The sequence below is a fragment of the Reticulibacter mediterranei genome (assembly GCF_016587455.1).
Window position 1 is genome coordinate 7,491,462 of the sequence record NZ_BNJK01000001.1, and the last position, 57,671, is coordinate 7,549,132.

Annotated in this window: 50 protein-coding genes and 2 pseudogenes (2 of these 52 cut by a window edge); 13 read left to right on the forward strand and 39 right to left on the reverse strand. The window is 53.0% G+C overall.

Annotated features, from left to right (window positions below; translation table 11 throughout):
• From K3T83_RS32205 to K3T83_RS32230, 6 genes are all read right to left on the reverse strand, one after another.
• A protein-coding gene (locus K3T83_RS32205) for an MFS transporter (protein ID WP_220207020.1) crosses the window boundary here: on the reverse strand, nt 1–237 show its start. It extends 999 nt beyond the left edge of the window; 237 of the gene's 1,236 nt are visible here — the first part of the coding sequence; it begins with the start codon at nt 235–237; its stop codon lies beyond the left edge, outside the window.
• 150 nt (nt 238–387) lie between these two features.
• A complete protein-coding gene (locus tag K3T83_RS32210; protein ID WP_220207021.1) occupies nt 388–888 on the reverse strand; it encodes a hypothetical protein in 501 nt (166 codons plus the stop codon).
• 333 nt (nt 889–1,221) lie between these two features.
• Nucleotides 1,222–1,902, reverse strand: coding sequence for a glycoside hydrolase family 78 protein (locus tag K3T83_RS32215; protein WP_220207022.1), 681 nt, complete (start codon nt 1,900–1,902; stop codon nt 1,222–1,224).
• A 22-nt stretch (nt 1,903–1,924) separates the two neighbouring features.
• On the reverse strand, nt 1,925–2,794 hold the full coding sequence (locus K3T83_RS32220; RefSeq protein ID WP_220207023.1) for a carbohydrate ABC transporter permease: 870 nt from the start codon (nt 2,792–2,794) through the stop codon (nt 1,925–1,927).
• Between the two features lies 1 nt (nt 2,795).
• Complete coding sequence (locus K3T83_RS32225; RefSeq protein WP_220207024.1) at nt 2,796–3,746, reverse strand: carbohydrate ABC transporter permease; 951 nt, start codon at nt 3,744–3,746, stop codon at nt 2,796–2,798.
• A 163-nt stretch (nt 3,747–3,909) separates the two neighbouring features.
• Entirely contained in the window at nt 3,910–5,226 is a 1,317-nt protein-coding gene (locus K3T83_RS32230; protein ID WP_220207025.1) for an ABC transporter substrate-binding protein, read from the reverse strand.
• Between the two features lie 367 nt (nt 5,227–5,593).
• Here K3T83_RS32230 and K3T83_RS32235 point away from each other — a divergent pair, with 367 nt between their 5' ends.
• Entirely contained in the window at nt 5,594–7,405 is a 1,812-nt protein-coding gene (locus K3T83_RS32235) for a cache domain-containing sensor histidine kinase (protein ID WP_220207026.1), read from the forward strand.
• On the forward strand, nt 7,405–8,184 hold the full coding sequence (locus K3T83_RS32240; protein ID WP_220207027.1) for a response regulator transcription factor: 780 nt from the start codon (nt 7,405–7,407) through the stop codon (nt 8,182–8,184). Before K3T83_RS32235 ends, K3T83_RS32240 begins: the two co-directional genes overlap by 1 nt.
• A gap of 55 nt (nt 8,185–8,239) precedes the next feature.
• Here K3T83_RS32240 and K3T83_RS32245 read toward each other — a convergent pair whose 3' ends face one another.
• The 5 genes from K3T83_RS32245 to K3T83_RS32265 all read right to left on the reverse strand — a co-directional run bounded on the left by K3T83_RS32245 (nt 8,240) and on the right by K3T83_RS32265 (nt 13,066).
• Nucleotides 8,240–9,085 carry an alpha/beta fold hydrolase gene (locus K3T83_RS32245; RefSeq protein WP_220207028.1) on the reverse strand — a complete coding sequence of 282 codons (846 nt, stop codon included), beginning with the start codon at nt 9,083–9,085 and terminating at the stop codon, nt 8,240–8,242.
• 102 nt (nt 9,086–9,187) lie between these two features.
• Nucleotides 9,188–10,585: an MFS transporter gene (locus K3T83_RS32250; RefSeq protein WP_220207029.1), complete on the reverse strand. Its 1,398-nt coding sequence runs from the start codon at nt 10,583–10,585 to the stop codon at nt 9,188–9,190.
• A gap of 49 nt (nt 10,586–10,634) precedes the next feature.
• Entirely contained in the window at nt 10,635–11,618 is a 984-nt protein-coding gene (locus K3T83_RS32255) for an aldo/keto reductase (RefSeq protein ID WP_220207030.1), read from the reverse strand.
• 32 nt (nt 11,619–11,650) lie between these two features.
• Nucleotides 11,651–12,031, reverse strand: coding sequence for a DUF2255 family protein (locus K3T83_RS32260; protein ID WP_220207031.1), 381 nt, complete (start codon nt 12,029–12,031; stop codon nt 11,651–11,653).
• A 12-nt stretch (nt 12,032–12,043) separates the two neighbouring features.
• Nucleotides 12,044–13,066, reverse strand: coding sequence for a zinc-dependent alcohol dehydrogenase family protein (locus tag K3T83_RS32265; protein WP_220207032.1), 1,023 nt, complete (start codon nt 13,064–13,066; stop codon nt 12,044–12,046).
• On the opposite strand from K3T83_RS32265, the gene K3T83_RS32270 reads away from it, so the two are divergent.
• Together K3T83_RS32270 and K3T83_RS32275 are read left to right on the forward strand one after the other, a co-directional pair.
• Nucleotides 13,065–13,238: a hypothetical protein gene (locus K3T83_RS32270; RefSeq protein ID WP_220207033.1), complete on the forward strand. Its 174-nt coding sequence runs from the start codon at nt 13,065–13,067 to the stop codon at nt 13,236–13,238. The two genes, K3T83_RS32265 and K3T83_RS32270, sit on opposite strands and share 2 nt — an antisense overlap.
• A 250-nt stretch (nt 13,239–13,488) precedes the next feature.
• Nucleotides 13,489–14,436, forward strand: coding sequence for an AraC family transcriptional regulator (locus K3T83_RS32275; protein WP_220207034.1), 948 nt, complete (start codon nt 13,489–13,491; stop codon nt 14,434–14,436).
• Nucleotides 14,437–14,544: 108 nt separating this feature from the next.
• On the opposite strand, the gene K3T83_RS32280 is transcribed toward K3T83_RS32275, so the two are convergent.
• The 6 genes from K3T83_RS32280 to K3T83_RS32305 form a co-directional block, all read right to left on the reverse strand.
• A complete protein-coding gene (locus K3T83_RS32280; protein WP_236065031.1) occupies nt 14,545–15,906 on the reverse strand; it encodes a sulfatase family protein in 1,362 nt (453 codons plus the stop codon).
• A gap of 94 nt (nt 15,907–16,000) precedes the next feature.
• Nucleotides 16,001–17,062 carry a Gfo/Idh/MocA family protein gene (locus tag K3T83_RS32285; protein ID WP_220207035.1) on the reverse strand — a complete coding sequence of 354 codons (1,062 nt, stop codon included), beginning with the start codon at nt 17,060–17,062 and terminating at the stop codon, nt 16,001–16,003.
• Nucleotides 17,043–18,518: a sulfatase family protein gene (locus tag K3T83_RS32290; RefSeq protein ID WP_236065032.1), complete on the reverse strand. Its 1,476-nt coding sequence runs from the start codon at nt 18,516–18,518 to the stop codon at nt 17,043–17,045. Before K3T83_RS32290 ends, K3T83_RS32285 begins: the two co-directional genes overlap by 20 nt.
• On the reverse strand, nt 18,482–19,468 hold the full coding sequence (locus K3T83_RS32295) for a Gfo/Idh/MocA family protein (RefSeq protein ID WP_220207036.1): 987 nt from the start codon (nt 19,466–19,468) through the stop codon (nt 18,482–18,484). Before K3T83_RS32295 ends, K3T83_RS32290 begins: the two co-directional genes overlap by 37 nt.
• A gap of 83 nt (nt 19,469–19,551) precedes the next feature.
• Nucleotides 19,552–20,358, reverse strand: a complete 807-nt coding sequence (locus K3T83_RS32300; RefSeq protein ID WP_220207037.1) for a sugar phosphate isomerase/epimerase family protein — start codon at nt 20,356–20,358, stop codon at nt 19,552–19,554.
• Nucleotides 20,359–20,813: 455 nt separating this feature from the next.
• On the reverse strand, nt 20,814–22,124 hold the full coding sequence (locus K3T83_RS32305; protein WP_220207038.1) for an MFS transporter: 1,311 nt from the start codon (nt 22,122–22,124) through the stop codon (nt 20,814–20,816).
• 440 nt (nt 22,125–22,564) lie between these two features.
• Between K3T83_RS32305 and K3T83_RS32310 the strand changes: the two genes are divergently transcribed.
• A complete protein-coding gene (locus K3T83_RS32310) occupies nt 22,565–22,984 on the forward strand; it encodes a hypothetical protein (protein WP_220207039.1) in 420 nt (139 codons plus the stop codon).
• Between the two features lie 129 nt (nt 22,985–23,113).
• On the opposite strand, the gene K3T83_RS32315 is transcribed toward K3T83_RS32310, so the two are convergent.
• The 6 genes from K3T83_RS32315 to K3T83_RS32340 all read right to left on the reverse strand — a co-directional run bounded on the left by K3T83_RS32315 (nt 23,114) and on the right by K3T83_RS32340 (nt 32,251).
• Complete coding sequence (locus tag K3T83_RS32315; protein ID WP_220207040.1) at nt 23,114–24,859, reverse strand: class I mannose-6-phosphate isomerase; 1,746 nt, start codon at nt 24,857–24,859, stop codon at nt 23,114–23,116.
• 121 nt (nt 24,860–24,980) lie between these two features.
• Nucleotides 24,981–25,967 (reverse strand): ROK family protein, encoded by a 987-nt coding sequence (locus K3T83_RS32320; protein WP_220207041.1) that lies wholly within the window; start codon nt 25,965–25,967, stop codon nt 24,981–24,983.
• A gap of 25 nt (nt 25,968–25,992) precedes the next feature.
• Entirely contained in the window at nt 25,993–29,016 is a 3,024-nt protein-coding gene (locus tag K3T83_RS32325) for a glycoside hydrolase family 38 N-terminal domain-containing protein (protein WP_220207042.1), read from the reverse strand.
• A 60-nt stretch (nt 29,017–29,076) separates the two neighbouring features.
• Complete coding sequence (locus tag K3T83_RS32330) at nt 29,077–29,943, reverse strand: carbohydrate ABC transporter permease (protein WP_220207043.1); 867 nt, start codon at nt 29,941–29,943, stop codon at nt 29,077–29,079.
• A gap of 3 nt (nt 29,944–29,946) precedes the next feature.
• Nucleotides 29,947–30,882: a carbohydrate ABC transporter permease gene (locus K3T83_RS32335; RefSeq protein WP_220207044.1), complete on the reverse strand. Its 936-nt coding sequence runs from the start codon at nt 30,880–30,882 to the stop codon at nt 29,947–29,949.
• 106 nt (nt 30,883–30,988) lie between these two features.
• A complete protein-coding gene (locus K3T83_RS32340; protein WP_220207045.1) occupies nt 30,989–32,251 on the reverse strand; it encodes an ABC transporter substrate-binding protein in 1,263 nt (420 codons plus the stop codon).
• A gap of 293 nt (nt 32,252–32,544) precedes the next feature.
• Between K3T83_RS32340 and K3T83_RS32345 the strand changes: the two genes are divergently transcribed.
• Nucleotides 32,545–33,360 (forward strand): GntR family transcriptional regulator, encoded by an 816-nt coding sequence (locus tag K3T83_RS32345; RefSeq protein ID WP_220207046.1) that lies wholly within the window; start codon nt 32,545–32,547, stop codon nt 33,358–33,360.
• A gap of 449 nt (nt 33,361–33,809) precedes the next feature.
• A complete protein-coding gene (locus K3T83_RS32350) occupies nt 33,810–34,427 on the forward strand; it encodes a DUF1877 family protein (protein ID WP_505912366.1) in 618 nt (205 codons plus the stop codon).
• A gap of 459 nt (nt 34,428–34,886) precedes the next feature.
• On the opposite strand, the pseudogene K3T83_RS32355 reads toward K3T83_RS32350, so the two are convergent.
• A pseudogene (locus K3T83_RS32355) lies at nt 34,887–35,479 on the reverse strand (VOC family protein).
• 29 nt (nt 35,480–35,508) lie between these two features.
• The gene (locus K3T83_RS32360) at nt 35,509–36,330 is read right to left on the reverse strand and encodes a maleylpyruvate isomerase N-terminal domain-containing protein (protein ID WP_220207049.1); all 822 of its coding nucleotides are present in this window, start codon (nt 36,328–36,330) and stop codon (nt 35,509–35,511) included.
• Nucleotides 36,331–36,550: 220 nt separating this feature from the next.
• Between K3T83_RS32360 and K3T83_RS32365 the strand changes: the two genes are divergently transcribed.
• On the forward strand, nt 36,551–39,982 hold the full coding sequence (locus K3T83_RS32365) for an ATP-binding protein (RefSeq protein ID WP_220207050.1): 3,432 nt from the start codon (nt 36,551–36,553) through the stop codon (nt 39,980–39,982).
• A gap of 160 nt (nt 39,983–40,142) precedes the next feature.
• Here K3T83_RS32365 and K3T83_RS32370 read toward each other — a convergent pair whose 3' ends face one another.
• Both K3T83_RS32370 and K3T83_RS32375 read right to left on the reverse strand, forming a co-directional pair.
• Nucleotides 40,143–41,177: an LLM class flavin-dependent oxidoreductase gene (locus K3T83_RS32370; RefSeq protein ID WP_220207051.1), complete on the reverse strand. Its 1,035-nt coding sequence runs from the start codon at nt 41,175–41,177 to the stop codon at nt 40,143–40,145.
• Nucleotides 41,178–41,477: 300 nt separating this feature from the next.
• Nucleotides 41,478–42,119, reverse strand: a complete 642-nt coding sequence (locus K3T83_RS32375) for a TetR/AcrR family transcriptional regulator (RefSeq protein WP_220207052.1) — start codon at nt 42,117–42,119, stop codon at nt 41,478–41,480.
• Between the two features lie 136 nt (nt 42,120–42,255).
• On the opposite strand from K3T83_RS32375, the gene K3T83_RS32380 reads away from it, so the two are divergent.
• A complete protein-coding gene (locus K3T83_RS32380) occupies nt 42,256–43,854 on the forward strand; it encodes an FAD-dependent oxidoreductase (protein WP_220207053.1) in 1,599 nt (532 codons plus the stop codon).
• Between the two features lie 262 nt (nt 43,855–44,116).
• Here the strand turns inward: K3T83_RS32380 and K3T83_RS32385 are convergent, their stop codons facing one another.
• The 5 genes and pseudogenes from K3T83_RS32385 to K3T83_RS32405 form a co-directional block, all read right to left on the reverse strand.
• On the reverse strand, nt 44,117–44,413 hold the full coding sequence (locus K3T83_RS32385) for a hypothetical protein (RefSeq protein WP_220207054.1): 297 nt from the start codon (nt 44,411–44,413) through the stop codon (nt 44,117–44,119).
• Nucleotides 44,414–44,524: 111 nt separating this feature from the next.
• Nucleotides 44,525–45,100, reverse strand: a complete 576-nt coding sequence (locus K3T83_RS32390) for a pyridoxamine 5'-phosphate oxidase family protein (RefSeq protein ID WP_220207055.1) — start codon at nt 45,098–45,100, stop codon at nt 44,525–44,527.
• A 183-nt stretch (nt 45,101–45,283) separates the two neighbouring features.
• Nucleotides 45,284–46,100: pseudogene (locus K3T83_RS32395) on the reverse strand (alpha/beta fold hydrolase).
• A gap of 229 nt (nt 46,101–46,329) precedes the next feature.
• Nucleotides 46,330–47,133 carry a tetratricopeptide repeat protein gene (locus K3T83_RS32400; protein WP_220207056.1) on the reverse strand — a complete coding sequence of 268 codons (804 nt, stop codon included), beginning with the start codon at nt 47,131–47,133 and terminating at the stop codon, nt 46,330–46,332.
• Complete coding sequence (locus K3T83_RS32405; protein WP_220207057.1) at nt 47,108–47,407, reverse strand: tetratricopeptide repeat protein; 300 nt, start codon at nt 47,405–47,407, stop codon at nt 47,108–47,110. The genes K3T83_RS32400 and K3T83_RS32405 overlap by 26 nt, the downstream gene beginning before the upstream one ends.
• A gap of 687 nt (nt 47,408–48,094) precedes the next feature.
• On the opposite strand from K3T83_RS32405, the gene K3T83_RS32410 reads away from it, so the two are divergent.
• Complete coding sequence (locus K3T83_RS32410; RefSeq protein ID WP_220207058.1) at nt 48,095–48,973, forward strand: alpha/beta fold hydrolase; 879 nt, start codon at nt 48,095–48,097, stop codon at nt 48,971–48,973.
• Nucleotides 48,970–49,206 carry a hypothetical protein gene (locus K3T83_RS32415; protein ID WP_220207059.1) on the forward strand — a complete coding sequence of 79 codons (237 nt, stop codon included), beginning with the start codon at nt 48,970–48,972 and terminating at the stop codon, nt 49,204–49,206. Before K3T83_RS32410 ends, K3T83_RS32415 begins: the two co-directional genes overlap by 4 nt.
• Before the next feature lie 182 nt (nt 49,207–49,388).
• Here K3T83_RS32415 and K3T83_RS32420 read toward each other — a convergent pair whose 3' ends face one another.
• Nucleotides 49,389–50,192, reverse strand: coding sequence for an SDR family oxidoreductase (locus K3T83_RS32420; protein ID WP_220207060.1), 804 nt, complete (start codon nt 50,190–50,192; stop codon nt 49,389–49,391).
• A 269-nt stretch (nt 50,193–50,461) separates the two neighbouring features.
• Here K3T83_RS32420 and K3T83_RS32425 point away from each other — a divergent pair, with 269 nt between their 5' ends.
• Nucleotides 50,462–50,836: a winged helix-turn-helix transcriptional regulator gene (locus K3T83_RS32425; RefSeq protein WP_220207061.1), complete on the forward strand. Its 375-nt coding sequence runs from the start codon at nt 50,462–50,464 to the stop codon at nt 50,834–50,836.
• 63 nt (nt 50,837–50,899) lie between these two features.
• On the opposite strand, the gene K3T83_RS32430 is transcribed toward K3T83_RS32425, so the two are convergent.
• From K3T83_RS32430 to K3T83_RS32445, 4 genes are read right to left on the reverse strand one after another with little or no spacing between them, the layout of a single operon-like run.
• The gene (locus K3T83_RS32430; RefSeq protein ID WP_220207062.1) at nt 50,900–51,631 is read right to left on the reverse strand and encodes a class I SAM-dependent methyltransferase; all 732 of its coding nucleotides are present in this window, start codon (nt 51,629–51,631) and stop codon (nt 50,900–50,902) included.
• Nucleotides 51,632–51,651: 20 nt separating this feature from the next.
• On the reverse strand, nt 51,652–52,161 hold the full coding sequence (locus K3T83_RS32435) for a hypothetical protein (protein WP_220207063.1): 510 nt from the start codon (nt 52,159–52,161) through the stop codon (nt 51,652–51,654).
• 56 nt (nt 52,162–52,217) lie between these two features.
• Nucleotides 52,218–53,642 (reverse strand): dihydrolipoyl dehydrogenase family protein, encoded by a 1,425-nt coding sequence (locus K3T83_RS32440; RefSeq protein WP_220207064.1) that lies wholly within the window; start codon nt 53,640–53,642, stop codon nt 52,218–52,220.
• Between the two features lie 25 nt (nt 53,643–53,667).
• The gene (locus K3T83_RS32445; protein WP_220207065.1) at nt 53,668–54,360 is read right to left on the reverse strand and encodes a hypothetical protein; all 693 of its coding nucleotides are present in this window, start codon (nt 54,358–54,360) and stop codon (nt 53,668–53,670) included.
• 302 nt (nt 54,361–54,662) lie between these two features.
• Here K3T83_RS32445 and K3T83_RS32450 point away from each other — a divergent pair, with 302 nt between their 5' ends.
• Nucleotides 54,663–55,553 (forward strand): CDP-alcohol phosphatidyltransferase family protein, encoded by an 891-nt coding sequence (locus K3T83_RS32450; RefSeq protein WP_220207066.1) that lies wholly within the window; start codon nt 54,663–54,665, stop codon nt 55,551–55,553.
• A 3-nt stretch (nt 55,554–55,556) separates the two neighbouring features.
• On the opposite strand, the gene K3T83_RS32455 is transcribed toward K3T83_RS32450, so the two are convergent.
• Together K3T83_RS32455 and K3T83_RS32460 are read right to left on the reverse strand one after the other, a co-directional pair.
• On the reverse strand, nt 55,557–56,375 hold the full coding sequence (locus tag K3T83_RS32455) for a methyltransferase domain-containing protein (protein ID WP_220207067.1): 819 nt from the start codon (nt 56,373–56,375) through the stop codon (nt 55,557–55,559).
• A 45-nt stretch (nt 56,376–56,420) separates the two neighbouring features.
• A protein-coding gene (locus K3T83_RS32460; protein ID WP_220207068.1) for a radical SAM protein crosses the window boundary here: on the reverse strand, nt 56,421–57,671 show its 3' portion. Its footprint extends 312 nt past the window's final position; only the last 1,251 of its 1,563 coding nucleotides appear in the window; its start codon lies beyond the right edge, outside the window — the gene reads right to left on this strand; it ends in the stop codon at nt 56,421–56,423.

Here is a 57,671-nt window from a genome sequence, read left to right on the forward strand (position 1 = left end):
GATGAGATAGCCAAATGCGGAACCAAGGAGACAGATGAAGAGAATGGGGCGTCGCCCAAAACGGTCGCTCAGAACGCCTAAACCTGGCGCGGCGATCAACTGGCAGATCCCATAGGCTGCGGTCAGCCATCCCACGATGACTGCGAGATTATTCGGATGATCCAGATACTGGAGCGTAACTGCGTGTTGAAGCATATTCGCCTGCCAACTCGAAGAGATCCGCAATGGGGGAAGCATCTTGCGTTGCCTTCTTAAAACTCTGATTGGAGCCGCGCCGCTGGAACTCAGGATAGACACCCGCTTCGACATCTTCAAGAAAAAGAGCGAAGAGTGCCCCAAAACTGGGAAAGAACACTTCGAGAGGCCCTTTCCTTCCAAGAGAAAGCGTTATCGCTCTTGTGCGGCAGAGGAAAGACCTCTACTCATGAGCATGTATCCTGTTTCCACAATGGACGTGATTTCAAGGCCGAAGGCGCGCGTCTTGAAACGGGTGCGCGAGAGGACATTTCTCATTGGTCTCATCTCGTGATCCCAGATGCCCGCCTCCTGGGCCTCTTGCAGGCGCTCGCGGTAGCGAGCTATCGTTGTCTCAGTGATCCGTCCGCTGGTGAAGCTTGCCAGCAGAACTTCATAAGGACAGTAATAGGGATACGCTTCCAGAAGGGGGAGAAGCACCCCGCTTTCACTGGTGGTGAATTGCTGCTCCATGAGCAAATGAGGACGATCTTGCTTGAGGACGAGATGAGAAAGCGTGCCAAGCGTACTGTTCCAGGCAAGGGTCTGTCCTCTCGGGAGTAACCCTTGCAACGAAAAGTGCACAATGTCTTCGGTCGTTTCCTGCAAGGAGCCGATGGGTGTTTTTATCTTGCGAAGTGAGACGTTCTGCATTCTGCTGCTCCTTTTATTTGACATACTCTTCTTACCAGAAATGCTCCTGAATCGGAGGGGCATTTCAATTAGAATATTTGTTCTAATTTCATAAGAGTATAGCAAGAAAGCAACGTTCTGGCAAGTGCTTTCGCCCCCAGAAGCAGTTTCTTCCTCGTGCAAGGGCCAGGCACCAGGGAACGAGACGCGGAGGTTGTAACCAGGAGGTCCCAAGAGCTCATTACTCTTGCCTTGTTCACAAGAGAGAATGGACAGGCGTTATGGATTATGGGCTGGCAACAGCCCCTGCACAATATTGGCAAAATATCTGTTCATCACAATCTTTGAAGAAACTCAACTATGAGAGATGCCAGTAAATGTATACATACCTGAACCAATCTCAATGCAGGTTGCCTCCTGCTCACACCTCACTCCACGTACTTCGACAACAGACGAAAGAGCCATTTTTCCTTCGGTGATCTCTCTGCCCAGTCGCGTGGGGATGACCACGGTTGCGGTCGTGTTCGTTGGAACCGTCACGGTGAACTGAAAGTGCTCGCCATCGATATGCCAGTGTATAGCAATCTCGCCGACCGGTTGGGCACGCAAGATAAAGGGAACGCGCAGATACGGGCAGGGATTGAAGACTGTTGGATCTTCATCCCAATCTGGCTCGATCCATCGAGCCAGCCAGTCTGTTGTATGCAGCAGGCCCATTTCCCACCAACTTGTGTCGCTCCAGTCTGAAGGGCGATCATTGCGATCCCAAACGCGTACCCGCCAGATGCAGCGCCGGCGAGAGCTCAGCGCGGGTCCATGATAAGGGATATGCAGCGATTGCTCAGAGCGTACTTTTCCACTATCCCACAAATCACTCTGACCATCTCTCACCTGAATCTGATAAGCGGACTGTGCCACACCACGCTGATCGGAGTCAAGCCTCCAACTCAGGCAAGGCTCCTGCCAATCAAATCCCAGCGGATTGAGCTGATAGTCACAACGGAGGTCTCGGACGCGAAGAGACGACGTGGACATCACATGTATTCCTTTCAGGTAGCTATCCTCTCAGAGCGCCTGCCGCGATCCCTTTGATAAAATAGCGCTGCAAGATCAGGAAAATCACGATCAGAGGGAGCGAGGAGATGATCACAGAAGCGAAAATCAACGGCCAATTATTGTTATATTGCCCGACAAAGTTAAAAATTGCCAGCGGTAGCGTTTGCATCCCATCGCGCTGCAAGAAAATCAGCGGGATAAAAAAGTCATTCCAGGTGGAGAGCGCGCTGGTGATTGCCACAGTCGCTGTCACAGGGCGCAACAGAGGAAACACAATCATCCAGAAGGTACGCATGGGACCGGCACCGTCCAGGAGGGCCGCTTCTTCTAACTCGCGAGGAACCGTTTTAATAAACCCTGTATACAAAAAAATGACAAACGGCAAATTGACGGCAATATACAGGAGAATAGCCCCGTGATAGGTATTGATGAGCTGTAAATCGTGCATCTCTTTATAGAGTGGGAAGAGGCCGAGTTGAAGGGGGACAATCAAGCCCGCAACAAAATAGAGATAGATCCGCTGAGAACAGGGACCGGTAAAACGGGCCAGGGGATAGGCGGCCATTGCACCACACAGGATCAGGCCGAGCAGCGTTACACTGGTAATCAGGACACTGTTGAAGAAAGCCTGCCCAAGTGCCGCGTTATTCCAGGCGTCGGCAAAGTTCGACCAGACGAATTGTACGGGCCATCCCAGTGGATTGTTCAGCAGGTCCGCTGGTGATTTGAGCGCGACTGACAATAACACCAGTAGTGGAATGACCACCAGAGCGCTCCAGAACAGCACGATCAGCACTCCCAGGCCACGAGATGCGAGCAATCCAGGATTCAAAGGGATCGTGGATTTTTTAAGTAGAGAACGCGCTTGCATCTTAAAGTTCCACCTCTCGTTTGCGCAAAAGGCGCAGATTAAGGACCGACAGAGCGAGAATGAGGACCGACATAACAATGCCAACTGCCGTCCCATAGCCAAAATGGTTCAGGGTAAATGCCTCTTTATAGAGGCGGAGGGCGAGCGATTCGCTGGCATCGCCGGGACCGCCGTTGGTCATGACAAAAATCAGATCAAAAACTTTCATGCTGCCAATCAGGGTGAGCACGACATTGACTGTCACGGAAGGCGCAATCAACGGAAAGGTGATATGCCGAAAACGCTGCCAACCCGATGTCCCATCGATGTTTGCCGCCTCGTACAATTCCCCCGGTACGGCCTGCAAGCCCGCCAGAAAAATCACCATACTAAAGCCCGTCCACTCCCACGTGTTGGTCAGGATAAGGCTGGTAAGCGTCAGGTGAGCATTTCCAAGCCAATCTTGTTGCCAGGTGGCGAGGCCGATTCTGCCGAGGAAGGTATTGAGAAAACCGAACTCTGGGGTATAGATGTAACTCCAGATATAGCCAATAGCCAGCGCACTGAGCATCGCCGGAATGAGAAACAGCACGCGCAGAAAGGTGAGACGACGCAGCAATCCATCCAGCATGATAGCGAACAGGAGCGCGAGACCATTCTGTAATACCATCACCCCTGCCGCAAACACCAGCGTATTTTTCAGGTCGGTTAAGACCGTGGGATCGCTCAAGAGTTGTTGAAAATTGGCAAGGCCCACAAAATGCAGATCGGGGGCCAGACCATCCCAATCGGTCAAACTGTAGTAGAGGCTACCCAGGAGAGGATAGATCACAAATGCCGTAAAAATGACCAGCGCAGGCAGCAGAAAGAGACTCTGCACTCTGAACTGGCGCAGACGGCGCGGTCTCCTCTTGCGCGGGATCGTCCCCTCTCGCGTCTCTAATGGCTCAATAACGATGGTCGTTTGCTCCATACCATGCCTCTTTCAACTTTCCCCGTCGTAGTCGAGCGATTTATCGCGGGGAAGTCGATGACGGCCAACCCGCGATAAATCGCTCGACTACGACGGGGAGAGATCACTATAATAAATTGTTAAAACCCACTATGCTCAAAGGAGCGATCTAAGGAGAGGAGAACTAACTGATTGCTCCCTTATTCTTCTGGAAAGCCGTGTCCATTTCCTTGAGCATCTGTACGGTACTCATGGAACCAGCAAAAACGCTCTGGATATCCTTGAGCATGACATCTTGAACGCCGACCGGCCAGTTTTGATCCAGGGAGCTATAGGTGCCTACCTTCAGAGGGGTAAGCATATCTTGAGCCGCCGGATCGAGCGCGGGATTGGTGATATCTGTGAAGGAGGAGTAGGCCACTTTCTCTTTCAAGTACAACTGCATAATATCCTTTCTGGCCCAGAACTGAAGATACTTTCTGGCTTCTGCTGGATATTTTGTGGTTGCGGAAATCGCTGTCGTGGTGCCGACCCCAAAGGAAACCCAGATGGGCTGCCCTGCTTGCACATAGGGCATAGGAAACATGCCCAGTTGGAGGTTTGGATTCAATCTTCTGATGGGGGCCAGTATCCAGTTGCCATTGACCACCATTGCCGCCTTGCCAGCTGCAATCATCTGTGTGGTCTGGTCGTAGGTTGTGCCAAGCGCACCTTTGTTGAAATATCCGCGTGCATTCAGGTCCAGATAGTCCTTCATCATTTGGGGCCAGGCGGAACGGGAGAAGGAACTTGTCCCGGTAACTAACTGCTTATCGAAATCACCATTCTCGCGATAGATAGCTGAAGGAGCCATCGTGTAAGGGATGAGCTGATCGACCCATTGGTCCTTGATCCCAAGAGCCAGAGGCGTCACGCCTGCACTTTTTAGCTTATCACACACCGTTAAGAACTCAGTCCAGTTAGTAGGAACCGAAAGACCATGCTGGTGAAAGACCTCCTTATTGTAGATAACACCAATGGCGTTTGCGTCCATAGGCAACGTATAGATCTTGCCGTCAGTGTAGGATATGACTCTCTTTGTTCCAGCTAAAAGGCGTGACACCCAGGGTTCATCGGAAAGATCGGCGATGTATTTGGCTTTGGCATAGGGATAGAACTTCGCGCCGGGATAAACGCCAAAGATATCAGGTGCATCACCACCAGCCAGACGTGCTTTCAACACCGTTTCATATTGATCTGAAGCGTTGGAAGAAAACTGGACTGTAATGTTGGGGTTCTCGGCATGAAAGCGCTTGTTGATCTCGGCAACAACGGGACCAGCATCAGTGCCGATCCAATGATAAAATTTCAATGTTACGGGTTGCTGTCCACCTGTCGTTGTGCCTGAAGAACCGCACGCCTCAAGCAATGATCCGGCACCGAGCGCTGTTCCTGCGAACAAGGCGGACCTGGATAAAAAGTGGCGACGGGTGAGTGAAGGAACGTCAAATAGATGGGGCATGGAGAAACACCCTTTCTGCTATGAAAGCTGGTGAGACTGACTTCTACTTGAAGAGAGAAAATAAGACCATGAACGTCCATGACTACGAAAGAAAGTATAGAGGGCTGTCTCTCATGCTACAAGGCAGTAATCTTATGAAAAGGTTTGTCAGTTTGTGATCTTTCTAGAGGGCAGTTCTGGCTGGTAGTATCAGAAAATGTGCAGATGTTCTCTCTCTCCGTTCTGGAGGCTCCAGCAGGAGCTATTTTCTCCCTGTTTGGGGTCTATAGACATGAACCAAAAAATAACATACGATAGATTTGCTCTGGTTGAATCATGAGGCACAATGTCAACGTGCTTGCTGAGACAGAAAAAAGGATGTTCAACGATGAAGCTACGCGATCATAGGGTGTTCCTCTTCCGCACACAACTTTCTTTGATCCTCTTGCCTCTTATTCTCCTTCCTCTTGCGTGTATCGGGTATGTTTCGTATCAGATATCCTATCACGCGCTTCAGAATCGTTCGGCGACTAACGTCAGCCAGATCGCCTCACTCGTCAATCGCAATCTTGACACCACCCTGCAACAGGCAATTCAATTGGCAAAAACGCCTCTGTATGATACAACTATTCAACACATTGTTACCTACTATGCGCAGCATCCAGAACTCAATTTTGATCGGGCATCGTTGCAAGATATCCAGACGGTCGGGAATTTTTCGCTCAATATTTTGATTCACAATAGCAATATTGACTCTGTTGATATCTATACTGCGGGTTCAACCGCATTTCCCGAAAGCTTGATTGGCTTGCAGCCTTTCGGGCAATGGACGACTTTGCCCTGGTTTCAGAAACTGATGCGCTCTTCTTCTGTCCGCACTATGCTGTTGCCGACTCATGTTTTGCCATCTGACCAGGGGAACCGTCAGGTTTTTTCGGTTGTTCAGGCGATTGTCAATGTCGATACATTCCAGACTGTAGGCGCGATTGTTTTGAATATTGATACCCAGAACGCGATTGAACAAATCATCGCCGAATCCGCAGAGCAGAGCGATACCATGTATTTCGTGTATGGCGCAAATGATCAGACGATGTATATCACTCCCTCGAAGAACAAAGAGTTGGCCTTATCTCATACGGTGCAAGAGGCTCTCCGTCAACATGTCGGACAATTGACCTGGGACAACACTGACTACTTTATCTCCAGCAACATATCGTCGCTTTCTGGTTGCACTGTTGCCGCACTCGTTCCCCGCTCCAGCTTGATGCAGGATATCGAAGCCATCAAACAAACGACGGTATTCATGATCTGTCTGACGATCCTGCTTGTGGTGGGAGCTACGCTGCTGGCTATTCATCGTCTGAGTCAGCAAATTACTCAACTGCGTTCTCTAATGAGGCAAGTCGAGAAGGGCAATCTTGATGTCCGTTTCCACGTTCACGGCAGAGGTGAACTGACATCGTTAGGGAACAGCTTCAACCATATGGTAGTGCGTTTAAAGCAACTCATTCAGGACAATTACGAATCGCAATTGCAACGAAAAAAAGCAGAGTTGGCGGCTTTGCACAGTCAGATTCATCCCCATTTCCTCTATAACACCCTGGGTATCTTCCAGATGCTCGCTGTGACAGAAGGGCAGGAACGTCTGGCAACGATGGCCTATAACTTAGGGCAACTCATGCGTTATGCGTTAGAGGCAGGAACGCTGGTAGAGTTGAAGCAGGAGGTGGAACATATAGAACATTTTTTGTCATTGCTTCAAGAGCGGTACGAGGAACGGTTGGGATATACGATCCAGATACCAGAGGAATTGCAGCTGTATACAATCCCACGCTTCACTCTACAACCATTGATCGAAAATGCCATTTATCATGGTATTGACCCGAAAATTGAGGGAGGCAACATAGAAGTGAGGGGCTGGCAGGAAGAAAAGCATCTCATCCTCTCGATTCTTGATGATGGGATAGGCATGTCAGATGAAGAGCTGCACCGTTGGCAGTCAGCGCTCAAGTATGAGGCGAATCTTCTCGCCCGTTCGCGCCATATAGGTCTTCTTAATGTTCAGGGACAGATCCAACGCATCTTCGGCCCTGAATATGGGCTTGCTCTAGCCGCCAGTCGCATGGGGAGAGGAGTGAGTATGACGATTCGCTTGCCCCTCTGGTCTCTCGAAGAGGCGGCGTTGGAAGGAGAAAGTTGATGGATCACAAGCAAGAGCATAGGGTACTTGTTGCTGACGATGAACGAGTGATTCGCCAGGGTTTGCAGATGCTTATCACGCGACATTATCGTGACCTTACCGTTTTGGAGGCCAGCAATGGGCTGGAATGTTGGAATGTACTGAAGACGGAACCTCAGATCCGGCTTGCCTTCATTGATATACGTATGCCGGAAATGAATGGACTCCAGATTTGTGAAAAGGTAAAAACGGCAGGTGTAGCGGTGAAAATGGTGATCATTTCAGGGTTTCGCGACTTTGATTATGCACGCCAGGCATTGCGCTATGGTGTGATCGATTATTTGCTCAAGCCGGTGAATCCTTCTGATGTCCTGCGCCTGGTTCACGAAGCTGTCACGACTCCTCTGCCTGCGACACAACTCAATGAGAGACAAGAACGCCTGATCATCGAGGAGATGCGCAGATGGATACATGACCATTTGCATGAAGACATGACCTTGCACGATCTCTCCCGCAGGTTTCATTACTCTGTCAGTTATGTCAGTATGTTGTTCAAAAAGGAGATGGGGACGGGGTTCCAGGAGTACCTGCTCGATTGTCGCATGCAGCGAGCAAAGCATCTCCTGTTAGACCCGGCCTTGCGTATCTCGCACGTCGCTCAACAGGTAGGTTACACCAACCCTAAAGCGTTTTCGATAGCTTTTCGCAAAGTGTGCGGTATTCCTCCCACTGAATATCGCGAGATGCGTGGTAGAGAGACTATTCCTGAAGTCAGGTACGATTCGCATCAGTATCCATAAACGCGTACTTCTGTGCGTGTTGAAGCGTTTTTGGTGACGAAGATAGTCAACGCTCTTAAACCTGGTTCAAAAAAGCCGTAACTGCCCTCATCGTCTCGTCATACCGGTCGCGGTGAATATTGTGACCCGCGCCAGCAATATGTATCGCCTCCCCCTGTTTCCAGAGAGATGCAGCTTGCCGGGCAGTTTCGGGGGTGACAATCGCGCCCAACTTGGGATCACCTGTGATGAGCAGAATGGGACACTGGATGCGCGCCATGATTTCGCGCCAGCGAAAGGTATCCACGGCGGCAAGTGCAGGCTCCAGTATCGCAATATTCATCTCGCCTTTGGAGTCCGCCCAGGGGCCAATTTCCTCTTTGGCCCAGGTAGGATTGAGCACGCGTCCCCTGGCGATGCGCTCCTCACGCGGTAGCGTCCTCAGATCGAAGAGCCATTGCCATCCCAATGGAGTAGATTGCTCCTCAGTGGTTCCCATCAGACCCCTGTTGATATCAGTCTGAGATGGTGGCTTGTCGAACAGAGGGGGGTCTTCTAGCACAATGGCTCGAACCAGGTCAGGATAGTTTGCTGCAACCGCAGCTGCCGTGACCGCTCCCATTGAGTGCCCAATCAGGAACGGCTTTTGCAGCTCTAACGCCCGCACGACCGCAGCGGCATCGTCAGCCAGCACTGAGATCGAGACCTCCTCTGTCGAGATACCAGAGCGACCATGCCCCCGTGCATCGGTCATGATCACGTCGTAGCTGTCTGCCAGATCAGCCGCCATACGCGACCAGCACCGGCCACTATCCGTGATGCCGTGCAACAGGAGTATAGAGGATTTGCTCTTATCGCCAGTGCGGGAATAATGGCTGGTGATATCATTGACCTGCACGTCACCTTCAGTCCATGCTGTCATATCATACTCCTCTTTTTCTTTATCTCTCTTTTTCCATATGTGCCTGATTGCAAGACGAGTTCCTGGCCAAGTTCGGTCACAATGTCGGTAGCGCCGAATGGTTCATCGCGCGAGTGGCACCTCACGTGTTCTGACGAAGATCATTGCCGTTCCTAACGCGAGGAGGAGAACCCCTCCTGCGATCGCAAAGGCGAGATGCATGCCTGAGAGAAATGCTTGCTGCTTGCCTACCAACGCTCCCAGGATGGCAACGCCGATGACTCCACCCACTTGCCTGCTTACATTGAGCATACCCGATGCGATCCCCGATTGGGATCTTGGGGCATGTGATATGGCGGCATTGGTCATCGCCGGTAAGACCAGCGCTAGTCCCCCTCCCAGGATAGCAATCAAACACGCAAGCAGCAGGTACGAGGTGTGCGTCTCGACCAGCGCCAGTCCAAAGCAGCCAAAGGCGGCGAGGATCAGACCGATGTTCATCACGCGTTTTGTCCCCATGCGGGTCATGAGCATACCAGAGAGCGATGTTGCCAGCAAGGCACAGCCAAAGGACGGCAGCAGAGCGAGTCCTGTGAGCGACGGTGAATAGTGTTGCATCTCTTGCAGGAACAGACTGATGACAAAAATGAAGCCCGTAAACGTAAAGGTCTGGCAAAGGGCGACCACATTGGTCGCAGAGAACGTTCGTTCGCTAAACAGCTTCAATGGAAGCATAGGATGGTTGGCGGTCTTTTCTCTCCATAGGAAGAGTAAGAAAAAGAGGATGCTTCCAGTATATGCCGCAAGAATGAGTGGAGAGAGGATTCCCAGGCTATTGCCTTCGATCAACGCAAAGGTCAACATCCCCAACGCGAGCATCCCCGCCACTTGCCCCGGAAGATCAAGGCTGCGTCTCGCCACCCGCGTCGATGGCGCAACCGAATGGAGGGTGAGCAGAAAGCCGAGGATGCCGATGGGTAGATTGATCAGGAAAATGCTACGCCACCCGAACGCATTGACCAAAAAGCCGCCAAGCAGAGGGCCGGAAAGCGCTCCAATACTGGCAACTGCGGCCCAAATACCAATCGCTTGCGCCCGTTTGTGGGCTTCGGTATAGATGGTACTTAAGAGGGCGAGCGAATTGGGAACCAGCAGAGCTGCTCCAAGCCCCTGAAAGGCGCGAGCGATCTGTAAGACGAGCAGTGTTGATGCCAGGCTACACAACGTCGATGCCAGCGTGAAGAGGGCAAATCCGACCAAAAATATGGTCCTGTTTCCTCTGCGGTCGCCCAGCGCCCCGCTTGTCAGCAGCAGACTGGCAAAGACGAGGGCATAGCCATCGACAATCCATTGTAGTCCCGTCACATTCGCATTCAGATGTTCCTTCATATCGACCAGGGCGACATTGACGATGGTCACATCGAGAATCGTCATGAAGTAGCCCAGGCAGAGCGCCAGCAGAGGCATCATCGTTTGTGTTGTTTTCTGCTGAATGGTTTGTTGAGGTGGTGTGGTGATCATGTCCTTCTCTTTCACAAAAGATGAGCGGGCGCTCTCCCGCCTTGATGGTTTACTGATGACCGACGATGGGATGCGGTACATACGGCTCTTCCAGGGAAGTAACCTCTTCCTGGATCAGTTTCACAGAGAGAGCGCCAATAGCATCTTCCAGATGCGTGATCCTGGTCGCCCCAATGATCGGTGCCGTCACTGGTTGCTTCTGTAATAGCCAGGCCAGTGCGATCTGCACACGCGGAACCCCATGCTTCTCTGCGATGTCCGCCACTCGCGCAACCACCCGTTGATCGGTCACGGCGGTCGCATCATACTTCCCTTTGGCAATGTGATCGGTTTCGGAACGAAGGGTGCTTGTCGATGACCAGTCGCGCGTCAATCTACCGGAGGCGAGTGGGCTGTACGGGATCACCCCGATCTTCTCCTCACGGCACAGTGGGAGCATCTCCCGCTCTTCCTCGCGGTAGAGGAGGTTGAGGTGATCCTGCATCGAGACAAAGCGGTTCCACCCATGCTTCTCGGCTGTATACAGCGCCTTCTGGAACTGCCAGGCGAACATGGCAGAGGCACCGATATAGCGAGCCTTACCGGCTCTTACCACGTCATGTAGCGCTTCCATCGTTTCTTCGATGGGCGTCTGGTAATCCCAGCGATGAATCTGATAGAGGTCCACATACTCGGTTCCAAGCCGCTTGAGGCTGTGGTCGATCTCGCTGAGGATTGCCTTGCGGGAGAGTCCAGCACCGTTGGGTCCATCATACATTTTGCCATGTACCTTTGTGGCGATGACAACCTCGTCCCGATTGGCGAAGTCCTTTAATGCACGTCCGAGAATCTCCTCACTCTTGCCAATGGAATAGACATTGGCGGTATCGAAGAAATTGATCCCCAGTTCCAGGGCTTTCTTGATGATTGGTCGGCTGTGTTCTTCATCAAGCACCCACTTGTGAACCCAACGTTCCGCATCTCCAAAACCCATGCACCCCAGGCAGATGCGAGATACATCCATTCCGGTGTTTCCGAGTTTCGTGTATTCCATGTGATCTCCCTCTCGTTCACCTGCTTTTTACGCTAGACAGGCTTCAGTTTCAATGTGGTTGCACGCGCTTGCGGGGCAATCATCGGACGAACATACGTCGCGCTGTATTTCCGATACTTCGATTGATAAGCAGCGTCTATCTGGTTCGCCAGCGCCTCGTCGGAGCTTGCATCGACAAATGCCACGTCCTTTGTCACTCCGCCAGCCTCAATGCGTCCTTCAGGCTTCCGTTGTGCCTGACGGAACCAGGCCGTTTCATGACCACGGTAAGCTCGCACATACAGATCATCACCCACGCGGACAACCCAGATAACAACGGGCCGACGCCGCATGCCATCCTTCTTGAAAGTCGTGATCTGTAGTTCCTCTGCTGCGCCAATGCGTTCGAGGTCATTGCGTGTCCAGTTCGTCATAGTAGAACCTCCTTATGGACGCAACAGCGCCTTGATCGCGCGGCGCTCGTCCATTGCGCGGTAGCCCTCCGCTACCTGCTCCAGGGGTAGTTCCAGATCGAAGACCTTGCCGGGGTGGATCTGGCCCTTCCAGATTCGGTCAATGAGGTCAGGCAGGAAGCGGCGCACTGGTGCCGGGCCGCCGTGCAGATGAACCTCTGAGAAGAACAATTCCTGGCCGTCTAGCTTCACGTCGTGGGAGACACCGACATACCCGACATACCCACCGGGCCGAGTGGAGCGGATTGCCTGGAGCATCGACTCCTGAGTGCCAACCGCCTCGATGACAGAATGCGCTCCGAGCCCATCAGTGAGTTCCTTGATCTTTTCCACTCCCGCCTCCCCGCGCTCGGTGACGATATCAGTTGCGCCGAACTCGCGGGCAAGCTGCTGTCGTTTCGCGTGGCGGCTTATCGCCACGATCCGTTCGGCCCCTAACTGCTTGGACGCGAGTACGGCGAGTAGCCCGACTGCGCCGTCACCGATGACCACAGCAGTCTTGCCCGGCCCCACATTGGCAGCGACAGCACCGAACCAGCCGGTGCCCAACACATCTGATGCGGCCAGCAGGCTTGGGATCAGGTCATCGGATGGAATGTCCGGGGTTGCCACCAGCGTGCCATCTGCCAGCGGGACGCGCAGCCATTGTGCCTGAGCGCCAAGAGCGCCAATGAGTTGGCTGTGGATACACCTGCTCTGGTAGCCTGCCTGACAAATCGGGCAGGTGTTGTCGGAGGCAAAAAATGACCCGATCACGAACTGGCCGGGCTTGATCGTTTTGACCGAGCTTCCGACCTCTTCGACAATGCCAACGTACTCGTGCCCCATTGGGGTCGGCCCAGTGATCGGCTCGATGCCACGGTAGGGCCACAGATCGGACCCGCACACACAGGTGGTCGAGATTCTGAGAATGGCGTCAGTCGGCTCAACGATCTTCGGGTCGGGGCGCTCCTCGACACGCACATCGCGTGGACCGTACAGCAGTGTTCCTCGCATGATGATTCTCCTTCTCGTTCAGGACGCTCACCAGCGTCTACTGGCGAGCATCACACTTATTGCTACAGAATACCGTCAGGGTGCCATCCATCGCAGACATAGTCATGAACCAGCCAGAGGAGAAGGCAAAATGAGTGATCGCTTCGCTGATCTTCTCGTCTCCGGGCGATAGATTGCAACGAACTTGCCTCTACGATTCGCCCTGATATTGCTCATCGCTGACGTGTTCCATCCAGTCAACCGCCTTGCCTCTTCTTGAAGAAAAGTCCAGCTTACATGGCCCGGGCAGAGAGGCTTTTCCTCTCTCTGAGAGGTAGTATAGACAGTCTGGAACGGAGAGTGGTAGAATAATTCTCGAAAATGATTGTCTGATTCTCCAAAAATTTCAAACGAGCAAGGGAGAAACAAGGAAAGAGGTTACTATGATGGTGATGCTGTACCAGCAGGGAGAACGCGAGGCACTCGTCCTGCAAGCCTATCGCGAGGAACTGGTCGAGCGGATCGGACGAGCTATTACCTCCGATGGGTCCGTCCAACCGCTTCAAGGACTCCACCTGTATCGTCACTCAGTGCCTCTGGAGCGCGTGTATAGCGTAGTTGATCCGTCGGTGTGTGTGGTTGCCCAGGGGAGTAAGGAGTTCCTCCTGGGCGAGAGCCACTATCGATACGACCCCTTCCACTATCTTCTGGCGACGGTCAATCTGCCCTCTATCGGCCAGGTTCTCGAAGCCTCGAAAGAGCGGCCATTCCTCAGCCTCCGCCTCTCTCTTGATCCTGGCATTGTCAGTTCAGTTATGCTTGAGGCAGGCTATGCCCCTTCGAGCAAGCCTCCAGGGGTCAGGGCCATCGATGTCAGCAGCCTGGACGCCAGGCTGCTGGAGGCGACCGTGCGGCTCACCAGGCTTCTGGACTCCCCAGCCGAAGCACCTATTCTGCTACCGCTGATCATGCGGGAAATCGTCTATCGGTTCCTGATGGGAGAGCAGGGGAGCCGACTCCGCCACCTGACGACGCTTGGGGAGGGTTCTTCTCCTATTGCGAGAGCGGTCGAGCGGCTCCGTCAAGACTTCGCTCGACCACTACGTGTCGAGCAGCTTGCACGCGAACTGGGCATGAGCGTTTCAGGATTTCATCAGCACTTCAAGGCTGTCACGGCGCTGAGTCCCCTGCAATTCCAGAAGCGACTACGGCTACAAGAGGCGCGGCGTCTGATGCTTGCGGAAGATCTCGATGCAGCCAGCGCAGCCTATCGCGTGGGCTACCAGGATGCCTCGCACTTCAATCGAGAGTACAAAAGTCTCTTTGGCGTCCCACCCAGGCGCGACATGCAACGGTTGCGAGAAGATGCACTGCCTCAAGTTTCTCGGTGAGAGATTGATGTTTCTGTCCTCTTCACCAAAGCAGCGGAAGGCCCAATCTTTTGACAAATGGCAGTACTGCTTTGCAAAAAGGTGTGGACCACCCCAGCTTGTGTATCGCTATTTGCGGTTCAGTACCCGTTCCATAAATCGCGTATAGGGTAGGCTCAGGCCGTGCGATTGAATAGGATCGGGTTGACCAGTGATACGCTGCATCTCCGCTCTCCAGTTTTGTAGCAAGTTGAGCATTTCCGCGAGTTTCTCCGGTTGCTCATGGCTAAGGTCGTGTTGTTCTGCCGGATCGGTTCGTAGATCGAAGAGCAGGGGAGCAGCGTTGCGTGAGTGTCCATAGAAATCAGGCAACGGGTGTCCTTCGCAGTCCTCTACAATAGGCTGTATCACTTTCCACTCAGGTGTGCGCACGGCTAGTGATGCCTGGCGTGTGGATTCGGCGGAAACAACATAGGGTCGCACCTCCTGTTCTGTACCATTGAGCAGTGGCAACAGGCTAGTCCCCGTCAAGGGATATGGCGGCATGGACAGATTGACCAGTTCTGCCAGCGTGGGCAAGATATCTTCGCTGGAGACCAGTGCACCAATTCGTCTGGCGTTGTTGTCAGGCAGGTGAAGCATCAGCGCGAGACGTGTCACCGCATCATAGAGGCCATGATGGTCGAAGTAGAAGTTGCCCTCGCCGAAGCACTCACCATGATCGGCCATGAGAATAAAAATAGTATGCTCCCAGTTCCCCTGTTCTTTGATGGCGCGTATCAGGCGTCCTACCTGGGCATCGACCTGGCTGATCTCTCCATCATACTGAGCCACGATATAGGCGTAATCATCGGGATAGCGCAGCTTCATATCGCCCACGAAGGCATCATAATATTCTGGCTGGATACGCCTGACAGCCGCCATATCTATTGGCCCGGACCCTGGCTCATAATGCAATAGATCATAGGGTGGCAGGGGGCCATAGGGTGTATGTGGGTCCCAGTAATGCATAAAGAGGAAGAGCGGGTGATCCGCATATTGCTGGAGAAAGCGTATGGCGCGGTCGGTGAGCTTGCTGCTCTGATTGCTGAAAGGTTTGTAGAGGAAGCCGGAATAGTGATCGTAGCCTCGTGCAAACCAGCTTCCGCGCCCTTCGCCCTGAACAACCAGATTGTCGCAGGCGATGGTTACGTAGCCGCGCTGCTTTGCCAGTTGTGGCAGAAAGAGGATGTCTTCAGAAAGATGGCGTTGCCCAACATGGGCGACTATACCATGGCGATAGGGGTGCAGGCCAGTATTGAGTGTCGTGAATGATGGCATCGTCGGAATGGCAGCAGCAATGGCGGTATCAAAAACAATGCTCTCACTGGCTAAGGCATCAATTTCAGGCGCGGTGGTTTTTGTGTACCCATAACAATGCATATGATCGGCACGTAACGTATCAATCGCCACTATGACAATGTTAGGCAACTTTGCTGACTCCAACATCATAATGATGCCCTCCTTCATCGCTGAAAGAATAGAAAAGGTGCGGCCAGGAGCAGGCTGCGTGGTAGAGCGCGTGCTCCTGGCTAGACCGATGTTTTTAGTGAGAGAAGTATACTCGTCTGCCTTCTCGTGCAGCCTGATACGCTCCTAGAATCATCTCGATGCAAACGCGTCCGTCTTCCGCCGTTGCCAGAGGATCAGCGCGTCCCTGCAAGTACTCGATTAAGGGGCGCGGTACCGCTCGGATGCGTGATCCATGTGGTGTATCAGCTGGAAAGTTGAAGGATTCCCACTCTTGCGCACCTGTACGGTAAATTTTCAGCGCTGTAGCTCCTGTTGGACGTGGCAGACCCGACGAAACAAGGTCGCCATAGTTTTGCACAATGGTTCCCTTATCTCCGTAGATCTCGGTGGTGGCCTCTGCTGCCAGCATGGTAGAGCTATTGAGCAGAATGCCTATCTCTTTCTTGCCGAAGCGAAAGATGGCAACACCATTATCGTCTGGTGCAGTAGACGTAACGATGTTGTCGATCTCTGCGATGACACTGGTTGGGTGCCCTAGCATCCAGTAGAACCAGTCGGCGGCATGTGAGGCATCATCCATAAACATACCCATATTCTGGACAGGATCAATGTGCCAGTTGCCGGGTCTGGCGAAATCCGGCGAGAGCAGTGCACCGATGGCATGACGCCTCCGCATAATGGCGATGTTGCCAACTGCTCCTTCGTCGATCAACTGTTTCATCTTCTGATTCACCGGATCGGCACGCATCTGATAGCACATGCTGAACTTGATGTCATATTGCTTTACTGCTGCTATGATCGCATCACAGTCTTCCAGCGTTAAGGCCATCGGCTTTTGCAGCAGCACCGCCTTGCCAGCCTGAGCAGCCGTGAGAACGTGGGCTGCATGCTGGTTGGTCGGGCTGGTAACAAAGACGGCATCGATATCATCGCGTTTGAGTAAGGCATCCAGATCTGGCTCGAAGTGAATACCATTCTTGCCGCATTGTGTGCGACCTCGCTCCTGATCTTCGTCCCAGGCTGCCACTATCTGGGCATCGGCAAAATTTTTGATCGACTCGATGTAAGCGTTGATATGGCTGTGCGCAAAGCTGATGATACCCAGACGAGTTACATTATTTTTTGACGTAGCCATGCAGTTTCACCCCTCTCGTCTCATCCTGCACTTCGTTGGGCGTTTTGAGATCTTCTGGTGCGGGAATGGTGGCCGCTGCCGCCTGCTGGCGTTTGTGGAGCGGTGTTGCTCCAGCTCCAACGATATCGTCGGGACGCTGCGTGCCGATACGCGTGCCGCATTTGCCCTGCTCGCCGAGTGGATCAACGCAACGCCCGGTTTCGCTCAGGCGTTGCGCCACCCAGGTATCCAGGCGCTCCTTCAGCTCTTTTACCACCTCTGGACGGCTCACAGCGAGATTCTGCTGCTCCTCCGGGTCACTTTGCAGGTCGAACAACTCCTGCATCGGACGTCCATGCGGATCCTGCTCGATGGAATCGATGAATTTCCAGCGTTCTGTACGCAAGCCGCGTTTTACTTGCCAGGTGGCCTCAGAGAGATAGACCTCATCGTAGTTGCCGTTGCGCAGGCCGAAGATGCCTGGCAGCAGACTGATGCCCTCCATGTTGTCGCGGTCCCGAATGCCTGCTAATTCTAAGAGCGTTGGTGCGATATCAAGATTTTGCACGAAGCCAGGCACACGCCGCCCTTTCGGTAATTTGCCCGGCCAATAGAGGATCAGGGGAACATGGACATTGCCTTCATAGAGGCCGTGATGATCAAAATAGCCGAGTTGCTCGTTGAGTACTTCTCCGTGATCCGCCGTGATAATGACCAGGGTCTCCTCCTGGATGGGGGCGAGGGCTGCGAAGATGGGTCGCAGATGGTGATCCATATAGGCCGTCTCGCCATCGTAGAGATTGATCACATATTCGGCATCGGTGACGCCCGGCATCCAATCGTGAAAATACCACTTGAACGGTTCCCAGGCCCAGGCTTCGTCCATGCTGTGATTGTTGGGATCGTAGGGATCTTTGTCTTTCGGATAGAACTTGCGATCATATGGTGGTGGCGGCAGGTAGGGCGTATGTGGGTCCCAGTAGTGCAGGAACAGAAAGAATGGTTGCGCTTGCTGCTTGAGGCGCTCAATCAATGGCAATGCTTTTTCGTTCACCGTCTCCGCTTTACGCAGCATCGTCGGGTTGGAGCGATCCCACTGATAGGTGCAATACTCATCGAAGCCTCGTGAGAAGTGGCGTCCCATGCTGTCCACCGCAGCCGTGACATAGTCATGTTCTTTGAGTATTTCGGGAAGCAACCGCACGCCATCAGCGATGGGGACGCCCCCGCCAATATTGACGATATTGTGCGTGATCGCTTCTTTGCCGCTGAGCATGGTAGTGAAACTGGGATGAGTGGGGATGTTCGGCGCATAGCAGCGCTCGAACAGCACCCCACGACGGGCAATACTATCGATAAACGGGCTGGTGCGTTTCGGATAGCCGTAACAGCCCAGGTGATCCGCACGCTGCGTGTCAAGGGCAATCAGGACGATGTTCATCAGCCATTGACCTCCTCGATGGTGCCGTTTTGCCACGAGCGAATTGCGCCTTCGATCACCTCCTGAGCTGCCAACCCTTCATCACCAGAAGCATCCAGCGGGCCACCGGCTATGACCTGCTCAACAAATGTATTGATGCGGTTGCGGAAGGTATCGTTGAAGTTTCCCATGCCGCCCATGATCGAATTCTCGAAAACGAGTTTATCCGGGCTGCGCCGAGGGAAGAACTCCAGCTTTTGATAGACATTTTCGATGACGGCGCGTCCTTCGCTACCGCCAATCTCGCAACGCTCAATAGGATGCAGTCCGCTGGCATCATAACTACCTGTGAGATGCCCGATAGCTCCGCTGGCAAACTGGACGTTCATCGAGAGATTTGACCAGATCGTGCGCCCCGGCCCCTTATGCATAAATGCCTGCACCCGCTTGATTGGACCTCCAAAAGTGCGCATGACATCAATAGAGTGAGGATGCAAGGCGCGAATATGGAACCAGGGCGAGCTTTCGTTAGGATTGTTGATCCACAAGGCCATGTTGATGAAGAGAATCTCGCCTAGCTTCCCATCTTGCAAAAGCTGTTTAGCACGGTCTGCTGCTGGTGTAAAGCGATGATTGAGGTTGACGCCGAGCAGAACGCCCTTTTCTCTGGCGAAGCGTACCATCTCACGTGCGTGTTCGATGTTGTTGGAAATAGGTTTCTCCACCAGCACATGTTTGCCGGCCGCAAGGCACTTCATGACTGGTTCGTAGTGATGGCTGCCGTTCTCGACTCCGGCTGTGGCTACACTGATCGCATTAATAGCTTCTGAGGCCAGCATCTCATCGAGATCATGATATGCTTTCACTCCATACTGGTGGGCTACCGGGTCAACCCGTTCAGCTAAAATATCACATAGCGCTACAAGTTCAACATCTTTGTTTTCACTGTAAAAGCGGGTATGGGTCTTGCCGATATTACCGAGACCGATCACAGCTACTTTAAGCATGGTTCCTCCTCGTGATGTAGTTATTTGACAATGATCTGTGCGGGAGACCTGTCGTGGTCTCTTTAGCTATTTATGATGAGCGGTTATGCTTCGAGTGTGCGCATGAGATGGTGGAGATAGCCGCGACTTTCTGCTGCGATGGCCGTCGCCTGCCAATCTGCCATCTTGCCTGCGCCGATCACCTCCAGGTCTATCGGGCCCTTATAGGCAACTCTCTGGAGGGCAGCCAGCACTCCTTTGAGATCAATGCTGCCACGCCCTGGCACCTGTGTCAGCGGAGGTCCTATCGGGATGACACGTTCCAGCGTGTCGCGGATGTGTACAGAGACGATGCGCGTGCCAAGCTGCTCGACGGCCTGAACCATGTCGTCCCCAACGCGATAGAGGTGGCTGGCGTCGTAGTTGATACCCCAGCCGGGTACATCGCCAACAGCATCCAATGCGCGCAGGGCGCTCGCCGTATTGTAAATAGCCTGGTTGACGTGCGCTTTCACTCCCATCGTCATCCCCAGTTCTTGAGCATGGGGGGCGAGCTGGCGAATGGCGTCATGGGCTGCTTGTTCCGCTACCGGATCGTTGCTCTTGCCGCCATTGCCCGTATTGACGACCTCAACGCCAAGTTCGGCAGCGAAGCGTAGGACGGCAATAAAACGGGGGATATTGGCGGGATCAGTCAGATTCATGGCTGCTTCCATCGCCACTGCACGCAATCCCGCTTCTTCAAGCTGTTGCTTGATCCTGGCTGCGTCATCACGTCCAGGCGCGACATGTTGGCACATACCAGGAATGGCCGCTAGCTCGACCTCCTTAAAACCGCACCACGCAATACGCTCCAATGCGCCTTCTAAATCTTGCGCGGCAAACAGTACGGTGTTGCATCCGAGCCTCATTGCAATTCTTCCTTCCTTTTTTCAAAAAGAAAGGACAACAGATACAGGCGACTGAACTGTGCGTGATAACTTATGCGCAGTTCAGGGCTGTCTCTATTGCCCTTCTGATTGTAAGTTGGCCTGAAACAATGGTGTTCAGTTGAAACGTTCGAGAAGTCTGGATGATAACCCTACCTATCGTCACTGACAAGTATATTTCATCTAGTTTCGTGTTGTTTTGTTTATACGTAACATATTAGACACAGCTTTGTCAAGGCAAGTGATATCTAAATTTGAGCGGAGAAAAGGTTCTTGAAAAGAATGTCATGTATCTATTATCTATTTTTTATGCTATTGAACGATAATATCGTATGTATAGGGGGTTTCATTTGCTTACGAATGATTATTTTGTTGGAAAATAAGGAAAGGGATAGCAAAAAGGTCCTCCTGGGGAGAGGACCCTTTGTTGCTGGTGCCTACTGCTCCCGCTTGAGCAGGAAGAATGCTATCCCCGCCATCGCCAGTGAGATCACCGTCCCCATTGCGAACGTCATCTGCGGAGTGCTCCAGGGGGCGATGACTGCCTGAGCAAGAGGTCCGAGCATGACTGCCAGTGAGATGGCAGAGCCGCGCATCCCCATGATCTGCCCGCGATTCTCATCGCTGGTCGCTGCCAGGTAGATGCTGCCCATCGCAGGCTCAACCAATGCACTCCCCAATCCAGCGAGAGCCGCACCGACAAGCAAGAGCGGATAGCTCGGGGCGAGCAGCACAACCACAATCAGGGCACTGAAGAGCAGGCAGCCAATGACAATGAGTGGCTTCTTCGACAGCTTCTCCGTGAGACGCCCCAGCAGGAAGGGGAAGACTGCCAGGGCCATTCCATAGATGCTGAACACCATTCCATATTGAGCTACGCTGTAGTGCAACATCTTCTCGAAGAAGAAAGGGAACTGCGGGAACACGAACGGATAGGTAAAAATCATGCCGAAATCGATGGCCAGAAAGGGAAGCACGAGCACGATCACACTGGAGAAACGCCGCTCCTTGGGCTGCTGCCCCTTTGCGCCACGCTGTCCCTTGCGCTGGCGTGCCTGGTGGCGCACCTGCTCTGGCAGGGTCTCAGGGACCAGAAAGATCGTCAACAGAGTCGCTACCAGGGCGACCCCTGCCGTGAGCAGGAAGGGAGCGGTAAAGCCAAGCGCCTGATACAGATAGCCGCCGAGGCCCGGGCCAAGTGCAATCCCCACCGCCTGAGCCGTCGTCATCAGACCAATCCAGCGCCCTTGTTTCTCGCTTGGAACCGTATCGCCGATCATCGACATGGCGACCGGTCCCACCCCTGCCAGTAGTGCCCCCTCCACGAACCGAATAGGCACGAACAGCAGGGGCACGTTCACGAATGCCAGCAGCAGATTCGTCACAATATAGCCTGCCAGCGACACAAACAGGATCGTCTTGCGCCCAACCCGTCCCGACAAGGTGCCCATTGGGGTGCTGAAAAGAAACATGCCCAATCCAAACGCGCCCTCCATCAATGCCAGCGTTTCCACTCCAAGCCCCAACGCCTGCAATCTCTGGGGAAACACAGGAATAATTACTGAAAAGCCTGTCATCATCAACGTTACACAGCCGATCAAGAAACCTAAAGCAACCGTCACCGACTGCTCTTTCCTTCTGACTTGCGCTTTCGCTTTTGCAGAACCTGTTCCGTCAGAAAGAGCAATGGGAAAAACGTCCTCTAAAGGCCGGGTCACTTGTTCGTGCTCGAGAACCGCTGTCTTCATTGCGTCTGATCCTTTCACAAATAACTTGCATTTTGCAAGTGTTATCTACCTCTCTATTCTTTGCGGCAGGGACAAAACCGGAAACGAAAACAGGGGTTCACCCAGAACATCTCCAGGAAAGGAGATGGAGCCATTCAGAGGCGGGATGTGGATGGTGAACCATTGCTCGCGGCACCATCCGTGAGGGGCAGATGCCAAGGCGACGACGCTTTTCGTTCAACTCCAGATGCCCATCCTCCTCTACAGCAGCGCTCAAAAACATTGGGCGCTGTTCAAGAGTTTCTTACCCTCTCCCTGTTCTATCTGGAATTGTAACTCCTGTCTAGTGAGAAACGTAGAGAGTGTACAGTGGTGAAAATCCCGATTCTCCTTTTTGCAACGCGAGAAGAGAGACAGAAGAAGAGTAGTCGTTAACTTGCACAGCAAGGAGGCATTGACAGATGACACAACAACCTTCCACTCTCCGGAGCGTAAGCAGGCGCATGAGTGCCTGGCTCGCAGGTTTGCTGCTGACGCTCTGGATACTTCTCCTCTTTCACTCCATCGGGAATCCTTCCGCCTATTCACTCACAACGTGGGACCTCCTGCTTGCCCTTGTTCTCACCCTTGAACTGACCTTCTTTTCATCAATTGAGCGAATAATCCAATCGCACCTGCCAGGACCCCTGGCTCACAGGAAGTTCAGCACGTTGCTCACAGCGATCCTCTGGGGTTTCGTCTTTTTTGTTGCAAGCGCTCTCTCCCACTCTATCTCGGACCCTATCCTTCTTACCCTCAACGGGCCTTTCCTGTCCGCTTATCTCGGTATCACCTCTATTATCATAGTAATACTCGTGCTCGCAATACTTTGTTTGCGCTAACCGCTGGGGAGCGAACCGTTCACGGTTCTCCCCAGAAAGCCGCGATCACTCTCGCCACGGCAGTAGAGCACTATTCATAACTGTGGAAATCCCTGAAGGCTTATGCAAGGCTTCAGGAAACAGGAGAGATCATTTGACAAACGCTTTTACGAGCTTGCACGCGCTCTGGCCCAGGTTGCGAATGTGATAGTGGCCGACGCTTGCTGGAATGATCAGGCTCTCCGCAAAATGCAGTTCGACCGGCTCGTGTTGCTTAGTCACAATTTCGCATCGCTCCCCTTCGACGAGATTGAGCGCGTGAAACCTATCCTGTGTATCGTCGCTAATTTGATCGGTGAATTCGAGGCGGTGAATGGCGAAGAAGAGATGTTCGATATTGCCAATCGCGTATTCTCGCCATCCCTCACCCTGTCTCAGCAGCACTGGACGCGGACAGAGGTGTTGCCTGACCCAGTTCGTTCTGCGCCCTGCGTCGATGTTGGCGAATGCGTGGTTAAGATGCACATGGCGTAAATTGCCCGATAGATCCTTGCGCAGATAATCATAGATCTTGAAGGTATAGATGTAGGGCGTCGCGCTAATCTCCAGCACAAGGTTATTCGCTCCGCTGCAATGGACCGTGCCGCTTGGAATGAGGAAGAGATCGTGCGGCGCACTGCTCTCGCTATTAACGAACTCGTCTATCTCAAAAGGGATACCACGATCACGAGCAGCAAGCGCGGCCTCCTGAAAATGGGAAACGTTGGCATCCTCGCGTAACCCCAGAAATACCTTCGAGCCTGGTTCATTGGTGACGATATAGTACGTCTCGTCCTGCGTGAATGGCTCTCCAAACTCATTGCGGATATAATCGAGCCGTGGATGGACCTGGCAGGAGAGATTTGCCCCGCCCATCGTGTCAAGATAATCGAAGCGAATCGGAAAATAGCTTCCATAGCGAGCTGCGACTGGAACCCCTAGCACAGCATCCGTTTCAGCCCAGAGCAGGTAGTCGAAGGAGCACTCCAGGGAGCATTGACCATCGCCAAGCAGCACGCCATTTTCAGGAGCGATGAGTTCAAAAGACCAGGCGTAATTCGGCTGATCCGCAGGTAGCCCGAACTGTTCTTTCATCCATTGTCCGCCCCAGGGACCAGGAGCAAACCAGGGTTTGACGCGAAAGGGCTGCTGTGCAAGCGCACGCAGTGCGCGACGAAAATCATTGCCATTTGTGAAGCGCGGTTCTGTGCTTTCTGTGCCATCAACGAAGAGGTCGATGTGCGGCAGTTGCGCCCGTTTCACTTTATTGAGCATCGGCCAGTCCACGAAGTAGAAGCGTTTGTACATCTCACCAAAGCGCTGCGGCGCTGCCGCCCCCACGTTGAAGACGCGTTGTTGGGCAGCCAGGTGCTGGCAGCGGTCTTTTGGCACATCGATATAAACCTGCACGCCTTCCGTTGTCAGGCAAGACGCGCCAAAGCCGTAGACAATTATCAGGTCGACGTCGTGTTCCTGGAGCGTAGAGCGTAGCGCGGTACTATGCTCTTGCACCCAGAGATCTTCCAGGTGACCGTGAAAGAGTCGGCCAAAAACAGGATCTGAGGTGAGCGATGGTGCCAGAACGTCTTCAATAGCCTCCGTTGATTGAAAGCACTGTTCCGTTGAGAGCCAGCGAGTATGCGGGGTGAACTGGCTCAGTGCAGCGCGCAACTCAGGAATAAATCGGTTCCACTCCAGCCCGACAAAACCGTCGATAATGATGAGCCTGCTGTCGGCTTCGCGACAGGCGAGATCGTAGAGGGTTGCGGCGAGTGCGCTGTGACCGGCTTTGATCTCCAGCCAGGGAAAATGGTGCGTTGGATGTGTACGGTAGCTATTCGTTATTGATTCCTTCATCCAGGTGATATCCTTTTAAGCCTCAATCACATTATGCAACAAATGAATCAGGGAATTCTCCTGTTGTAGCTGCGCAATGCATTGCACAGCTACAACAGGAGGTATTTTGTTAAGTTGCATCTCATAGGAAAATATCCAGGCCGCGAGCGTAAGCCGCGACACCTGAGAGGGCCGCAGCCTCTCGCAGCTCAGAGGTTGTTATTCTTACGTTTACACCCGGAAGTGTCCAGGTATGCCTGTGTACATATGCCTGGACCTCCGGTAAAAATTGCTCGGCGGCGGCAGCCATGCCGCCGCCGAGCACAACAAGATCCGGGTCGTGCGCGTGTACAAGTGAGACCACGCCCGCGCCGAGGCGCTGAGTGAAACGCTGTACAATCTCCTGCGCCAGCACATCACCGGCAGTGGAGGCTGCGAAGATATGTTGAGGCAAGAGCGATGAGATGGGAATCTCACTCAGGATAGAATGCTGTCCACTCGCCAGTGCTTCCGTTACCTCGTGGATCAAGGCTCCTGTCCCGATTAGAGCTTCCAGGCAGCCGACGTTGCCGCATGTGCAGCGCGGACCATCTACTTGCACGGTAATATGGCCGCCAAGAATACCAGAGAGGCCGTGTGGGCCGCGTAAGATGCGACGTCCTAACGCGACGCCACAACCAACGCCTGTACCCAGTGTCAAACAGACCATATTCGTTGCCGTGCGGCCCGCGCCGTAGAGCAGTTCACCGAGCGTGTACATGCGGGCGTCGTTTTCGAGCCGGATCGGTACGCCAAACTCACGTGTCAACCGTTCGGCGATAGGCACGCCAACACTCGAAGCCAGCGCTTCGTTAACGCTCAGAATCACCCCGCGCTGCGGGTCGATGATCCCCTTGACACTCATCCCGACCGCAACAACCTCGCGCCTGGCAATGAGGCGCTTGCCGATCTGTACAATCTGCGAGAGCACATCAGAAGTTCCCTCTCTGCCAGCTAGTGCCTCAATCGTCAAGTTGGAGACGACGCTGCCCTGAACTATCCCGGCTTTGATACGCGTTCCGCCGATGTCAAAGGCCAGGACGGCAGGCAGGTGAGATTCCTCCTGCCTGCTGTCGATCCTCTTTTCCATCTCCTTCACTTTCTATCGGGACAACTTACACTACCTCTGCAACGATGGTCAGTAAGGTGCCAGGGGTAATTGATGCGGTGATCGTGCTTCCTTCAATGGGCAATGGCTGAAGCGGCTCACCAGTCAGATCAGCCAGCCACGCTTGAGAGAAGCGAGCTCCGGGAAGCACAAGCTTGAGAGCACCACCCTTGCCTGCGATCTCCTGGAGCCGCAACTGGATCGCCGGACCTCCCTGCTTGGCCTGCCGTAGCCCGACGAGCTGCACATGCGATGCTGCCTCGCCGTCCAGGTGGATCAGTGCATCGCTGGCTTTGTCCACTACTCGTGCATCCCACAGCGAATGCAAGGGATTGGCACACGACGCACCGAACTGATAGGCCCGCTCATGTGCGAAAGCGCCCGCGTAGCTGGTCAGGCTATATTTCAGGGTGATCTCTCCTCCCTGTTGATAGGGGAAGTTCGTATCCCACATATTGTTGAGCGCGTAGGAATAGACAGTCGAGGGTTCGAGGGCCTTCGTCGTCTGCTCAAATGGATTATAAGGGGTATAGATTGAGCCGATTTCGATCAGCGGCGTCTGAAGCGGACTCCACAGGACGGTCTGCGCGCCATCGGAAAGTGCGAGCCAGTGCTGGATGGCTTGCAGATAGTCGCAGGAACCCGGCACATGTGGGGTCTGCTGAGATGTGCTGCTACCCGTGATCTCATAGGTGGGCCGACCCAGGCCAGGGGCGAACGGGAAGGCAATGTATAGACCTTCTTTGTCGGGTGCCGCAATCTTCGAGAGGTGATAGATCCAGTCCACCCGTTTCTGCGTGTGGTAGAGCCTGACCGTGACGATGATCTGATTGTACCCCTCCAGGATCAGAGTAAACTCCAGTTCGGTGAACAGCGGCGTATCTCTGCGCCCGGTCCTCTTCGCCAGCGTGATGCGATGTCGACCACCGATGAACTGCGCCGCCGGACCAGTGACACGGCTGGAAAGATGGTTGAATTTAGGGGCTGTGGTGTAGCGGTCATAGATCAACTCACCGAACGAGAAAACCGCATCGGGGTTGATGCATTCATAGCCGGCCTCTTTGTCATAGAGGCTCGTGAGCGTTCCGCGCTGCGCGTCAAAGCTCAGTCGGTAATAGGCATTCTCCAGCACATCGGCATCAACAGGCGTTGCTGAGGATGAGGGAGCAGCGACCGGCTCAGGTTGGAGCAGATAACTTTTGAAGCCGTGCGCGGGAACGTGCGAGGCCACGAAACCGAAGGTTTTGCCGCGTGGACGTGCCCCGGTGTCGGATGCCTCGTGCCACTGGTCGGTGCCTTCGCCAAGATCAACCTGAAGATCAACGCCTCCGAAGCGATGCCAGACGCGTGTAAAGGGTACGCTTTCGCCGGTGATACTATCGACGAGCCGAAATGGTTCTGGAATGCCTGCTGCCGCTGGCAGCCAGACCTCTACAAAACTTGTTTGCTCAAACGAGGTAGGATTGAAGCAGAGGATCGAGCCAGCACCACTCTGTGCATCGTGATCGCCTAGCAGCGAATCGGCGAGGTGATGCAGGCCGGAGTGCAGCAAATAACGGCTGCTATAATAGGCATCAAGTGCCATGTTTGATTTGATACGCCACTGAATGTCGCCGGAGGTATTTGATTCCAGTGTATTGTCCCACGGGTTGGCTGCACCCCACGTATGCTCATCGAAGAGTGCCATCTGTTGGAACGTGTGCTCCGCCTGCTGCGTGGGATAGTCCTCCCAGTTGCTGGTGTGCAGGCTCGCCAGCGTATGCATGCTTTCCGCTGCCTTCAACTGATAATGCGCCTGGCGATTCATACCATTTTCGCGCGTAGCCGACCCGATGCCATCGGCCCACCAGTCGGTCCAGTCGCCCGTAAAGAGTGGAATACGCTCATTAGCCTCATCCCGAACGGCGTTAAAAAACTCTTGCTGTGTCGCGATAGAGATATGCGGATAGGTCCAGCGCTGGTTCCACTCATGCACAACCTGCGCGGGGCGTATATTCGGGCAGGCATTATCCCAGAACGAACCCTGCACGCGCAAATGCACCGAGCAGAAAGGATACTCTTCCGAAGTGAGTTGCGCCAGGCGCTCAGGGAGAGCCTTTTCAACCGCCTCAACCTTATCAAGAAAACCCAGAAAGCCTCCCTCCATATAGACCCCGTGGGGCGTATCGGTATACCAGACCAGTACAGGCTCGTCGGTCCCTGCCTGTCCATATTGCGTTTGCCAGTAGAAGAGGCGTGTATCTGGTTTCTGCCCGGTGCGCGCTGGAAGCGAGCGCCCGGCATAGTTATGCGCCACTGAAAGCGTGCGGATATCCAGGCGTTGCAAGCATTTTAAATAGCCTTCCGTCAGGCCCGGCACATCGGTCTGAATGGCCGTCTTCACTGGTATATGCCAGCGATTGCGCAGCGTGCCGACCACCTCGAAGGTGCGGGCCAGTTCGTCAATCTCGAAGGCTTCTGAGTGCAGACTGGCCCAACCAGCACAGACCTCCACCTGCCCACGTTGGATCGCCTCAACCATACGGGCAACCGTGCGGCGCGGCCTGCTCTCGATCCATTTCAGCAGAGGGAGAGTCGTTTCAACGGTCCATTTGAACGGCGTCTCCCAGGAGGATGTGCGTTCGCATAATGCCAACACTTGATCCAGATAATCCAGGTGGTTCATGATGATCGTGGGCTGCGGATCGGTATAGCCGATATCCAGATGGGAATGATGGACCAGGTACAATTCCCAGTGTCGCTCAGGACGGACTATGACGTGAGTCGTGTGTTGCTCGCCCTTTGCACGCAGAGTCACCTGAAAAGGCGTTTCGTTCGTCACCTCTGGCACCAGTACATCAAGCATGTGCTGGCCGTGTTCAAAGTGCCCTGGCTCAAGTGCGCTGCGGTATGATGGTCCCGCGACTTCAAGCGTGGCCTGCTCAAGCGGAGCCTGGCACACCAGAGTCACGCGTACCACCTGGCAAAGCTGACCGTGCTCACGGCGGAAAAAGATCGTAGGTTCAGCCGTGAACGTCGTCACAATCGACATCGAGAATCTCCTTCCAATGAGTGAAATATTTATGCATATCAGGTTTTTTGGATGGTTTAGCTAGCGCGGCCTGGCAACAAGTGTCAGACCCTCCATGAAGTAGCGCTGTAGCCCCAGGAAGATAACCAGCGTGGGCAGTGAAGCGACCAGCGCCCCCGCCAGGATTATCGTAAAGCTCGTTCCGGCATAGACGCCCATCAGACTGCTCAGGCTCGCCATCACCGGCCGCACCTCTGGCGAATTGCTCAGCACCAGGCCAAAGAGCAGATCGTTCCAGATCCAGGTGAATTGGAAGAGGAAGAGCACCAGGAGCGCAGAAACCGACAACGGCAGGTAGAGCTGGCAGAAGATTCGGAACTCGCTGCTACCATCAACACGTGCTGCCTGCGCGATTTCGTCTGGCACAGTGCTGAAAAAGCTGCGCAAGACGAGCGTACAGAAAGGAATACAGACTGCAACGTAGAAAATAAGCATTCCAATCTGGCTATCATAGAGGCCTAGATTAGAATACATCTGATAGAGTGGCACAATATAGATCTGGTAGGGAAAGAGTGTGCCGCTAAAGATCACCAGGAACCAAAGAAATGCCCCTTTGATTTTCAGCACCACCAGCCCATAGCTGGCGATGGCAGCAATCAGCACAGCAATCGCCGCGCCAACCACGCCATAGATCAAGCTATTCATAAACCCCTGACCCAGACTGGCATTATTCCACGCTGTTATCATATTCTCAATCAGATTAAATCTGTGGGGCAGAGACCAGAACGGATTGCTGAAAAAATCCGGTGTATCTTTACTTGCGGTCGTAATCGTGGCCCATATCGGCACGAACCACAACACGGCGAAGATAATCGCCAGCAGATAAACAATAATGCGGCCCACAGGGACGGTGAATGCTCGACGCCGCGGAATATTACGTATGCTCATCAGCTACTCACTTCCTACACTCTGACGCAGATAGAAGACCGACGCACCCAGCACAATGATCGTCAGCACAACTGCAATCGCCGAGCCATAGCCCATGCGATACAACAAGAACGACTGGTTATACATCCAGACCGCCAGCGTCGAGGACGAGCCATACGGTCCTCCCTGTGTCATCACCCAGATCAGGTTAAATGCCTGCAAACTATTCACCAGCGTCATCGCAATAATTACCGTCGTGACCGGGCGCAACAAGGGGAAAGTGATATAGCGAAAGAGGCGGAAGCCCCCGGCACCATCGAGACGCGCGGCTTCGATGGCCGAACGGTCCAGGCCGTTCAGGCCAACCAGGAACAGGAGCATATTGGTACCCATCCCCTGCCAGGTTGCAGCAACGATCATAGCGTAAGTATTGAGTGGTGGCGTGGTCAGCCAGCGAATGCTCGCCAGGCCGTTCAAGCCCAGAGCCGCGAACAGCGCCGAAAAGCCATTATTCGAGAGCAGAAAGGTCCACATCACGCCAATAGAGGTCAGCCCAACAGCATAGGGGAGATAGAAGATATTCTTGAAAATGATTTGCCCGCGCAGATCTTGCAGAAGAATAGCGGCAGCCAATGCCAGCCCCACGGGCAAAATCACCATGCCGATAACCCAGATGAGCGTATTGAGCAGACTGACCTTGAAGGCCGGATCCTGTGTCATATGGATATAGTTCGCCACACCGACAAATTGCGGCTCTGTCAATCCTCCCCAGTTGGTAAAGCTCATGATAACAGTGAAAATCACCGAATACCAGAACATTCCCACTACAAGGATGACGGCTGGCAACACAAAGATAAAGGGCAGAATGCGCTGCCGCCAGATCTGCCAACGAGACCGACCCGGTCGGTGTACGACGGGACGCGCAGGCGTAGTCGCCTCCATTTTCGTCGATTGTGCCATAACCTTCTCTGCTTTCCGCTATGAGTCATCTCGAATTTTTGAACAAGCTTTCAACTCAAACGAGCGAACGGACAACATAGAGGTTCGGATGACTCATAAAAATATGCTATTTCTGGCTGGACCAATACTGGTCCGCGATAGATTGGCAGTTTTGCAGCACTTGCATATAAGTTTCGGGATGCAGCAGCGCTTGAATAAGCGCTTCCGATGCCGACACCGCAATTTGCGGCGGGGTTGCTTCCCAATAGCGATTGTGCAGGGTTGGCTTCTGGTCTTTGATCAGTGTGGCAACGTGCGTGTTGACATCGTTGCCCGGCGGGACCGAGGATTCGCCGCTCACAAAATTGGTGAGTTCTACCCATTTTTTCTGAACATCATTGCGCATATAGGTCTCAAGCACCTGAAGCGCCTGCTGCTTGCTGGCAGAATGCTCTGAAACGACGATAGGGCCAGCCTCAAAAATAAGCTGTGGTTGCAGTCCAGATGTAATGGCTGGCATGATGAAGGCGTCAAAATCGGTGCCTGGCTTCATTCCAGCCTGGATGACCGTTGGCTCCCACCATTGACCTACCAGTTGCATTGCTTGCTTGCCCTGCACAAAATCCGTCGGCGGATCATTCGCGTTTAGTGTCTTCAAATAGCCCTTCGTGTGCATATCCTTCAACAACTGCATAGCTTTGACAACGCCGGGATCAGTATACTTTGCCTTGCCCAGCATCAGATTCTCATAGAGATCGGGATCAGTATTGATGAGGATGTTCTCGAACCAGATGAAGCCCGTCCACGAGGGTGCGGCCCATTCACCAATGGGGGTGACGCCGTGGCCTTTGAGCGTGTCGCAGATCGTGATGAAGTCCTGCCAGGCGGTCGGAGCCTGTAGCCCATATTGACTGAACACCTTTTTGTTGTAGAAGATGACCCAGTACGCAACATTGAACGGCACCGCATAATACTTCCCGTTCACCTGGAACGCCTTTTGAATATCTTCGCCCAAACCAACATCCTTGATCCATTTCTGGACCTGCGGTGTCAGATCGGCAACAGAACCAGCCCGGACGAGGTCTTGAAGCTGAAAGCCCGACCACCAGGTGAAGAGGGGAGGCGCTTTAGGGGTGTTGGCTGCGGAACGGATCACGCCTTGATAAATAGAGGTATCCTGATAGGGCTGCGATTGAATACCGTATTTGTACTTGTCGAACATGAACTTCCCAAGATCATTGATCTGCGCGGCCGAACTGGGCTTATCATTCGCCAGCGAGAGCTTTACCGGTCCCGATTGCGAAGCTGAATTTGTCCCGCCGCAGCTAGCGAGTACAACGAGTCCGCCTAGCCCGCCCAATGCACTTTGAAGAAATTCGCGCCTTTGCATCGCTGTTCTCCTTCCATTCCCAAATTAGCATGGGATTGGTTATATAGCGTCACTGCCATAAAATACATGTCGTTATGATGATATTGCTATGTCGTTATAATGATATGGTAGCTGATAAACTTGGATAAGTCAAGCTTTGACCAGCGCTATCCAAAGAATCAGCCCTACGAGCGCTGTGAGAAGAATGGGGAGTAGACAATCTTGAACCTTGACGGAAAAGCCATGCCGGATTATCATATCGTTATGATAACATATCGAAATGGTTATGATGATTTTGAAGAAGGGCGCGAACGATGGAATCCATGATTTCACGGGCCAGAGGCGGTGGTTCACAGTCTTCCCCGGTACCGAAATATTTTCAACTGAGAGAGACCCTGCTTGAGCGGATCAATGCTGGCCGGTGGCCTGCTGGGACGGCGATCCCCACAGAGCCGGAATTGTGCAAAGAATTCGGTGTTAGCCGAATAACTGTGAGGCGTGCGATCAGTGATCTAGTGCATGAGGGAAAATTATATACGATTCAAGGCAAGGGAACATTTATAGCGCGACCCAAGCTTGACGAGCGCTTCGTCCAGCGCGCCTTCGGTTTTTATGAGGACATGGAGCTTCAAGGTCAGCAGCTCACCACGCAGATCCTCTTACAAGAAGTGCTTCCCGCACCTGAAGTTGCTGCGACCCATCTGGAGATCCCTGTTGGTTCCCTGGTACATATCCTGATCCGCCTGCGTTCTGTGCAAGATGAGAAGATTCTGGTTTCAACAACCTATATTCCAGAAGCACTCTGTCCTGACCTGGTAAACGATGAACTCTCATCGGTCTCTCTCTATCGCTGGCTCCAGACGCGCTATGGCCTCACGGTTGCGCGCGCTGAGAGAAATCTTGAGGCGGTATCGGCGCGCGAGCGAGAGGCACGCCTCCTCGACATCCCGCTCCATAGTCCGCTATTGCGCCTGGAAAGCGTCGTCTATTTGCCCAATGGCAAGCCGCTCGAATACTCCAACACACTCCATCGTGGAGACCGGACGCGTGTGCACATCAGTTTTGTGCCCTCCGAAGATGGGCAGCTCCAGCCCACGTCCAGCCATCTGACCGACAAACAGGCCGAATAGTTCGGTGGAAAGTAAGGCAGTATCAATGGAAGGTCGCCCCGCTCCAACGCACTCTTCTCTGGACATCTTTCCCGCTCAGTCTCTGCGACACTGCTCGCCAGAGATGGTTTGGAGCATGGAGTCCTGCCTGCAACGTTGTTCCTCTTCAGCCCGCTGTAGACAGCTATCTTCGGTTTTACAACGCAGAGCGGCTGCATCAGGCACTGGACTATCGCACCCCGGCAGAGGTCTGTTGGGCCGGGAAACGTTCTACGTAAATGTCTCGTTTTTCGTTTTTATAGAGCGTAGAGACTATCCCAAGACTTTTTGCAAGCCCACGTCAAGCATGTGTTTGAGAGATGGATTGTCAATCACCGCACTCTGATGAGAGAAGCCCGAGAACGCTGCGGGTCCGCAGGCAATCGGCACGAAGCAGTCCGCTGCGCCACTCCTAAGAAAGGAAGTTTGATATGGGTTTAGATCGAGAGTACCAGGCCCTACCCGAGCCCTGCCAATTATTGGAGCAAGCCAAAGTAGACCATGAACTGGGCGAGTACTTAACACTTACGAGCTTCAATCTTAGTTCTCGTCAAGAAAGAAGGTCTCCGAGAAATTCTCCTACATTGGAGATGTTCCAAAAGATGGTTCAAGATTTGCAATGGAAGCATCCAGGTATTGAAAAGAGGTATTACGATGTTCAGCGTAGGCAGGATAGCCTTCTCTATCTGCTCTCCGGAGATCGCCGAAATGCGCGTGTTGGTATGGGCAGCGCGAATGACATAGGGAGCGAGATCATCAATGGAGCTTCGGCTCTTCCTTCGCACATACGCAGTGGCCAGGGATTTCCTCTGCGCTATTCGTCTGCCAAAGAGGTTCAGGAGATGGCAAGCTATCTCGAAAGCAGAACGATAGATGATTTGCGCAAGGTCTTTGACCCTGTACATATGGAAGAGCAAGGCGTCTACAAGTTCTTTGCAGACTGGGCTGAACAGGAATGGGAGTTTCTCTGCCAAGCTTTCGAGGGCTTAAAGGCCTTCTATATCGAGGTAGCTGCATATCAAGAAGGAATTCTTGTGAACACGTATTAGTGGCAGGGCTCTTCACTAGAGTAGTGTTCCAGTGTTCATAAAGATCGAGTACATAGTTTGTCATAGATCAACTCTTATGAATAGAGTGCTCTAGGATATCGAAATTGACCTCTTGACGCTTCAAGAGTCACATCATCTTGAGCTTTTTTGATTGCGCAAGAAGCCAACCGATCACGCCTGGTATTTCATGGCGGCTGGGACGTGGCGTGCTCACTTTCTCCTCTCGCATGATTCTGTGGTGCTCCCTCAAACTCTGGGCACAGGAAATATCTGGTAAAATTACCAGATAAGCTAAAAGCTATTTCCTTGTTTATTCCCAAAATGTTAGGAGGAGCGCGGACAGGACCGACAGTGGAAGATTTTGTTGAGGCAATGCGCGGGCGCTGAGGGGTCGAGGCACCAGCAGCCAGATGATTCCCGTCGCTGGTGCCTCAACTCCTGGTTCAGGTTGTGTTTTCACTATGCATCCGCTGCTGCTTTTACTTCGGCGATTGAAGTCCTCCGCTGCTCACTTAATTCAGCTATCGCATCAGCAAGGTGAACATCCTGGATGGCATAAGCTCCAGTTGCGACACGTAATTGATGTGCTCTGGTGAGAACATCGGTTGTTGTATACCCTCCGGTGGCAAAAACTTATAGGTTGCCATTTCGAGCAACTGACCATTCGGATCGCGAAAGTAAATCGAGTTCATGAAGCCCCGATCAATCTCTCCCGTATTCCAGATGCCGCGTGCATTCAGCCGTTGCGCTACCTGAGTATAGGTTGCCTGAGAGACGCTGAAGGCGAGATGGTGCAGATTGCCAATGCCCTCTGGATTAGGTGTCGAATCATTCGTGCGATCTGGTCGGACGAAGAAGGTGATCAGGCGTCCATCACCGCTATCGAAGTAGAGATGTGTCTCTCCTGGCACATCCAGATTGGGTTGTTCCATGATTAGCGGCATGCCAAGTACTTCCTGGTAGAAGTCGATGGTTGCCTGGCGATGCGAGCCGACGAACGTGATGTGATGGATACCCTGGGCCTGAATCTTCGCTGGAGATATATTGGACATGATTGTCTCTCCCAAAACAGAGAAGCGATTTATATCCTGAAGAACAGGTGTCGAACCTGATCAATCACCTGGGGATCTCCTGTTGCTTCCCCTCCAGGGAAACGCTGAAACACTGTGAGTACGAAATCGGATGGATTGGTAAAATGGAAAATAGCCTGTGTCCCTTCAAGCGTGTCGGCTGATTCGTAGGAGAACGCGCTATCTTTGATTGTGACGCGCCACTGACCACCCCATTCGCCATCGATACTGATACCTAGTGTGGCTTCTACACCTTTCGCTGATTCTTCGTCAACGGTATACTGCATGAGGATGAACATGTAGGGAACAAGTACGCCTGCAGTACGTTCTGCGAGCCTGGCATTTTTTTTGTCAAGACCCCAGAGCATATCCCAGGTGTGGACTCCATAATCCATGATATGAAAGGCAGGATAGAAGAAGGTTGGGAGTGGACCCATATATGGGTGGGTGACCAGAAAGCTGCTCCACTCTTGAGGGGTGAGCGCGTCAAAAATCGCCAGCATCTTATCCGAGTCGGCTTTGAGACGTGCAATGGCATCGTCACGAGATAGGGTGCGGAAGGCTTGAGCATTTTCATTGAGTTTTTCGCTCATAATCTGCAGACCAAGCGCACTGGCCGGCTCTCCTCTACCTGCCATGTCCCAGCGGGACAGGTAGCCCTCGGTCACATCGATCATATGACCGACGATATCGCGTACCTCCCATTCGGTGCAACGCGTTTGGACATTCCAGTTTTGCGGGTCATCGATGACAGTGAAGAATTGGACGCGTTCGGCACGCACAACATCCAGTACGGTCTCTTTGCCACTGTAATCCATCGGGTTGACTGACATTGTCGTCCTCCATTCTTGGGTTATCTATTTCCGTAACTTGATCACAGTATATGTATTGTGCGTCATTGAAACGTCACCGCACGCGTCAATCGTGTATCGACCGAAGTGGATATCTCTGGTTGCTTTGTGGAACTTGACAATGCAGTCTTTCTTCAGTACATTTAAAACTGTGAACGATAGGTTCGATATACTGAACGCCTGGTTTTGATGGGGAAGCCTTATGCAAGACGCTTCGCTTCAGTTGATGATTCACCTTTTGGGTCCGCCTGAGATGCAGATCGCAGGTAGCCCCTTCATCGTTCATCATTTTAAGCCAAGAGCGCTGCTTTTCTATTTAGCGGCGACCGGGCGACCCCATAACCGCGATCACCTTGCCTCTCTGTTGTGGAGCGAAACCACGGATAGCAACGCGCGCCACTCCCTCCGTTCCAGCATCTATCATCTTCGCCAGGCTTTTAATACTCGAGGTATTGGGGATGTACTGACTGGAGAAGGAGATGTCATATCGCTCAAACCTCCTCCCCAGATGTGTGATGTTGTGCTTTTCCGTCAGCTGCTCACTGAGGGCAGCGAGAGCGCCTTGAGCAGAGCCATCACACTCTATAAAGGGCCGTTGCTTCAGGGCTTTACTCTGGCAGAGGCTCCGTGCTTTGAGGAGTGGAGGCGAGATGAAGCTATCTTGCTCGATCAATCATACCTGATGGCCCTCCGTCGTTTAGCATCGTGGGCCGAGGCGCGTAAAGCATGGGATGAAGCGATTGGGTATGTGCAGCGTATCGTTCAGGTAGATCGGTTTTCAGAGGATGAGCAACGGAGGCTGATCAATCTGTATATCCGCACCAGGGCAATCGGCATGGCCTTGCTTCAGTACCGCCAGTTTGAAACCGAACTAAGCAGGGAACTGGGCCTGGTTCCCTCTGCTGAAATGCAAACGCTCCTCAATGAAATCCTTATGATTCAGCGTAACGCAAGCATCAGTGGCTCTGCTCCACCACGTGTACCGACAGGTTCGCAGACCTCGCCTTTCGTTGGTCGAGAGGGTCTTGTCAAGCAATTGCTGGATATGAGTCAGAAACCACTTGCTGATAAAGGCGTGACCCTTCTTATTCAGGGCGAAGATGGCTCAGGCAAAAGCCGTCTGGTGAGTGAATATATTGAGATGCTGACTCATGCATCACCTTCCTGGGTCATTTTGCAAGGCACCTGTTCACCATTCGATGATCTTCTCTCGTATGGCCCATTTATAGAAGCATTTCAATGTACATCTCTCGGCGATCTCAGTGATTTGCTAGCAGAATCTCATGAAAAGGATGCAGATGCACAGGGACATTTCCAGTGGCGGGTTTTACAAGCGCTGCATATGCTTTCGTGCAATGTACCGCTCCTGCTTGCGCTAGATGATCTACAGTGGGCTAATAGTTCTACACTCCGCCTTTTCGGCTTTCTCGCTACGCGCATCCGTCACCTTCCTATCATGCTGCTTGGTTGTGTACATGATGCATCTGCCATTCCAGCGTTAGATCGTCTCGTTATGCTGGGACGTAGACGTGGTGATGTTCATGTGGCATCTTTGTCACCACTCTCATTAGAAGCTGTTGTTGATCTGTTGCATGCCTCTGCTGTCGGAGTCTCTTCGGCAGCTCTACTTGCTCAGTGGCTCCATGCTCGCTCGGGTGGCAGCCCCTTTATTTTGCTGGAAATACTCACACAATTGCGCACCGATGGTATCCTTACACTGGTAGGAGAACACTGGAGCCTGGATATGGGGCGCTGGCTTCGTTGGCGTGCTGCCCGCCCTTTACCTGACACAACACATGATTTGCTTTCCTGGCGTCTCGCTCTTCTTTCATCACATGCTCGCACGTTGCTCGAAGTGCTGGCTGTTGCCGAGCTTGCCCTTCCTTTCGCCTTGCTCTACGAATTTCCGAATGTCCAAGGCGATCAATTGTTGCCGGAATTGGATGATCTGGTTCACAGAGGACTGGTGATTGAGAGTGAAAGTGATCGCTTTACGCTTGCTTATCGTCTTCTGCGCGAGACGCTTGTATATCAACTGAGCGATGTCCGCCACCGAATTCTGCATTGTCAACTTGTGCAAATTATTGAAGGCTGTCCAATCTGGCGTGCGAATATTCCGCTACGTCAGATGGCTCGTCACGCGGTTGCCGGTGAAGATGCAGAACGTGCGCGGCGTTATGGTTTGCGCTTCCTCGATGAATTATCGCTGGAAGATGCCAACACTGAGACAGTTGCCTTTCTGCATCATCTCTATGACCTTGTTCTAGCAACGGCCCTCCCTAACGAGATACTTCATCTCACGCATGCATTGGGTACGTTTCATCAAGTACTAGGTCAGCTTGATGAAGCTGCTCACTGGCATCGTCAGAATCTCGAACTGGCCCAGCGCATCGGCGACCTTGTGGCCCAGATCACAGCGTACTTTGAACTTGCCGAACTGGGGCTTGTCACCAATGATTACTCTGAAGCGATAACAGTTGCCAGGGCAGGTCTTGTGCTTTGTGAGCAAGCAGTAAAAGTATTGCCGGTCGCACTTGTAGCACGGGGACACCGCATGCTTGGTGCGGCACTGGCAATGGAGGGGAGTGACTTGCTTGTTGCTGAGAGTCATCTGCAACAAGCGCTAGCAATGTATGAACATCAGGAAATTGGTAAAACAGTGCTATCTTTGGGAACCATCTGCTCAGCACCAGGGAACAAACGAGCTGAAGCGTTTCACCAGCAGGAGCCACGCCACGGGAGTCGCCGAGATGCCTACCAGAGTGATCTATGCGCAACGCTTTTTGAGCTGGGGAATGTTGCGGCACAACGTGGCGAACTGCACCGCGCTCTGGAATGTTACCAGGAATCTGCAGGGGCCGCAGCCTCCGCTCATAGCTATTACTTCCTTGCCCTGGCCCACAATAATTTTGCCTATCATAGCCTCCTTCTGGGTCAGTCTGAAACCGCTCAGTGCTCAGTGGAGCAAGCTAACACAATAGCTGAAGCTCATGATCTGCTTGGCGTGTTTTTACATTCCTTCAGCACGCAAGGTGAAATTCATCTTTATCTCGGCAATTGGACAGAAGCAACGGATGCCTTTCAACAAGGGCTGATGCTGGCTGAAGAGCTAGGCAATATCGAGCGGCAAGCAGGCTATCAGGCAGGTTTGGCACTGGTCGCACGCGGTCAAAATGATCTCGTCAAGGCCAGGACTCAGTTGGAAGCAGCGCTTGCTTTGCTGATCGATCAAGGGTATTGGCATTTACGAACGCGCATTCAACTCTGGTTGACTGAGACGCTGCTGGTGTGTGGATCTATCGATGAAGCGCAATCTTATCTGGATGCAGCGTTGCATACGGCACAGAGGCATGGTCGTTTGCTCCAATTACTCCAAAGCCAGCGCCTCTCTGCACACCTCCTGGCACTGCAAGGGGATAGTCAGGCTGCCAATGTGCTCTTTGCCGAAACATTGGAGCAGGCTTCCAGTTCTGGTTTTGACCTCGAAATAGCCCGCACGCAAGCAGCCTGGGGAGAGACAATACTACTCGATGCCCCGACCGCCCAGGCGTTGCTTCACGAGGCTTGCAACGTTTTCGCCGCTCATGGAGCGCGAGCGGAACTAAAAGCAATCACGGCACTGCTGCATGCGTAGACGTGTCTCGGTTCACTCTTGGGGCAGATACGCCCCCTGACCGGGATTTTGCTGAGGTAATGCACCTTCCTGTACTGACTACATGGTCCATCCGTTCCAAAAACAGCTCTCAAATCGCCTGTTTTTTGGAACGGATGGACCATGTAGTCAGTACAGGAGGTCAGAGGGGGCGTTGCCAGCCGATCGCAGGCGCGATGTGCTCGACGATTGTGGTAAGCAGGTGAATGTTGTAGTTCACACCCAGGGTGTTTGGGACCGTGAGCAGCAAGGTGTCGGCCTCGCAGACAGCGACGTCCCTGGCCAACTGCTCCGCTATGACGTCCGGTTCGCCAGCATAAGTCTTGCCAAACCGCGACTGCGGGTTGCCGATATCTGGTAAGATGCCGACCTGGTCCGTGGAGAGGCGCTCATTCCCGAACAGCGCCTCGTCGAGATCGTTGACGATGGGGAGCACGCTACGGCTGACGGAGACGCGGGGTTCGTGCTGCCAGCCCGCGTCTTTCCACGCCTGGCGGAAAATGGCGATCTGCTCGGCCTGGAGCTCGTCGAAAGGGACACCAGTGTCCTCGGTGAGCAGAGTCGAGCTCATCAGGTTCATACCCTGTTCTCCCGCCCAACGGGCGGTCGCGCGGGTGCCCGAACCCCACCAGATGCGCTCGCTCAGTCCAGGAGACTGTGGCTGGATTGGCAACGACAGCGACCGCCCGCCGGTCATTCGTGGATCCGACTTGGCGATGCCGGTGCCGGCAATGGCCCGGCGAAAGCGCTCTGTGTGACGGCGGGCCATATCGGCCGGCGTCTCGCCAGCGGCGGGGACGTGGCCGAACAGCTCAGGCCCGTTGAGGGCGTGTTCAGGTGAGCCGCGACTGATGCCGAGTTGTAGCCGTCCACCAGCGATGAGGTCGGTCTGCGCAGCTTCCTCGGCCATGTAGAGAGGATTCTCGTAGCGCATGTCGATGACGGCAGTACCCATTTCGATACGTTGCGTGCGTGCGGCGATCGCGGCGAGGACGGGGAATGGCGAGGTCTGCTGGCGGGCGAAGTGGTGGACACGCAGGTAAGCTCCGTCCAGGCCGATCTCCTCAGCTGCTACAGCGAGCTCAATGGTCTGGAGAATGGCATCGCGAGCAGTGGGGACCGCCGAGCCGCGCCCGGACTGGTAGTGGCCGAAGGTGAGAAATCCTATGCGTTTCATATCTGATCGATGCTCAACTTTCTGTAGTGAATCAGTGATGAGGGGCTCGGGTCGTTTTTATCGCGTATCAGCTCTTTCTCACAAAACAGCTTCAATATCTTCTAGCAAGAGATGTGTGATACCTTCTTGATAGGCTTTTCGGCGTTCTTGCCGCATCGTCGCGACCAGTGTCTGCCCCACTGGTCGCAGATGAGCGAGTCCGTCAAGCTCGTTTGCTTCCAGTAATATAGCACAGAAAGCAGGAAATTACCTCTGCCTCGCTGCGGGAGAGTTGCTGCAAAGGCGTGGGCTGGCAATGATTTATCCCCTGGAAGCATCGATTCCATGCTCCAATAGAGCGAGACCAGCCATAACCATAGCTGAGAGACCGGCATGGATCTCCTCGGAAGATTCGCCTTTCAATCGTCGCTTCTGGTATTCCGCAAAGATCCTCGCGTACAGGGTCAGGATCATTTGCGCAACGAGGAGGGGTACGATATCATCTAATTGCGTACCCATATCTTCCGCAAAAGCATGGGCTAGATCCTCTTCAATAGACTCAGTCATTTGTCGGCCCCGAGCTTGCAGGGTAGGGCTTTCCCGAATCACCCGGAAGACCTGCTGCCGCGTAGGATCCTGCTCTGGAGGCGGCATCGCTTTCATATGTTCGAGACTGCCGAGCAGCAAATGACGCAAAAAGGTGAGCAATGGTTCTCCTTTCTCGCGCTGACGAACGATTCCGGCCAGGGAAGTCTCCATAGGTTGATTGAGTCCAAAAAAGAGGTCCTCTTTAGTCGGAAAATAATTATAGACGGTATTTACCGACACATCAGCCGCCTCAGCCACTTCCGTCACTGTCACCTGCTCAAAGCCACGCTCAATAAAGAGCTCCATCGCTACTCTGGCAATCTTCTCTCGCGTTTGCTGCTTTTTTCGTTCACGTCGTCCTGGTGTCTGTGTCATAGGCGCATTGTAGCTCTTTTTGCAATGGACTGCAAGATTGGGGTTGACTTCCTTTCTGCACTCCGTTTATAATTGCAGTAACTTAAATTTTTAAGTTACTGCAATTATAAACGGAGTGCAGAAAGGAAAAACAATAATGGCAGATGTCTCTGTTCCGGTTTTGATTGTTGGTGCCGGACCAACTGGCCTCTCGACCGCGCTCTTTCTGGCGCAGCAGCAGGTTCCGTATATACTCATTGAGCGACATCCAGGTACAGCGATTCATCCCCGTCCGGTTGGCCTGGGAGCGCGGACGATGGAGGTATTGCGTACGCTGGGGCTTGAAGAGAGCGTCAGGAAGGCCGCCGAGCCGCTCAGCAGGAGCAGAGGTGAGATCTTTGTCGAGACTCTTGCCTCTGCCGACATGGCCCAGGTCAAACGTCTGAACCTGGATGGGAAAGATATTGAGACGTTCGACCAGATGAAAGAAGCAGAGCAGGCTATCAGTCCAACCACAGGCTGTCTGTGTAATCAGGCCGCTCTGGAGCCCGTGTTGTTTGAGGCGGTGCGGGAACGAGGTGGAGATCTGCGCCTTCAGACCGAATTACTGTCTTTTGAGCAAGATGAGACGGGCGTGACGGCTCTCGTTGTGGATCGCAAGACGGGAATGCAGCAGCGTATTCGTGCCGACTACCTGGTTGCCGCGGATGGGGCTAATAGCCTTGCACTGCGCACTCTTGCCATCCCCGCGAAGAGCTTTACGTTGTCAAGGATGCAAACTCTCGCAATCGATTTTCGTGCGGACCTGAGCGAACTGGTACGAAGCTACGAGTTTATACTCTGTACGATAGAGGCTCCTGAAGCTCCGGGCCTGCTCATGGCAATCAATAATAGTGATCGCTGGCTTTTTCAGATGCCCGGGTATCTCGAAAATGGAGAGTTGAAGGCCTCATCTGTCGAACGCTGCCAGGAGCTGGTTCGCAAGGCTATCGGGATACCTGACCTCGCGGTAGAAATCATGGGTATTCTCCCCTGGGAGCCGCAGGAGAGGCTGGCTGAGCGCTACCAGGTTGGGCGAGTTTTCCTGGCTGGCGACGCGGCACATATTATCCTGCCCACTGGCGGTGTGGGTGCGAATCTAGGCATCCAGGATGGACAGAATCTTGCCTGGAAGCTGGCCGCCGTTCTCCAGGGTTACGCTGATTCCACCTTGCTCTCGACCTACGAGACGGAAAGGCGTCACGTAGCTGGCTTTGCCGCCGAGCAGGAAGAGATCACCGACCGAGAAAAAACAACGGACAACGAGCTACAGGCCCGCTTCGGTTTCTATGCCTCGTCAGCAGTGCTCTCAGGTGAAGAAGGAAGCACACCGGACTACACAGAGCTGAGAGGGCAGCCCGGCTCACGTGTGCCTCACGTGTGGGTGGAGTATCAGGGCCGACGCATCTCAACTCTTGATATTACTGGTCATCATTTCGTTCTGCTGACAGGCCTAGATAGAGAAGGCTGGCACAAGGCGGCGAAGGAATGCGCTGCCCACTCTGGCATTGAACTGGCTGCCTATAGTATAGGCCCTGAAGGAGAGCTCGTAGCAAGCGAGGAGAGCTGGCAACAGGCGACCGGCTTGCCCGAGCATGGGATGCTCCTGGTCCGGCCTGACGGTTTCGTGGCGGCTCGTGTGAGCGTTCCCGACGAGGATAGGGGTCGGCAGCTTATGGGGATGCTTTCGGCTTTGCATTTGTGTGTGAGAGTGTAGCTCGCGTAGAGGCATGGCTTATGCATATCATGCCACCGTCCATAAAATCAGAGGAGAAAGGTAACAAGCAGAAATGGTATTGTATTTTAGACACAAGTTCTTCTTTCTTACCGCGTGAATACCCAATACCCGATTTGGATGAGCTTCTGCACGGAGCCATCCTCTTCCACCACAAATTGAAACATGCCCCACTCACAGGCAAAATGAGTGTTGTCAATGGGAATGCAGTCTCTTCGCTCTTCGTCAGAAGCTATGGAGAGATTCATCCCCTCACCTCAACGCGGTATGTTTGTGAACCAGGCCGCCTGTAACTCCCAGCATAACAGGTCCACTTCGACGGATCGAGAGATGCTGTTTCCACTTCGATACGGGTGAAGGCGCGTCCACCAAGAACAAGATAGTGTACTCTCCCCTGCTCTGGAGGCAGAAAGCCAACGGAGAGTCGGCTCTTGGAGAGAGGAGATTGCACTACATAGAGGTCATCTCTGAGAGCCACAAGTGGGAGCTGTGGGCCATCATTGAGCTTGAGGTAGAGATGATCATACTCTACACTGATCACCGCTACTCACCCCTCTGTATGCAGATACGTGCCGACATAGCTCGGCCAGAGCTGATCGTCCTGGATCAGGACAAGCGTTGCTCCAGGACGAGAACATTTCCAGGGCATCCCTCATCGTTGGCTCGATGGACCTGGATAGCCGTAGGTGTAAGCACCAGGGAAATCCGCCGGAGCTTCTTTTTTCTTACCGCTCCATTCCTCAATAGAGATGCGATAGACACTGGTCCGGGACAACTCCTCTGGGACGACCCCACGATAATCTTGCCCTAGCTGCAAGTGGGGCGCGTATTTGTGGACAAGCAGGTGCAAAGCTGCAATAGTTTGTTGCTCGTCGCTGAGACACGTAGCGGTGCCAAAGACAATGACGCTGGCATATTCAACGCTAAAAGCAAAGGCCGTCTCTGCTGGTAGCAAGCGGCCCATCTCATACACGCTGAAACAGACCCGTTCCTCACGTTCCAGATTCGCCCGTGTTCGGCCTACCCGTGCCGTATGTGTGTAGATGGCATGGTTGGCCTCATCGTAGACGAACAGGTTGCTATTGAGGAACGGTTGATGGTTCGAGACAGTTGCCAGTATCCCGACAGGGGCACGCTGTAAGAGTTCTTTGATCCAACTTTCATCGGCGACCTCCCGGTCGCTGCGACGGATCTGAGTGCGTGGCAGAGCAGCATAGTCTCTCGGCATAGAGTTCTCCCTGGTGCATGAGTGATGACGTTGTTCCCGCGTTCCATCCTTCTTTTTGTCAAAGTAGCATGGACCGCATTTTCCTCTGGTATATGCAGTGAAAGCAAGATCTGCTCGATCAGATGATGAAAACCGGTGAGGACTGTCTGCCCCATTATACGGTATGTTGCTGCAAAATCTGCTTTATTTGCGCAAGAAGGCCAGCAGGTCCTCGTTGAACTGGTCCTTGTGAGTGAAGGTCAGGGCGTGGTCGGCCCCCGGATAGATCTTCAAGGTCGCGTTCTTGACGAGCTTGGCGGCCAAAAGCGCCGAGGCGGCAATCGGCACGATCTGATCATCGTCGCCATGGATGATCAGGGTTGGCACATCAAATTGCTTGAGATCTTCCGTCAGGTCGGTCTCGGAAAAAGCTTTGATGCAGTCATAGGCGCCCTTAAGTCCAACCTGCATCGCCCAGAGCCAGAACGCGTCTCGCAAGCCTTGCGAGACCTTGGAGTTCGGTCTGTTCGCCCCGAAGAAGGGGCTGCTGAAATTGAGAGCGGTCTCCCGCGATCCTGGCGCGGATACCGTCGAAGTCCTCGATTGGTGTGCCGTTCGGGTTGGTGTCTGTCTTGAGCATCAGCGGGGTAACCGCCCCGACCAGGACCGTCTTGGCAACGCGCGAGGTGCCATGGCGACCAATGTAGCGCGCTACTTCGCCGCCACCGGTGGAATGGCCGACCAGTGTGGCGTCTTTGAGATCGAGCGTCTCAATGAGGGTAGCCAGATCATCGGCATAGGTATCCAGGTTGTGGCCGTCCCAGGGTTGGCTGGAGCGCCCATGGGCGCGGCGATCGTGGGCAATGACACGGTAGCCATGGGAGGCCAGAGATAGCATCTGATTATCCCAGGCGTCGGCGTTCAGCGGCCAGCCATGACTAAAGACAACCACTGGCCCGGCGCCCCAATCTTTATAAAAAATCGTTGTTCCGTCTCTGGTGGTAATGATGTTGGTACTCATCGTATTCTTTTCCTTTATTTGTTCTCGATGAACACGTTCGGAGTATCTTAACTCACCCTACTCAGGCAGCAAACTGCTATCACAGCTCCATCTTGTGCTATAAGTGTAACTTTGGTGAGAGAGGATGTCAGTAGAGGTTGGTTTGGTTTGCAGTAAAGGTTACGTAGCTTTTGGAGGCATATCAGCAAGAGTATGTAAAAATCATAGCAAGAGAGCAGAACGCATGCGTTCATTCCGCTTCCTGTGGGCCGTGAGGGCTGATCCAGCCACTCACCGTTTGATGATGTACCCCGAGGTCACGAGCAATACGACGATAACTCATTCCTTGTTGTGCCAATGCCAGGGCCTGGGCTTTGCGTGTCTGATCTGGTTGCCTGATACTCGGTTGCGGAGTAAAGTATAAATGACACGCCCGACAGCGAAAGCGCTGAGTGCCTGAGCGATTTTTTCCACCTTTGAGCACTTCGTCTGTCTGCTGACACTGAGGACACGCGGGAACAAGATCCTCCTCTGCGCTGCTTTCTGTGGCTTGTTTCTCCTGTGAGGCACTTTTCCTGTCGGCTGGAAGAGCCTCTTGTGGGAGATCATTTGACTTGGACGCCTGTCCTCCATTCTGAACTGCGGCTTCCTCCGTTTGTTCCAGTACAGCCAACGTTTCCAGCAGGCGTGTGCGGGTGTCGATAGTGATGTGGGAATCCAGTCCAAGGGCGTGTTCGCGGATCGTGAGCGCCCGCTGATACAGAGAAACTGCATCCTGCGAACGGCCTTGCATCTGTCGAAACTGCGCGAAGTCATACAACACTTCCGCAATTTGATGGCTCGCCGGTCCGAGCTGTTGTTCACAGGTGTGCAAGGCTCGCTGATATAGCCTTTCGGCTTGTTCGTCCTTGCCCTGCCTGGCAGAGAGCTGCGCTAATCCCTGCAGCGCGGCAACCACATCGGGGTGTTCTGGCCCAAGTTGTTGCTCACGCACGCGCAAAGCTCGCAGATACAACGACTCAGCCTGTTCATAATTGTCCTTGATCGCGTGCAATATTTGCCAATCCTACCAGCGAAAAGGCCATGAAGTAGTGTTCCGTCCCCAGCAGCTGCTCTAGGATGCGCAAAACACGCTGATGCAGATTCTCGGCTTGCGCCAGCTTTCCCTGCTTATACGAGAGCAACGCCAGGCCCAGAAGAGGACGAACCAGCTCAGCATGCTCCGGTCCCAGAAACTGCTCCTGGTTGAGCGCTCGCCGATAGATCTCCTCAGCTTCTGTATATTTCCCCAGATCCCGGTACAGATTGGCTAGCGAGGTCAGGGTCATAGCCACTCTGTATGCCCCCAAAAGATAACGCAACCCTTACTACCAATCTAACCAACCTCTACTGACATACCCATTCTATCAGGGTTACACTTGTGATACGGGATGCAACTGTGACAGCAGTTGACAACCTGAGTGGGGAGCATGGAGCGTGTCACTGCACATGTTCCATGTTTCCTGGTTGCATCTCTTCCATTATCATAGCAGATCTATTCGAGTATGACTAGTATGGAGAAACTGGTTTTTCATTCATGATGGTGGGTATCATCAATGAGTATTTGGCACACCTCTCGCCCTCAAGTGCGATGGATCAAGCTGGTCGGAATAGTGAAGCATATTGCCATCTCTCTCAAAGAGCGAGCACACACGAGCAGAAAGGACAAAAAGTGTGTTGTACAGACAACAGGAAAAATGCAGCGTCTTGCCAGTGACAGGTCCCTCTGATTCATAATCCTGGCCGTCACTGCACCTCATCTTTCTCGATTGGCCTCACAAGGAGAGTGATAACGTCTTGGTGGGCACGAATATCCTCAACTTCCAGGATCATCCCCTGGTTTTCTCGCTGCTGTTTTGCCGTAGATTCCACAACCGGTGAAGTCAGGACTTTCCCATGCCCTATACAGGGTCGTTCCTGACCGCTTTCGATGCTACCATTTCGAGAGAGTCACCCGAAAAGAGAGGAGCGATACCGTGTCAAATACAGAATGGATACAGACGGGCTTTGCAGAGGTAAACGGCACGACGCTGTATTATGAAATTGCTGGTACAGGCCATCCCTTCGTTCTCGTCCATGGCCACCTTCTGGATAGAAGATCGTGGGACGAGCAGTTCGCCGTCTTCGCCCAGCAATATAAAGTCATCCGCTACGATCAGCGGGGCTTTGGCGATTCAGGGCTGATTACGAAAGGAGAGCCGTATTCTGATCGTCAGGATCTCTATGAATTGATGCACTTCCTGAGCATCGAGAGCGCTTATCTGATGGGAGTTTCTGGAGGAGGCGCGTTGGCGATCGATTTTACGCTTGAGCATCCTGAGATGGTCGATGCGCTGATCCCGGTCACCGCAGGCGTCAGCGGATTTCGACCATCCGAAGAAGTGATGCAAAAGCATCCAGATGTGGTGCGTCTGTATCTGGGCCTGAATGAAGCCTTTGAGAAGCACGACATCACACGAGCCGTTGAGATCTCGTTGGAATTGTGGACAGATGGGCCGGGTCGGCTTCCGGTACAGGTGGCACCCTCCATACGCGAGCGAGTACGCGAGATGACGACGCGCAACTGGGAGCGCCCAGATGATGAGGCGCAGGCCCAGACATCGCCAGTGCCCTTGGAACCGCCAGCGGTTGGACGGCTGTCGGAGATTGGCGTGCCGACGCTGGTCATTCTCGGAGAGTGGGACGGGCCAAATCCGTTGGAGCAGCTGGCCGCAGAGATCCCAAGAGCGAAAAAGGTGGTCATAGCAGAGACCGCACATCATCCTTTTCTAGAGAAGCCAGCCCAGTTCAACCAGATCGTGCTGGATTTTCTGGGGTCGCGGAAGCTCGTAGCAGACAAGGAGACGACCGCGTGACACCTGCGGCACCTGTGAGGGCACAGCCAGTTTTATGTTGCGCCTCGTCTGAGGCTAGCCAGCGCCCGATAGAACTGGTAGCCTTGGACGGCAAGAGATTGCGGGTCGGCGAAGAGGTTCATCGTCATTGGAAAATTGCCAATCGGCTCCATGAGACGAGATGTGACGCTGGGAGAGGATGCGCGGCCTTACGCGCACAGGGGTCGTCTAAGCATGCTGGCGTAACTCAATAGGATTGTTCTCAGTCTGAGGGTTCGCAATGTAACACGACAAGCTCGTTGCATGTGCCATATGAACAAGATTGAGGAGCCCGAGAGCTTGTTCATATGGCACATCCCGTGAGTCTTTGAAGCGTCTTGTGGGCCAATGTGTGCTGGATGTTTTTCAATCATGGCAAACATGCGCCTGCAATGCATTAAATGGTTCGAAGGGTTCCCCCATCGATGATGTGCTCACTGCCGGTGATATAGGAAGCCCGCTCTGATACCAGGAAAGCGATAAGTTCGGCGATTTCCTCTGGACGACCGGGACGGTTCAGGGGAATCCCTCCCAGAGCCTCATCCATGAGTCCCTGCCGAGCGATGTCATAACTGGTTCCTGCGGTGCTCGCTAACCGATCAATGAGCCTGCCGGCGGCAGCTGTTTCAATCATACCAGGAGCTACCGTATTGACTCGTATTCCGTACGGGGCGACTTCGTTGGCCAAACCCTTACTATATACGGAAAGCGCCGCTTTGGCTGCTGCATAGGCCAGGGTCGCCTTAAGGGGCATGCTTCGTTGAATCGACGAGACATGGATAATCACGCCAGACTGCTGTGCCATCATCGCTGGGAGCAGCCCCCGGTCCAGACGGACAGCGGAGAGCAAGTTCAGGTTGAGATTGTGCTGCCAGTGTTCGTCGCTCAATACAAGTGCTCCTCCAGGCGGGGAGGAAGAGCCACCAACGACATTGACGAGAATATCAATGCCACCGAGACGAGTGAGTGTTTCTTTGATGACCTTGTCTGTCCCCTCAGCAGTGCTAACATCCGCCTGGATAAATAGGTCTGGGGTCGTGAGATCGGGTGGAGTGGATCGTGCCGTCGTCAAAACGGTTGCGCCAGCGTGTGAGAGCCGCTCAACCGTTGCCTTTCCCATACCCTGCGTTCCCCCGGTGACCAGGATTCGCTTCCCGATGAATTCCTGCGTCTGCCATGTCGTGTTCTCTGATAGTGTCATTGTTTCCCCTATAGTTTGATCAGCCAGGTTCCGAAAACCTGATGACTGGTCAGCCTTTCGTGAGTGGTAATGTATGCGATCGGTCCGTGACGGGCCGTATAACGCTGCCTGTCCGAACGGGAAGAGAGGAGAGAGATTTTGTGACCTCTCTTGTGGTTCAAGTATACCCACAGTCTGCTCTAGGTACAAGTACGCACAAAAATGTGCGATACTGACAACAATGATAGTATGGTGAGAGAGCACCAATCACGGAAAGGATGAGATGTTCGATGGGACAAGAAAGCTCTGTAATACACGACAAATGCGGGGTGGAAACCACGATTGCTGTTGTCGGAGGGAAGTGGAAACCTATGATTTTATACGCTTTGCTTTCTGGCCCTCGGCGATTTGGAGAACTCACCCGACTGATTCCCGAGATCACCCAGCGCATGCTCACCCTTCAATTGCGCGAATTAGAAGAGGATGAGGTAATTACTCGGGAAATCTACAAACAGGTCCCTCCGAAAGTCGAGTACTCGCTGACTCCTCTTGGCCGGACAGTCGAGCCCATCTTGTCGTTCATGCAACAGTGGGGAGAACACTTCACAAACACAAGAGCAACGAGCGAGGGGCACTCTAGAGACCAGAGACGTGATGAGTTGTAACTCATCCGAGAGACTGGCGAAAGAGCATCCTCCTGCTTTTCTTGCTTCTGAGATCAACAGAGATCAGATGTCTTGTGTGTCATCTAGCGACCAATATGTACCTGCAATTATCCATCCTTGCCAGAAAAGATCGATGGAGAAATTTTTAGCTGCCGTTATGTGGAGTCTGGTGGTCAGACCGTACTGTACACACTGTAGCGCCTCTCTCAAGGTATAGGCTCTGACGTGCTGAGGATCAACACGTTGAATGAACCATTCTACGATCCGCCAGGGGAAAGGAAATGTGCGACGTGCGTAGTCTTCAATCACTATCTGTCCCCGGGGGGCAAGCAGTGTGACCAGAACTTGCAAGACGGCAAGCGGATCATCCAGATAATGGAATGCATTGGTACAGGTGATCAGATCGAAGGAAGATGGTTGATAGGGCCAATCTGCCATCTGTTCTTTTGTGAGCGATGTTTGCAGTAGATGAAGACAAGGACCAATTTCGGGGAGCAGGCGTGCCTGTTCGAGCATTGCCTGACTTCCATCCACGCCATACAACTCGGCCTGTGGAATGAGGTGCGCAAGGCGCTGTAGGAGCAGCCCTGTCCCACAGGCGACATCCAGGATACGCGGAACACGTGCCTGTTCATCGCGTACTGCATGTAGTCGTTCCAGGTCGATAAGAGAACAGGTAGCTGCCAGTGTTTTCTCAGAAAACGTCTGCCAGGTTCGATTATATGATGCAGCATGCTTTTCTGTATAGTATGTCCTTGCTCGCTGCTTCGCCTGTTTATATGATCTCTGCTTCATATTCATATAACCTGTACCCTTTAGCGCCTTCTTCCTATCAGGAAATAGATGATCCCCAGAATGAGCAGCCCTAACCCAGGAAGCCAGAGCGAGAGCGCAAAGGGGATAAGGCCAGGAGGAGTCAGACGCTCGATCAATAAGACTTCAATGAGTCCTATCCCGATCACAATAGTTGCGGGTGATATGGCTCCTGACTGCACATACCCGCGTCGTCCTGCGAAAGCGATAGCCAGTAGTCCGATGCCAAGCGCAAGAATGTATGCAGGGAAAACCTGTCGGCCAGGAAGTAGCCCTTTGAAGGCCAGATAGACCGCTATGCCCATTGTTGTTGTTAAGCTGCTGGCAATGATTAGACGATAAGGGTAGAGGAATGAAGAAATCAGCATTCCAATCCCAAGCACGAAGATACCTATTGGATAGTCAGAAGGATTGAGATGTAGTAACCAGGCACCTGACAGCGAGATGATACCGAAGAGCAGCAGTGCATACACTTGTTGTCTGGCTGATGTTATAGCGCTTGCTTTTCTCATACAATACCTCTTTAATAGGAAAAAGATTGATTGAAGACAAGTTGTTGTTTTAGCGTTTATCGCCTGAGACGAAGCATTGTACTGACGATGCGGCGATTTGTACGGCCCTGTCTGCCTGAAAGGTGTGCCTCAAAGATGGCCTGTTGTAAGCCTGTATGCAGCGTTGGATAGGGGTGAATGGTGGCGAGCATATCAGAGATTGTGAGATGGTGTTGCATCGCCAATGCTATCTCGCCAAGTAACTCGCCTGCATGTGTACCCACCATATGCGCTCCCACGATTTCCTCTTTTTTCCCTGCCAGTATGAGCTTAATAAAACCGGTCGTAGCGCCCTCTGTCTGAGCGCGGTCAATGTCTGCCCAGGGGAGGGTAACGCTGCGTGCCTGTCGATACTGCTGTTGTGCTTCGTGAAGGGTCAGGCCAACGCGGGCCGCCTCCGGGTCTGTAAAAGTACACCAGGGGAGGACGCGATAATCGACCTTCTTCTTGCTCACAGGCAGCAGAGCGTTGCGTACAGCCACCCCTGCCTGATAAGCGGCAACATGAGTAAAAAGATAGCCGCCGATAACATCGCCCAGGGCAAAAATGTTCCTTCTGGTGGTCTGAAGATAGTTGTTCACCTGAATACCCTGTGTGGTACAGGCTATGTCAACCCTGTCCAGGCCGAGTCCAGTCACATTTGGTTGGCGGCCAACTGCGAGCAGCACCTCATCAGCCTCGAACGTGACAAATTGATCGCCCTGCTTCACGGTCAGGCGCTTCTTTGTGCCCAACTGTTCGGCCTTCTGCACTCGCGCCTTTGTTACCACTGTCACGTCTTCGGACTGAAGCACGTTAGTAATTGCCTCTGAGACATCGGGGTCTTCTCGTGGTAAAATGCGTTCTGGTCCTTGAATAATGGTAATCCTGACCCCTAATCGAGCTAGCGCCTGCCCAAGCTCGACACCGATAGGACCACCACCAACAATGAGCAGTGATGCTGGTAAATGTGTTAGTTGAAAGACATCTTCATTCGTCAGGTATCGCAGATCGGCCAAACCTTCTATCTGTGCAGTGGCTGGATGTGACCCTGTTGCAATAATTGTTGCGCGGCTGGCGATGTGTTCAGAGTCGAGCAAGAGCGTCGTCGGAGATTGAAAAGAGACACTCCCAAATTTCACTGTCACATCGTCTGTATAGATATGCTCGGCCTCATATACCCGTTTAATTACCCCTTGAATGTAAGTACTGATGCGTGTCATGTCGATGTCTATCCCGCTTACGTTTAATCCCTGGCGGGCGGCACTGTTGGCCTGATGAACCACCTGTGCAACGTGGATAAGGCTTTTACTTGGGATGCAGCCTGTATATAAACAATCTCCACCGAGACGTGCTTTGTCAATCAATAAAACACGCGCTCCCAGCGAGGCCGCAATCCGAGCCGCCGTCAACCCGCCTGATCCACCGCCAAGAATGGTGAGATCGTAATTCATCTGAGCCATAGAATATGTACCCATCCTGTCAGATCTATCTGTTCATTACCGCGAGGGTTTGCAACACTCCTCCTATAATAGCCCACAGAGCGATAAACCAGACCCATTTGCCGCTGTGACGTTGACGCGCCTCTGCGACACTGATTGTCTTAAACCAGCGACCAGTAGCAGGGCGACTCAAACGCCAGACCACCAGAGGCGAAAAGATGATCAGGATAATTTCTGTGACGAGCGACCAGAAGTGGCCCGTTGTAATGCTTTGATAGAGGCTGGGAAGTGCAGCGATGCCAGCCAGCGAGAGGAGTGTATTAAAAGCGATCTGTATCCAGCGAGTCCAGTTGTGGCCGCGTCGTAGCATTTCGCCAAAGAGTACACAAACGCCAGCAAAAAGCCATGCAATGACGAAGAGCAGCACCAGGCTGAGTGTTGAGTCGAGACCAACTAAAAATGGCTGGGTAGATGGATGAACGATGGCTATGATCGGTGTCAAGAATGTTTGCACAGCCAGACCCCAATCGATGGCAACCGCTACGCCAATACCCTGCGGCGCTGGCAGTTCTTCCCGGGCAAGGTCTTGCCCTCTGTTTTTTTGTGCTTCTTCTTTCACAGAAATTGCGGCAGGAAGCCCCGTCGCTTCAGCACAGGGCTTCCTGCCGCGCTCCTTTCTGATAACTATATCCATCATTGCGATGAAGAGGATGACAATAGCGATAACTGACCCCAGCAACACGCCCTTGTTTTGTGCTGATATCGAAAGAACCTGTCGCTCTTGCTAAGACCCGTCCACGATGCGTTCCGCTGGTCTTCAAGCTTGCTGGAACCACTGCACGGATCATGTCACCGGCCTGGTAGCCATAATGGACTTTCTGACGCTTTAAAGGGTTACGCAATAGGGTTACAATTACGGTTTGCTGGAACGGAGGGATGAAATGTTGGAGCATCATGTGTTTATTATAGCATCTGTGTTGTCTGAACGAACCTCTCGCCTGGTTGTAAGAGGCATAACTATAAGGTGGAATCATACTTATTATGCAATCGAGTTCTCAAGAGACGTTTGCTGTTGAGGCAGTAACAGAATTGCGAAACGATCATTTCAGCCTGCATGCCTGGGGCAGATTCTTCCGCCGTTCCTGGATGCTCTCTTTGCAAACGGCGTGTGACAACCCCTCACTGCACTCTTCGTGGCGACGATTTACCTGCTTTGTTGCGTTATTGGCTCTTCTCGCCTTAATTGGTAATAGCCTGTTGATGGGAGTAAGCGATACGTTCTCCCTCCTGCCAGGATTTGTCTTTTGCATGGTGTGGCAACAGTGCGACTTGTTCTGGCATCTGGGCCTTAACCGGGCAGTGCATAGTGGAGTACTCTTACCACGCGTCGGCTTAGCTAATAAGCTCACCTGGATACGCGGGTTTGCTGCTTCATACCTGCTTGGCAGACTTTTTGGTGGTCTGGCAACGCCATCGATGGTCGCTCTAGCAATTTTCCTGTGCGGCATAGGAACTGATATCCTTGATGGATTGATTGCCAGACACACAGGGACGCAGAGTAAGTTGGGACAGATTGCCGATGCTGAAACCGATTTTTGTCTATATCTCTCGCTGACTGTCATTTTGCTCCGCAATGGTGTGTTGCCTCTGCTGTTCGGTTGGGTCATGCTCTTACGTTTCCTTATTCCATGTGTGGTGGTCTTACTAAGCTATCTGACCTTTGCTCGTCCTGTATATTTTGGTTCGACCACGTGGGGCAAATATGCAGGACTGGCTCAGTGTCTTTCATTCCTGGTGTTACTGGCACCTGCGCCATTTTCCATGCTTACTCATCTTCTGAGCATTCCTCTCTTGATTGTAACCTCCTGTTTACTGATCATTGCGCCTGTTGCACAGATTACCCATATGCGCATGCGACGTGGGGAGGGATAAGATTTACGCTGGTGCCTTATGCGCCCTCATCACGACATAGCCGAACTGGTTCATCTGAATAGCAGCGATGGCTGCCTTTGCAAGTGATTTTGCCTGCGTAAAGTCAAGCGAGGCCGGAAGGTCGAGCTTCTTGAGCCGCACGAGTAGCTCTGCTCCAAGCAATTTGCCACGGATTTGTTGTGCCATCTCATACAGTGCTTCGTCGTGAGCTTCAATGAGATCGACGACGAATCCTGCCTGCGTGAGATAACGGGCGTAGTCGTCCACAGGTTGAGCGTCTGCAATGCAAGCAATCCACAAAAGCAATCCCCGCAACTCTTCTGGCACATCTCCTAACCGTGTAAGATCGCTCAATCCCACGCGCCCACCTGGTTTCAATACACGCCACATTTCTGAAGCAGCCGTTGATTTGTCAGGAAATGTACAGAAGGCACACTCACAGATGACTGTATCAAACGTTTCATTGGCGACTGGCAGGCACTCGGCGTCACCTTGTAGAAAGGTGACAAGATGGGCGACACCTGCCTCTGCTGCGGCCTCTGTCGCTTCCTGGACTGCTTGTGTACCATATTCAATTCCCTGTATTTGACATCCAAAACGCTGTGCAAGTGCAATTGCACTCTTTCCCCGCCCTGACGCGATATCAAGCACTCGCTGCCCCTGTGCCAGATGGAGCACTGTGCCAAGATGTTCGGTGAGTTGCAGACCGCCAGGATGGAACGAGTCGCCGAGGAGAAACCGTGCGATGTCGCTCTGATACACAGTTGAGCAGCACATCTTGACTTCTATGGGATCGGATGGTAGCTCATGCGATGAGTTCATCAGTCCTTCCTTTTAGAGATAATGAGATAAGATGGATAGGCAAAGCTACTTTTGCTCGAATGAAAAGGTTAATGGTTCAGGAGTAAAAGGGAGACCCGCGCGTCTGGCCTGATTGCGTTGTCGCTCACGAGCTTGTAGCTGTGTACGGGCCTGTTCTCGGTATCCCACATTGTTATAAGCGCAGAATGGAATTTGCTTGCCATCGGGTAATAAGATTTCTTTGCAGCATTTCATCACGTTCTTTTGATTGAATGTCCAGGGGTCCATGAAATCTTGCAACATGATCATAAAGATATTTTTGGCAAAGGCAGCCAGGTCCAGTCCGTCGGGCAGCTCGCAAGCGGCACAGGAAAGCGCAAATTGCTGCGCGGCTTTGTCTGAGCCAGGAACGACGGACGAGGACCAGAGACCTTCCAGTGCGCTTTTGATCTCTGCTGAAAGATCTGGTGCGGCACGATTCGTGATGTAATCCAGGTAATCGTCAACGTTGAGGACGCGCGTTAATGGCAGGACGGTATCACCATCGTTGAGAACATATGTGACCGAGTTGCAGGTGGGGAAGCAGCAGGGGACTGGCACGAAATCTGAAACCATAAGCGTTCCTCCAGTTTGTTCTTCCAGCGCCGTGAGGATGTCGGGAATGGTCAGGCGTTGCATGGGATCGTTTGTTCCGTGACGGCCAGATTGGAAAGCTGGTTGAAAGCTAATGCCACGAACCGCTGGATGCTGCATAGCAAATGTGGTGATTGCGCCTACCTCGTGCAGATTGACAAAGCGATCAATCGCTGGCACCAGTACCACATTTGCTCCGATTTCTGCCAAGCGATCCAATGCACGAAGTTTTAGCGGCAGGATATCAGGTTCACCGCGTAGGATGCGATATGTTTTAGAGGCAAAACCATCAAACTGAAAATAGATTGATGGGTGTAATTCGGCTAATTGGTGCAGAAAATCATCATCGGTGGCGATGCGCTTACCATTCGTATTCAGCATGACATGTCGGATGTTCCGTGTTTTCGCCGCTTTCATCATTTCAATGATTTGTGGATGAATAGACGGTTCACCACCAGAGAACTGAACGACTTCCGGGTTGCCTTCGGTTGCTAGCAGATGATCGAGAATCCCTTCGACCTCTTCAAGCGTCAGATTGAAGCCTGCTCCTGCATTGGCAAAGCAGAGTGGGCAATCCATGTTGCAGGCGCTGTTTACCTCAATGATACCCAGGCAAGCATGTTGTTGATGATCAGGGCATAGGCCGCAATCATGGGGGCATCCGCGCTCGATGGAGGTGGAATA

What these genes read in the sequence shown, in the direction of transcription:
- K3T83_RS32210 (WP_220207021.1), bottom strand. Translation starts at nt 888, where the DNA reads ATGCAGAACGTCTCACTTCGCAAGATAAAAACACCCATCGGCTCCTTG.
- K3T83_RS32215 (WP_220207022.1), bottom strand. Translation starts at nt 1,902, where the DNA reads ATGTCCACGTCGTCTCTTCGCGTCCGAGACCTCCGTTGTGACTATCAG.
- K3T83_RS32220 (WP_220207023.1), bottom strand. Translation starts at nt 2,794, where the DNA reads ATGCAAGCGCGTTCTCTACTTAAAAAATCCACGATCCCTTTGAATCCT.
- K3T83_RS32225 (WP_220207024.1), bottom strand. Translation starts at nt 3,746, where the DNA reads ATGGAGCAAACGACCATCGTTATTGAGCCATTAGAGACGCGAGAGGGG.
- K3T83_RS32230 (WP_220207025.1), bottom strand. Translation starts at nt 5,226, where the DNA reads ATGCCCCATCTATTTGACGTTCCTTCACTCACCCGTCGCCACTTTTTA.
- K3T83_RS32235 (WP_220207026.1), top strand. Translation starts at nt 5,594, where the DNA reads ATGAAGCTACGCGATCATAGGGTGTTCCTCTTCCGCACACAACTTTCT.
- K3T83_RS32240 (WP_220207027.1), top strand. Translation starts at nt 7,405, where the DNA reads ATGGATCACAAGCAAGAGCATAGGGTACTTGTTGCTGACGATGAACGA.
- K3T83_RS32245 (WP_220207028.1), bottom strand. Translation starts at nt 9,085, where the DNA reads ATGACAGCATGGACTGAAGGTGACGTGCAGGTCAATGATATCACCAGC.
- K3T83_RS32250 (WP_220207029.1), bottom strand. Translation starts at nt 10,585, where the DNA reads ATGATCACCACACCACCTCAACAAACCATTCAGCAGAAAACAACACAA.
- K3T83_RS32255 (WP_220207030.1), bottom strand. Translation starts at nt 11,618, where the DNA reads ATGGAATACACGAAACTCGGAAACACCGGAATGGATGTATCTCGCATC.
- K3T83_RS32260 (WP_220207031.1), bottom strand. Translation starts at nt 12,031, where the DNA reads ATGACGAACTGGACACGCAATGACCTCGAACGCATTGGCGCAGCAGAG.
- K3T83_RS32270 (WP_220207033.1), top strand. Translation starts at nt 13,065, where the DNA reads ATGATGATTCTCCTTCTCGTTCAGGACGCTCACCAGCGTCTACTGGCG.
- K3T83_RS32265 (WP_220207032.1), bottom strand. Translation starts at nt 13,066, where the DNA reads ATGCGAGGAACACTGCTGTACGGTCCACGCGATGTGCGTGTCGAGGAG.
- K3T83_RS32275 (WP_220207034.1), top strand. Translation starts at nt 13,489, where the DNA reads ATGATGGTGATGCTGTACCAGCAGGGAGAACGCGAGGCACTCGTCCTG.
- K3T83_RS32280 (WP_236065031.1), bottom strand. Translation starts at nt 15,906, where the DNA reads ATGATGTTGGAGTCAGCAAAGTTGCCTAACATTGTCATAGTGGCGATT.
- K3T83_RS32285 (WP_220207035.1), bottom strand. Translation starts at nt 17,062, where the DNA reads ATGGCTACGTCAAAAAATAATGTAACTCGTCTGGGTATCATCAGCTTT.
- K3T83_RS32295 (WP_220207036.1), bottom strand. Translation starts at nt 19,468, where the DNA reads ATGCTTAAAGTAGCTGTGATCGGTCTCGGTAATATCGGCAAGACCCAT.
- K3T83_RS32300 (WP_220207037.1), bottom strand. Translation starts at nt 20,358, where the DNA reads ATGAGGCTCGGATGCAACACCGTACTGTTTGCCGCGCAAGATTTAGAA.
- K3T83_RS32305 (WP_220207038.1), bottom strand. Translation starts at nt 22,124, where the DNA reads ATGAAGACAGCGGTTCTCGAGCACGAACAAGTGACCCGGCCTTTAGAG.
- K3T83_RS32310 (WP_220207039.1), top strand. Translation starts at nt 22,565, where the DNA reads ATGACACAACAACCTTCCACTCTCCGGAGCGTAAGCAGGCGCATGAGT.
- K3T83_RS32315 (WP_220207040.1), bottom strand. Translation starts at nt 24,859, where the DNA reads ATGAAGGAATCAATAACGAATAGCTACCGTACACATCCAACGCACCAT.
- K3T83_RS32320 (WP_220207041.1), bottom strand. Translation starts at nt 25,967, where the DNA reads ATGGAAAAGAGGATCGACAGCAGGCAGGAGGAATCTCACCTGCCTGCC.
- K3T83_RS32325 (WP_220207042.1), bottom strand. Translation starts at nt 29,016, where the DNA reads ATGTCGATTGTGACGACGTTCACGGCTGAACCTACGATCTTTTTCCGC.
- K3T83_RS32330 (WP_220207043.1), bottom strand. Translation starts at nt 29,943, where the DNA reads ATGAGCATACGTAATATTCCGCGGCGTCGAGCATTCACCGTCCCTGTG.
- K3T83_RS32335 (WP_220207044.1), bottom strand. Translation starts at nt 30,882, where the DNA reads ATGGCACAATCGACGAAAATGGAGGCGACTACGCCTGCGCGTCCCGTC.
- K3T83_RS32340 (WP_220207045.1), bottom strand. Translation starts at nt 32,251, where the DNA reads ATGCAAAGGCGCGAATTTCTTCAAAGTGCATTGGGCGGGCTAGGCGGA.
- K3T83_RS32345 (WP_220207046.1), top strand. Translation starts at nt 32,545, where the DNA reads ATGGAATCCATGATTTCACGGGCCAGAGGCGGTGGTTCACAGTCTTCC.
- K3T83_RS32350 (WP_505912366.1), top strand. Translation starts at nt 33,810, where the DNA reads ATGGGTTTAGATCGAGAGTACCAGGCCCTACCCGAGCCCTGCCAATTA.
- K3T83_RS32360 (WP_220207049.1), bottom strand. Translation starts at nt 36,330, where the DNA reads ATGTCAGTCAACCCGATGGATTACAGTGGCAAAGAGACCGTACTGGAT.
- K3T83_RS32365 (WP_220207050.1), top strand. Translation starts at nt 36,551, where the DNA reads ATGCAAGACGCTTCGCTTCAGTTGATGATTCACCTTTTGGGTCCGCCT.
- K3T83_RS32370 (WP_220207051.1), bottom strand. Translation starts at nt 41,177, where the DNA reads ATGAAACGCATAGGATTTCTCACCTTCGGCCACTACCAGTCCGGGCGC.
- K3T83_RS32375 (WP_220207052.1), bottom strand. Translation starts at nt 42,119, where the DNA reads ATGACACAGACACCAGGACGACGTGAACGAAAAAAGCAGCAAACGCGA.
- K3T83_RS32380 (WP_220207053.1), top strand. Translation starts at nt 42,256, where the DNA reads ATGGCAGATGTCTCTGTTCCGGTTTTGATTGTTGGTGCCGGACCAACT.
- K3T83_RS32390 (WP_220207055.1), bottom strand. Translation starts at nt 45,100, where the DNA reads ATGCCGAGAGACTATGCTGCTCTGCCACGCACTCAGATCCGTCGCAGC.
- K3T83_RS32405 (WP_220207057.1), bottom strand. Translation starts at nt 47,407, where the DNA reads ATGACCCTGACCTCGCTAGCCAATCTGTACCGGGATCTGGGGAAATAT.
- K3T83_RS32420 (WP_220207060.1), bottom strand. Translation starts at nt 50,192, where the DNA reads ATGACACTATCAGAGAACACGACATGGCAGACGCAGGAATTCATCGGG.
- K3T83_RS32425 (WP_220207061.1), top strand. Translation starts at nt 50,462, where the DNA reads ATGGGACAAGAAAGCTCTGTAATACACGACAAATGCGGGGTGGAAACC.
- K3T83_RS32430 (WP_220207062.1), bottom strand. Translation starts at nt 51,631, where the DNA reads ATGAAGCAGAGATCATATAAACAGGCGAAGCAGCGAGCAAGGACATAC.
- K3T83_RS32435 (WP_220207063.1), bottom strand. Translation starts at nt 52,161, where the DNA reads ATGAGAAAAGCAAGCGCTATAACATCAGCCAGACAACAAGTGTATGCA.
- K3T83_RS32440 (WP_220207064.1), bottom strand. Translation starts at nt 53,642, where the DNA reads ATGGCTCAGATGAATTACGATCTCACCATTCTTGGCGGTGGATCAGGC.
- K3T83_RS32450 (WP_220207066.1), top strand. Translation starts at nt 54,663, where the DNA reads ATGCAATCGAGTTCTCAAGAGACGTTTGCTGTTGAGGCAGTAACAGAA.
- K3T83_RS32455 (WP_220207067.1), bottom strand. Translation starts at nt 56,375, where the DNA reads ATGAACTCATCGCATGAGCTACCATCCGATCCCATAGAAGTCAAGATG.